The sequence below is a fragment of the Marinobacter sp. genome, assembly GCF_039977835.1.
GTDB lineage: Bacteria > Pseudomonadota > Gammaproteobacteria > Pseudomonadales > Oleiphilaceae > Marinobacter.
Window position 1 is genome coordinate 114561 of record NZ_JBDWCL010000040.1, and the last position, 57671, is coordinate 172231.

Annotated in this window: 43 protein-coding genes, 1 tRNA gene and 1 pseudogene (1 of these 45 only partly in view); 18 read left to right on the forward strand and 27 right to left on the reverse strand. The window is 57.3% G+C overall.

Annotation, left to right across the window (positions count from 1 at the left end):
* From ABJM11_RS11790 to tnpC, 4 genes and pseudogenes are all read left to right on the forward strand, one after another.
* Positions 1–1164, forward strand: the 3' portion of a protein-coding gene (locus tag ABJM11_RS11790; RefSeq protein ID WP_348293477.1) for a site-specific integrase. 66 nt of this gene lie to the left of the window's left edge; the window shows 1164 of its 1230 coding nt (coding positions 67–1230); its start codon lies beyond the left edge, outside the window; the stop codon is at positions 1162–1164.
* On the forward strand, positions 1161–2129 hold the full coding sequence (locus ABJM11_RS11795; RefSeq protein WP_348293478.1) for a tyrosine-type recombinase/integrase: 969 nt from the start codon (positions 1161–1163) through the stop codon (positions 2127–2129). Before ABJM11_RS11790 ends, ABJM11_RS11795 begins: the two co-directional genes overlap by 4 nt.
* The gene (locus ABJM11_RS11800) at positions 2126–3142 is read left to right on the forward strand and encodes a site-specific integrase (RefSeq protein ID WP_348293479.1); all 1017 of its coding nucleotides are present in this window, start codon (positions 2126–2128) and stop codon (positions 3140–3142) included. The genes ABJM11_RS11795 and ABJM11_RS11800 overlap by 4 nt, the downstream gene beginning before the upstream one ends.
* A gap of 123 nt (positions 3143–3265) precedes the next feature.
* A pseudogene (gene tnpC / locus ABJM11_RS11805) lies at positions 3266–3820 on the forward strand (IS66 family transposase); the annotation flags it as partial.
* A gap of 65 nt (positions 3821–3885) precedes the next feature.
* On the opposite strand, the gene ABJM11_RS11810 reads toward tnpC, so the two are convergent.
* Positions 3886–3976: transfer RNA gene (locus tag ABJM11_RS11810), tRNA-Ser, on the reverse strand.
* Between the two features lie 284 nt (positions 3977–4260).
* On the opposite strand from ABJM11_RS11810, the gene ABJM11_RS11815 reads away from it, so the two are divergent.
* The 3 genes from ABJM11_RS11815 to ABJM11_RS11825 all read left to right on the forward strand — a co-directional run bounded on the left by ABJM11_RS11815 (position 4261) and on the right by ABJM11_RS11825 (position 8884).
* The gene (locus ABJM11_RS11815) at positions 4261–7539 is read left to right on the forward strand and encodes a carboxyl transferase domain-containing protein (RefSeq protein ID WP_348293481.1); all 3279 of its coding nucleotides are present in this window, start codon (positions 4261–4263) and stop codon (positions 7537–7539) included.
* A gap of 84 nt (positions 7540–7623) precedes the next feature.
* Complete coding sequence (locus tag ABJM11_RS11820; protein WP_348293483.1) at positions 7624–8157, forward strand: isochorismatase family protein; 534 nt, start codon at positions 7624–7626, stop codon at positions 8155–8157.
* 76 nt (positions 8158–8233) lie between these two features.
* Positions 8234–8884: a cupin domain-containing protein gene (locus ABJM11_RS11825; RefSeq protein ID WP_348293484.1), complete on the forward strand. Its 651-nt coding sequence runs from the start codon at positions 8234–8236 to the stop codon at positions 8882–8884.
* Positions 8885–8895: 11 nt separating this feature from the next.
* Here ABJM11_RS11825 and ABJM11_RS11830 read toward each other — a convergent pair whose 3' ends face one another.
* On the reverse strand, positions 8896–9423 hold the full coding sequence (locus tag ABJM11_RS11830) for a lipocalin family protein (protein ID WP_348293486.1): 528 nt from the start codon (positions 9421–9423) through the stop codon (positions 8896–8898).
* A 571-nt stretch (positions 9424–9994) separates the two neighbouring features.
* Between ABJM11_RS11830 and ABJM11_RS11835 the strand changes: the two genes are divergently transcribed.
* Positions 9995–11056: a Glu/Leu/Phe/Val dehydrogenase gene (locus tag ABJM11_RS11835; RefSeq protein ID WP_348293487.1), complete on the forward strand. Its 1062-nt coding sequence runs from the start codon at positions 9995–9997 to the stop codon at positions 11054–11056.
* Between the two features lie 64 nt (positions 11057–11120).
* Positions 11121–12530 (forward strand): sodium-dependent transporter, encoded by a 1410-nt coding sequence (locus ABJM11_RS11840; RefSeq protein ID WP_348293488.1) that lies wholly within the window; start codon positions 11121–11123, stop codon positions 12528–12530.
* A gap of 75 nt (positions 12531–12605) precedes the next feature.
* On the opposite strand, the gene ABJM11_RS11845 is transcribed toward ABJM11_RS11840, so the two are convergent.
* From ABJM11_RS11845 to ABJM11_RS11855, 3 genes are read right to left on the reverse strand one after another with little or no spacing between them, the layout of a single operon-like run.
* Positions 12606–13793 (reverse strand): MFS transporter, encoded by a 1188-nt coding sequence (locus ABJM11_RS11845; RefSeq protein ID WP_348293490.1) that lies wholly within the window; start codon positions 13791–13793, stop codon positions 12606–12608.
* Between the two features lie 9 nt (positions 13794–13802).
* Positions 13803–14630, reverse strand: coding sequence for a protein-glutamate O-methyltransferase CheR (locus ABJM11_RS11850; RefSeq protein ID WP_348293492.1), 828 nt, complete (start codon positions 14628–14630; stop codon positions 13803–13805).
* A 39-nt stretch (positions 14631–14669) separates the two neighbouring features.
* Positions 14670–15602, reverse strand: a complete 933-nt coding sequence (locus ABJM11_RS11855) for a chemotaxis protein CheV (RefSeq protein ID WP_348293493.1) — start codon at positions 15600–15602, stop codon at positions 14670–14672.
* Positions 15603–15818: 216 nt separating this feature from the next.
* On the opposite strand from ABJM11_RS11855, the gene flgA reads away from it, so the two are divergent.
* The 3 genes from flgA (at position 15819) to ABJM11_RS11870 (ending at position 17510) form a co-directional block, all read left to right on the forward strand.
* Positions 15819–16523: a flagellar basal body P-ring formation chaperone FlgA gene (gene flgA / locus ABJM11_RS11860; RefSeq protein ID WP_348293494.1), complete on the forward strand. Its 705-nt coding sequence runs from the start codon at positions 15819–15821 to the stop codon at positions 16521–16523.
* Between the two features lie 182 nt (positions 16524–16705).
* Positions 16706–17032 (forward strand): flagellar biosynthesis anti-sigma factor FlgM, encoded by a 327-nt coding sequence (flgM, locus tag ABJM11_RS11865; RefSeq protein WP_348293495.1) that lies wholly within the window; start codon positions 16706–16708, stop codon positions 17030–17032.
* Between the two features lie 7 nt (positions 17033–17039).
* Complete coding sequence (locus tag ABJM11_RS11870) at positions 17040–17510, forward strand: flagellar protein FlgN (protein WP_348293496.1); 471 nt, start codon at positions 17040–17042, stop codon at positions 17508–17510.
* Between the two features lie 28 nt (positions 17511–17538).
* Here ABJM11_RS11870 and ABJM11_RS11875 read toward each other — a convergent pair whose 3' ends face one another.
* A complete protein-coding gene (locus tag ABJM11_RS11875) occupies positions 17539–18285 on the reverse strand; it encodes a pilus assembly protein PilB (RefSeq protein WP_348293498.1) in 747 nt (248 codons plus the stop codon).
* A 218-nt stretch (positions 18286–18503) separates the two neighbouring features.
* On the opposite strand from ABJM11_RS11875, the gene ABJM11_RS11880 reads away from it, so the two are divergent.
* From ABJM11_RS11880 to ABJM11_RS11890, 3 genes are read left to right on the forward strand one after another with little or no spacing between them, the layout of a single operon-like run.
* The gene (locus ABJM11_RS11880) at positions 18504–19121 is read left to right on the forward strand and encodes a peptidylprolyl isomerase (RefSeq protein WP_348293500.1); all 618 of its coding nucleotides are present in this window, start codon (positions 18504–18506) and stop codon (positions 19119–19121) included.
* A 29-nt stretch (positions 19122–19150) separates the two neighbouring features.
* Positions 19151–21064: a bifunctional tRNA (5-methylaminomethyl-2-thiouridine)(34)-methyltransferase MnmD/FAD-dependent 5-carboxymethylaminomethyl-2-thiouridine(34) oxidoreductase MnmC gene (gene mnmC, locus ABJM11_RS11885; RefSeq protein ID WP_348293501.1), complete on the forward strand. Its 1914-nt coding sequence runs from the start codon at positions 19151–19153 to the stop codon at positions 21062–21064.
* Positions 21065–21124: 60 nt separating this feature from the next.
* Positions 21125–21757 carry a CBS domain-containing protein gene (locus ABJM11_RS11890; protein WP_348293502.1) on the forward strand — a complete coding sequence of 211 codons (633 nt, stop codon included), beginning with the start codon at positions 21125–21127 and terminating at the stop codon, positions 21755–21757.
* Between the two features lie 13 nt (positions 21758–21770).
* Here the strand turns inward: ABJM11_RS11890 and ABJM11_RS11895 are convergent, their stop codons facing one another.
* The 5 genes from ABJM11_RS11895 to ABJM11_RS11915 form a co-directional block, all read right to left on the reverse strand.
* Entirely contained in the window at positions 21771–24521 is a 2751-nt protein-coding gene (locus ABJM11_RS11895) for a hypothetical protein (protein WP_348293503.1), read from the reverse strand.
* A gap of 145 nt (positions 24522–24666) precedes the next feature.
* Positions 24667–26700 (reverse strand): NAD-dependent DNA ligase LigA, encoded by a 2034-nt coding sequence (ligA, locus tag ABJM11_RS11900; protein ID WP_348293505.1) that lies wholly within the window; start codon positions 26698–26700, stop codon positions 24667–24669.
* Entirely contained in the window at positions 26697–27749 is a 1053-nt protein-coding gene (zipA, locus tag ABJM11_RS11905) for a cell division protein ZipA (protein ID WP_348293507.1), read from the reverse strand. Before zipA ends, ligA begins: the two co-directional genes overlap by 4 nt.
* Before the next feature lie 131 nt (positions 27750–27880).
* Positions 27881–31375, reverse strand: a complete 3495-nt coding sequence (gene smc / locus ABJM11_RS11910) for a chromosome segregation protein SMC (protein ID WP_348293509.1) — start codon at positions 31373–31375, stop codon at positions 27881–27883.
* Between the two features lies 1 nt (position 31376).
* A complete protein-coding gene (locus tag ABJM11_RS11915; protein ID WP_348293510.1) occupies positions 31377–32060 on the reverse strand; it encodes a GntR family transcriptional regulator in 684 nt (227 codons plus the stop codon).
* Positions 32061–32333: 273 nt separating this feature from the next.
* Here ABJM11_RS11915 and ABJM11_RS11920 point away from each other — a divergent pair, with 273 nt between their 5' ends.
* Positions 32334–33263: a GGDEF domain-containing protein gene (locus ABJM11_RS11920; protein WP_348293511.1), complete on the forward strand. Its 930-nt coding sequence runs from the start codon at positions 32334–32336 to the stop codon at positions 33261–33263.
* Here the strand turns inward: ABJM11_RS11920 and rluB are convergent, their stop codons facing one another.
* The 13 genes from rluB to sdhC all read right to left on the reverse strand — a co-directional run bounded on the left by rluB (position 33264) and on the right by sdhC (position 48569).
* Positions 33264–34232, reverse strand: a complete 969-nt coding sequence (gene rluB / locus ABJM11_RS11925; RefSeq protein WP_348293512.1) for a 23S rRNA pseudouridine(2605) synthase RluB — start codon at positions 34230–34232, stop codon at positions 33264–33266.
* Between the two features lie 36 nt (positions 34233–34268).
* Positions 34269–34931 carry an SMC-Scp complex subunit ScpB gene (gene scpB, locus ABJM11_RS11930; protein ID WP_348293514.1) on the reverse strand — a complete coding sequence of 221 codons (663 nt, stop codon included), beginning with the start codon at positions 34929–34931 and terminating at the stop codon, positions 34269–34271.
* 40 nt (positions 34932–34971) lie between these two features.
* A complete protein-coding gene (locus ABJM11_RS11935) occupies positions 34972–35817 on the reverse strand; it encodes a ScpA family protein (RefSeq protein WP_348293515.1) in 846 nt (281 codons plus the stop codon).
* 29 nt (positions 35818–35846) lie between these two features.
* The gene (locus tag ABJM11_RS11940) at positions 35847–37061 is read right to left on the reverse strand and encodes a tryptophan--tRNA ligase (protein ID WP_348293517.1); all 1215 of its coding nucleotides are present in this window, start codon (positions 37059–37061) and stop codon (positions 35847–35849) included.
* Positions 37062–37240: 179 nt separating this feature from the next.
* Positions 37241–38113 carry a succinate--CoA ligase subunit alpha gene (gene sucD / locus ABJM11_RS11945; protein ID WP_137434275.1) on the reverse strand — a complete coding sequence of 291 codons (873 nt, stop codon included), beginning with the start codon at positions 38111–38113 and terminating at the stop codon, positions 37241–37243.
* Positions 38113–39279, reverse strand: a complete 1167-nt coding sequence (gene sucC / locus ABJM11_RS11950; RefSeq protein WP_348293518.1) for an ADP-forming succinate--CoA ligase subunit beta — start codon at positions 39277–39279, stop codon at positions 38113–38115. The genes sucD and sucC overlap by 1 nt, the downstream gene beginning before the upstream one ends.
* 175 nt (positions 39280–39454) lie before the next feature.
* Positions 39455–40894, reverse strand: a complete 1440-nt coding sequence (gene lpdA, locus ABJM11_RS11955; RefSeq protein ID WP_348293520.1) for a dihydrolipoyl dehydrogenase — start codon at positions 40892–40894, stop codon at positions 39455–39457.
* 36 nt (positions 40895–40930) lie between these two features.
* Entirely contained in the window at positions 40931–42181 is a 1251-nt protein-coding gene (gene odhB, locus ABJM11_RS11960) for a 2-oxoglutarate dehydrogenase complex dihydrolipoyllysine-residue succinyltransferase (RefSeq protein ID WP_348293522.1), read from the reverse strand.
* A 25-nt stretch (positions 42182–42206) separates the two neighbouring features.
* The gene (locus tag ABJM11_RS11965; protein ID WP_348293523.1) at positions 42207–45044 is read right to left on the reverse strand and encodes a 2-oxoglutarate dehydrogenase E1 component; all 2838 of its coding nucleotides are present in this window, start codon (positions 45042–45044) and stop codon (positions 42207–42209) included.
* A 309-nt stretch (positions 45045–45353) separates the two neighbouring features.
* A complete protein-coding gene (locus tag ABJM11_RS11970) occupies positions 45354–46058 on the reverse strand; it encodes a succinate dehydrogenase iron-sulfur subunit (RefSeq protein ID WP_348293524.1) in 705 nt (234 codons plus the stop codon).
* A 13-nt stretch (positions 46059–46071) separates the two neighbouring features.
* A complete protein-coding gene (gene sdhA, locus ABJM11_RS11975; RefSeq protein WP_348293525.1) occupies positions 46072–47844 on the reverse strand; it encodes a succinate dehydrogenase flavoprotein subunit in 1773 nt (590 codons plus the stop codon).
* Between the two features lie 3 nt (positions 47845–47847).
* Positions 47848–48201, reverse strand: coding sequence for a succinate dehydrogenase, hydrophobic membrane anchor protein (gene sdhD / locus ABJM11_RS11980; RefSeq protein WP_348293527.1), 354 nt, complete (start codon positions 48199–48201; stop codon positions 47848–47850).
* Positions 48195–48569, reverse strand: coding sequence for a succinate dehydrogenase, cytochrome b556 subunit (gene sdhC, locus ABJM11_RS11985; RefSeq protein ID WP_348293528.1), 375 nt, complete (start codon positions 48567–48569; stop codon positions 48195–48197). The genes sdhD and sdhC overlap by 7 nt, the downstream gene beginning before the upstream one ends.
* A 455-nt stretch (positions 48570–49024) precedes the next feature.
* Between sdhC and gltA the strand changes: the two genes are divergently transcribed.
* Positions 49025–50299, forward strand: a complete 1275-nt coding sequence (gene gltA, locus ABJM11_RS11990) for a citrate synthase (protein ID WP_348293529.1) — start codon at positions 49025–49027, stop codon at positions 50297–50299.
* Between the two features lie 128 nt (positions 50300–50427).
* Complete coding sequence (locus tag ABJM11_RS11995; protein WP_348293531.1) at positions 50428–51303, forward strand: NAD(P)-dependent oxidoreductase; 876 nt, start codon at positions 50428–50430, stop codon at positions 51301–51303.
* Positions 51304–51363: 60 nt separating this feature from the next.
* On the opposite strand, the gene topA is transcribed toward ABJM11_RS11995, so the two are convergent.
* The 3 genes from topA to fadB all read right to left on the reverse strand — a co-directional run bounded on the left by topA (position 51364) and on the right by fadB (position 57605).
* Positions 51364–54000 carry a type I DNA topoisomerase gene (gene topA / locus ABJM11_RS12000; RefSeq protein ID WP_348293533.1) on the reverse strand — a complete coding sequence of 879 codons (2637 nt, stop codon included), beginning with the start codon at positions 53998–54000 and terminating at the stop codon, positions 51364–51366.
* 248 nt (positions 54001–54248) lie between these two features.
* A complete protein-coding gene (gene fadA / locus ABJM11_RS12005) occupies positions 54249–55424 on the reverse strand; it encodes an acetyl-CoA C-acyltransferase FadA (protein WP_348293534.1) in 1176 nt (391 codons plus the stop codon).
* Positions 55425–55457: 33 nt separating this feature from the next.
* Positions 55458–57605 (reverse strand): fatty acid oxidation complex subunit alpha FadB, encoded by a 2148-nt coding sequence (fadB, locus tag ABJM11_RS12010; protein WP_348293535.1) that lies wholly within the window; start codon positions 57603–57605, stop codon positions 55458–55460.
* Positions 57606–57671 lie beyond the last annotated feature (66 nt).

Below are 57671 nucleotides of genomic sequence, written 5' to 3' on the forward strand. Positions count from 1 at the left end.
GATAACCGCTGTCTCAAGCCATCTTCGCTTGGCCAGTATCTCAACTGGATCCGCCGTTTCCATCACTACTGCATGGCTGAAGCCCTTGATGCCGATGAACAACTGACGCGGGCTCGTGTAAATATCTTTGCTCAGTGGTACGCACGACAACGACGGATTGATGCTGAGCATGCTTGCCAGCGGGCGCAGTCTGCACTGCGGGCCTGGGCACTTGGTCTAAGCACCCTGGGCGTCAAGGTCCCTCCGTGGCAAGCCGGGATGGATCATGTTTTTCAACCCGAACCCCGACTACACGATTTCGCCGAACATCTACGGCAGCACCGCGGCAACCCGGAAGGTACCATCAAGAAGAAGCTGACCCATATTCACAGCTTCTTGGGGTTTATCGGTGCCCAGCATCGTTTAATGCGACCCCTGTTGCTAACAGATATCGATGACTTTCTGATGGAGTGCAGCAAACGCTATGCCCGCACAACCACCGCGGACATCAGTTGTAGCCTGCGCAGCTATTTGCGTTTTCTGTTGGCCACCGGAGAGCTGTCCAGCGATCTTGCACCATCCGTTGTGACGCCGGTCATACGCCGCTATGAACAACCACTCCGGGCACTGCCGTGGGATGATGTCCGCCGCATCTTGGCGGCCATTGATCGCAATACGCCCGTCGGGTTGCGTGACTATACGGTGCTCTTGCTGATGAGCAGTTACGGTTTGGGGGCCGGCGAGGTGATCCGCCTTACGCTCGACGATATCGATTGGCAAGCTGCCACCTTGAGTGTCATGCGGCCAAAGACCGGTGTCGCGTTCGTGCTGCCACTGTTGCCGGCGCTTGCCGAGGCGTTGGTCAACTACCTCAAGCATGGGCGTCCCCGTCGGGCACCGACGCGACATGTATTCCTGTCAATGAGAGCGCCGCATCATCCCTTGAGTGCGTCTTCGGCGATACGGCATATGCTCGTCGGTCATGCGAGGACGGCTGGCGTTACGGCCGCGTACCTGGGCAGCCATGTGCTGCGCCATACACATGCATGCCGGCAGATGGAGCAGGAGACCTCGCCCAAGGTACTGAGCGATATTCTCGGCCACCGTTCGCCGGAGTCGCTTTCCGCCTATGTGCGCATTGCCACCGAGCAATTGCGCCAACTGCCTCTTCCGGTGCCCCGGTGACGCTCATCAGCGCGGCGGAACTCGCCGAAGACATAGCCCATTTTGTCGCCTTCAAGCGTGCGATAGGGCACTCGTACCGGCGCAGTGAGCTGACGTTGAAGAGCTTTCAACGTGCTGTCGAACAACGGGCCGGTTTGTATAGCAAGGTGCCGCTTGAAGCCGTGCTGCATGAATGGTTGTTGCGTAATCCACACCGGCAACCTGTCAGCGTAGGGCTGGAGTTTGGCGTCATCCGCCAACTGTGCCTATATCGTCGCCGTCGGGACCCGGCCAGCTTTGTACCCGAGCAGGCCTGGGCGCCTATTAAGGAATCGATCTTTCTACCGTATATCTTTACCTATGACGAAGTCGTCCATCTCATTGCCGCAGCGAGCGTTCATGATGCCCGTAACCTTGCTGCGGGCATGCTGCGCATGCTGTTGCTGATACTCTATTGCACTGGCCTGCGACTCGGGGAGGCGACCCGGTTGCAGCTGGCCGATGTGGATCTGGAACAGCAGTGCTTTCTTGTCCGGCAGAGCAAGGGAAAGACCCGGATTGTACCGTTTCTGGACGATCTGGCCCGCGAGCTAGGTGACTGCCTGCTGCTACGCCAACGCATCCTGGAGACAACGGCAACGGATGACCCGGGCGCACTGCTGCTGCGCAATACCGGTCAAGCACTGCTGGTGAAGGCCGCTTCAGAAGCTATTCGTCGGCTTCTGCGTCGGGAAGGGCTCAAGCCCGCTAATGGCCGAACAGGGCCACGCCCCTACGAGTTCCGGCATGCCTTCGCCGTGCACCGGCTGACTGTCTGGTATCACGAGGGCGTCGACATCCATGCCCGCCTGCCCTGGCTTTCAGCCTATATGGGCCATGTTGACGTGCTCGGTACTCAAGTCTATCTGAGGGCGACACCGGAATTGATGGATCTTGCCAGCCAGCGCTTCGCTCGACACTGGTACCACAGTGGTAAAACGCCATGAGCCGAGAGCCCAAAGATCCGCTGCTGGCATACGTTGAGAGCTTCTTCCACGACTATTTGCAGCGGCTGCAAGGCGCCAGCGCACATACCGTGCGCGCCTATCGCGATACCCTGCGGCTTCTTTTCATTTATCTTGCGAATACCAAGGGGTGCGCCGTTGCCGACTTGCAAATAAGCGACCTGCGGGTCGATGCGATTGCAGCCTTTTTAACCCAGTTGGAATCGGTGCGCGCCAACACAGTCGTCACACGCAACTGCCGACGCGCCGCGATACGCAGTTTCTGCAAGCATCTGATCCGCGTTGACCTTCCGCATGCCGAGCAGTATCAACGGATCCTGGCCTTGCCCGCGAAGAAGTCCCGACAGCCTCTGGCAACCTATCTGGAAGCCGAGGAAGTGCATGCCATCATCGACCAGCCTGACCGCCACACAGCGCTCGGCCAGCGGGATCATGGGCTACTGCTGTTTCTCTACAATACTGGGGCTCGCATCAGTGAAGCCCTTGCCGTTCGTTGTGCAGACCTGCATCTGACACCGCCACGACAGGTGCGTCTCCATGGCAAGGGCAGAAAGGATCGGCTTTGCCCCTTGTGGCCCGAGACCACTCAGGCACTGCAATGCTTGCCTGCCGTACGCAACAACACACCAGGTAACTTTATCTTTGTGAATCGGCAGGGCGAACCGCTGACGCGTGACGGTGTGGCCTATTTGCTTCGCAAGTATGTGACTGCCGCGATTCCGGCGGCCCCGACCTTACAGCGCCGAAAAATCACCCCGCATGTACTTCGACACAGTTGCGCGGTCGCGCTGCTACAGTCGGGCGTAGACATTACCGTCATCCGTGACTATCTCGGTCATGCCAGTGTCGCGACCACCAGTCGCTATCTCACAACCAATTTACAGATGAAGCGAGCAGCACTTGAAGCCTTTTGGGAACGCGCAGGTATCACACCGGTGAATGCAACACCGTGGCAGCCCAGCCCCGACCTGCTCACCTTTCTGGCCTCGCTATAACGGACAGTAATTTTATCCCGTGAAGATACAACCTCAATGCCACGTGAGCACTGGACTCCTCAGAGTCCACTCCGGATAAAAACTGACTCGGGATAATGGGCCTTATGCGGAGCTCCACATAAGGCCCACGCCCGGCGCAAGTTCTATGACCTGCACGAAGCCAACCAGAGTGAACTGGCGGCCAAGGCGCTGGAGTACATCGGCGGACTCTACGAGATCGAGCGGGACACCAAAGACCTGCCACCGGATAAGCGGCAGGAAATCCGGGAGGCGAAAGCCAGACCCATTGCTGATGTGCTGCATCAGTGGATGCTGGCCCACCGACAGAAAGTGCCGGATGGCTCCGGCACGGCCAAAGCATTGGATTACAGCCTCAAACGCTGGGAAGCACTGACGCGCTACCTGGACGATGGTGCTGTGCCCATCGATAACAACTGGGTGGAAAACCAGATCCGACCGTGGGCACTGGGTCGCTCCAACTGGCTGTTTGCAGGGTCACTGCGCAGTGGTCAGCGTGCTGCGGCAGTGATGACACTGATCCAGTCGGCGAAGCTGAACGGGCATGATCCCTATGCTTACCTGAAGGATGTGCTGACCCGCCTGCCGACGCAGAAAAACAACGCCATCGACGAGCTATTGCCTCACAATTGGAAGCCGGCTATTACTGACAAGGTGTGATGGCCGGACGCTTACATTGCATGAAGCCAATAAAAAACCCCAGCATTTCTGCTGGGGTTTTGTATTGGCGGAGAGGGAGGGATTCGAACCCTCGAAACGCTATTAACGTTTACACACTTTCCAGGCGTGCGCCTTCAGCCACTCGGCCACCTCTCCAATACTCTTTAAATAAATCGTTCCAAATCAGCAACGTCGTCGCTCATTTGAGGGCGCAAACTCTAATGGTTTTATGCCGGTTTGGCAACTCCAATTTTAAAATCGTTTTGCCAGCCGTACGGTCAATGCGGGTGCTGGCTGGTGATTAAACAGGTGCAGCATGAGGTTCAACCATCAATACGATTGATATTCAACGATAAGTAAAGATCACTTCAACCCCTGACACGACGGGTCTAGGCTATTGTGTTGCTTCGAACAATAATTTCCAGAGGATACCCTTTTCCATGCCATTCAAACGCCTGCTGATTGCCAATCGTGGTGAGATCGCCATCCGTGTTGCACAAGCTGCAGCTGAACTGGATATACCCACGGTGGCCGTGTATGCCACGGATGATGCCCAGTCGCTGCACATACGAAAGGCAGATGTTTCGGTTGCCCTGGACCAGGCCGGACCGGCGGCCTACCTGAACGGGGAGCAGTTGCTCAGCGTAGTCAGAGAGTATCACTGTGATGCCATCCACCCCGGCTACGGGTTTCTCAGTGAGAGTGCGGAGTTTGCGAGACTGTGCGAACAGGCCGGCATCTTCTTTATCGGGCCTTCTCCGGCGGTGCTTGATGTCTTTGGCGACAAGGCAAGTGCCCGACAGCTGGCAAAGAAACACGGGGTACCACTGATCCATGGCACCAATGAGCCCACCAGCCTTGAGGCGGCCAGGTCCTTCCTGGAATCCCTTGGCGAAGGCGGGGCCGTTATGCTCAAGGCTATCGCCGGAGGCGGTGGCCGTGGCATGAGGCCGGTCTATTCCAACGAAGAACTGGAGCCTGCGTTCCATCGCTGCAGGTCAGAGGCGTCTGCGGCGTTTGGGAACGGCGATCTGTACGTCGAGCAACTGATCCCCGAGGCTCGACACATTGAAGTTCAGATTATCGGTGATGGCACGGATGTCACGCATTTGTGGGAGCGGGACTGCACCCTGCAACGGCGTCATCAGAAAGTCATGGAAATGGCGCCGGCTCCGGGCCTTGCAGCGGGCGTGCGAGAACAGCTGTTGGCCGACGCGGAAATGCTTGGCCGCGCAGTAGGCTACCGCGGGCTGTGCACCGTCGAGTTCCTGGTGGATACACGAACCGGCCAGTATGTATTCCTGGAAGCCAACCCCCGGGTGCAGGTGGAGCACACGGTTACCGAAGCCATCACCGGCCTGGATCTGGTGCAACTCCAGATCCGCATTGCCGCCGGCCTGACGCTGGCTGATGCCGGAATAACCAGCGCCCCTGAGCCCAGGGGCCAGGCGGTACAATTGCGGATCAATCTGGAAACCATGGCGGCGGATGGCAGCGCCAGGCCGACAGGCGGGCAGATTACTGCCTATGAGCCACCGAGCGGCCCGGGTATCCGGGTCGACGGGTACGGCTACAGCGGTTATGTCACCAGCCCGGCCTACGACTCCCTGCTGGTGAAACTGATTGTGCATTCCGAAGGTGATTATCCCGCCCTGCTCCGTCGCGCCTATCGTGCCCTGTGTGAATTCCGGCTCGACGGTGTGCCTACCAATATTCCGTTCCTGCAGAACCTGCTTCAACACAGTCAGGTTCGTGACAATATCATCTCTACCCGGTTTATCGACGCTCACGGCAAGGAACTCGCACCAGCCGATGAGAACCCGCACCCCAGTCACTACTTCAGTGGAACCGGTCCTGCCGAGTCCAACGATTCAACTGTCGCTACCGGGCCGGAAGGGTCAGACCCGGTCACGTCGCCAGTACAGGGCATCGTCGTCAGTATCGACGTGGAACCTGGCCAGGTGGTTGTTGAAGGACAACAGGTGGCCATACTTGAAGCCATGAAAATGGAATTTGTGATCAACGCCGGGCAAAGCGGTCGTGTCGTCGCATTGACTATCAGCGCCGGAGACGCTGTCTACGAAGACCATCCGCTGATGTTTATCGAGCCCGAAGAGATCACCGGGGTAGAAGTTGCCACGGAAGAATCCCTGGACCTGGAGCACATCCGCACAGATCTGCAACAGGTCATCTCGCTTCATCAGCAAATCGGTGACGAAAAACGGCCGGACGCAGTCGCAAAACGCCGTAAGGCCGGCCAAAGAACGGCCCGGGAGAATCTGGCGGACCTGCTCGATAGCGGGAGTTTCATGGAATACGGCGCGCTGGCACTTGCCGCTCAACGAACCCGCCGAAGCCCTGAGGAACTACAGACCCTCAGCCCCGCAGACGGCCTCGTCGCCGGGATCGGTACCGTTAACGGCCACCAGTTTGGCCCGGAAACGTCACGGTGCATGGCCATGAGCTACGACTACACCGTATTTGCCGGAACCCAGGGCGTCATGAACCACAAGAAAACCGACCGCATGTTGGCGCTGGCTGAAAAACAACGGCTGCCACTGGTGTTTTTCACCGAAGGGGGCGGAGGCCGGCCCGGCGATGTGGACTGGGTTGGCGTCGCCGGGCTGGATTGCACTACCTTTATGCGCATGGCCAGGCTCAATGGCAGTGTACCGCTAATCGGCATTGCCTCCGGCCGGTGTTTTGCCGGTAATGCTGCCCTGCTGGGCTGTTGCGATGTCATCATTGCCACCGAAAACGCCACCATCGGCATGGCGGGCCCGGCAATGATCGAAGGTGGCGGCCTTGGGCGGTTCATGCCTGAAGAAGTCGGACCAGTCTCTGTCCAGAGTGCCAATGGCGTCATTGATATCGTCGCCCGGGACGAGGCAGACGCCACCCGTATTGCCAAACAGTACCTCGCCTTCTTTCAGGGCGACCTGCCCGCGGGCGCCCGTGCCGACCAACGGGAGTTGCGGCACCTGATACCGGAAAATCGCCTGCGGGTCTACGATATCCGGAAGGTGATAAACGCCCTCGCAGACCACGATTCAGTGCTGGAATTGCGCAAGAATTTTGCGCCGGGACTGATAACCGCCCTGGTTCGCATCCAGGGCAAGGCCTTCGGGGTTATCGCCAACAACCCCGCGCATCTGGGAGGAGCCATCGATGCCGCCGGCGCGGACAAAGCCGCCCGTTTCATGCAGCTGTGCGACGCCCACGGCCTGCCTCTGCTCTCGCTGTGCGATACGCCCGGTTTTATGGTTGGGCCAGAGGCTGAACAGCAGGCTACCGTGCGCCACGTGTCCCGACTGTTCGTCACTGCCGCCAGCATGACCGTCCCGTTCTTCACGGTAGTGCTGCGCAAGGGCTATGGTCTGGGTGCCCAGGCTATGGCCGCGGGCAGCTTTCACGCGCCGATGTTCACCATCGGCTGGCCCAGCAGTGAGTTCGGCGCCATGGGGCTGGAGGGCGCTGTCCGCCTGGGCTTTGCCAAAGAACTGGCAGCCGTGGAAAACCAGAACGAACGCAATGCGCTGTTCGACGAACTGGTGGGGAAACTTTACGAGCGTGGCAAAGGCGTCAGCATGGCAAGTTTCCTGGAAATTGATGCGGTGATCGACCCTGCGGAAACCCGGGACTGGCTGATTCGGGGGCTGAACTCTGCAGATCCGGCGTCCCTGGACGGTGGTCACCGGGCGATGGTTGATACCTGGTAGCCAAACGGCAGCGGAATCCGGCGCCGGGTTTATGCAATACTGGGCACAGGGACCTGACACCATGAGTGCCTTAAGGAGATTGTTATGCTGATGAGTGCCGACCAATCAACACTGGTATTGGTAGACTTGCAGAAGAAGCTGATGCCCGCAATCAATCACGGCAACCTGGTACTGGCTGAAAGCCTCAGGCTGTCGCGAATTGCGAAACTTCTGGAGGTGCCGGTGATCGCCACGGAACAGATTCCGGAAAAACTGGGACATAACGATGACGACATTGCCGGATTTGCCGACCAGACCATCACCAAGATCCACTTTGACGCCTGCGGCGGCGGCGGCCTGGTCGGTGCCATTCCCCATGATCGTAATCAGGTTATTATTGGCGGCTGCGAGACTCACGTCTGCATGCTGCAGACGGCCCTGTCATTGCTGGCCGCCGGTTTCGGTGTCTGGGTAGTGGAGAACGCGACTGGCTCCCGCTATGACAACGATCGGGACGCCGCCCTTGAGCGTCTGCAACAGGCCGGCGCGACCATCGTTACGGTGGAGATGGTAGCCTTTGAGTGGATGCAACACTGCGAGCACCCACGCTTTCGGGACGTTCAGAAGTTGATCAAATAACCCGGGCCACAAACAGACACATCCGGCACCGTACAGCCGTCGTAGTTACTGCCAGATTGCTTAACCGGAGACTGTCATGCTCAACATGGATTTCAGCCAGAAAGTCGTGGTCCATACCCGGGATCAGGAATGGGCTCCCAGCCCGGCAGGCGGTGTGCTCCGAAAACCGCTTGCGCGAGAGGAAGCAGAGCGTGGGCATGCCACCAGCATTGTCCACTACGAGCCCGGTGCCAGTTTCAAGCGCCACGAACACCCTCTGGGTGAAGAGATCCTGGTTCTTGAAGGCGTGTTCTCTGATGAAACCGGCGATTACGGAAAAGGCACCTATCTGCGAAACCCACCCGGTAGTGGCCATGCTCCTTTCAGCAACGAAGGCTGCACTCTGTTCGTAAAGCTCCACCAGTTCGATGAACGCGATACCGCGACGGTCCGCATCGACACCAATACAGCGGAATGGTTACCCGGCATTGGTGGCCTGGAAGTCATGCCACTGCATGAATTTGAACACGAGCATGTGGCACTGGTTAAGTGGCCCGCAAAGGAAACGTTCCAGCCCCATCGACACTTCGGCGGCGAGGAAATCCTGGTGTTGTCGGGCGAGTTCTGTGACGAAAACGGGCGCTACCCTGCCGGGACCTGGCTGCGAAACCCCCATATGAGTCAACATCACCCCTTTGTGGACGAGGAAACGGTCATCTGGGTAAAAACCGGGCACCTTCCGGTCTGAACCTCACAGGACTACTGGTTGCGGTTCTGATCGACGAGGATTAACTCTTCCAGATCAAAGCCTTTTTCCCTCGCCACCTGTCTGAACTGTGTCAGGGCTTCATCACCGACAGTGGGTGTTTTCGACAGGAACCAGAGGTAATCCCGGTCGTATCCGGTGATATAGGCAAACCGGTAGTCCTCATCCAGCCTGAACACCACGTACGACGCATAAAAGGGACCGAAGAAAGACACTTTCAGGTGCCCGCTGGCCTCATCGCCAACGAACACCGCACGGCCTTCCGCCTCCTCCCACTTGCCGCTCTCTTCCGAATAGCCCCGGTTGATGACGCGGATGCTGCCATCCTCCTGAAGCGAATAGTCCGCCGTGACATTGGACAGGCCTTCCTCAAAGGAATGGTCCAGACGGGCGATTTCATACCAGGTGCCCTCATAACGCTCAACGTCCAGATTGCTGACAGGATCAATTCCCTCAGGGACGCCTGTGCACCCCCCGATCAGGGCGAGGACAGAGACGATCAGGGTCTTTGTAGTGGGCATGCGATGGACTCCTGCAGAAGATATAAGCCAGACCTGGCGACCAATTCCCGCCAAAGTTAAAATTTACGTTTACGTAAAGTAGAGCTATCTGATTGTTACCTCTACAGTTTTCAATTTCGCGAGAAAATGTGTGATTCCGAGCCATTGACGATGATGTAAAAGCTATCTAGTCTTTTTTCCGTCGGGCCCCAAAAGGGCCCTGCAATGAAATCATTGCCAACCGGCCAACCCGCCGGGGCACAACAACAAAACGACCACGAAAGCCGTGATCCGGCCTGGTGGAAGAGGATTTCAGTATGTCACCGGTAAATCAGTCCCTGATAATGGGCCTTTGCGCCCGTATTCTGCAACTCCCGTCAACACCCTTTCTTACGCGTTCCGCTTTCCTGACACGATCGCCTCGATCGAGCCTGGCCCAAGAGGCCATCCTCGCGCGACTGTCGCTGCCTGAATCCGGCATTTAACCGGTCCGTCACTCAATACCGATACAGGGTCGGCTGCACCGCAATCAGCGCACGCATCCGCAACCCGGGCGGATACCTGTCCGAACGCGTTTAAAGGAACCAGAACAATGACTGTATTTACACACCCGGAGTTCGACAACCACGAACACCTCACTTTCTGCTGCGACCCTGAAACAGGGCTACGCGCCATCATTGCCGTCCACAACACTGCCCGGGGCCCGGCTCTGGGCGGTTGCCGAATGTTTCCCTATGCCAGCGACGAGGAAGCACTCCGTGATGTGCTGCGTCTGTCCCGGGGTATGACCTACAAATCCGCTCTCGCCAACCTGAATCTCGGTGGCGGGAAATCCGTCATTATCGGCGACCCCCGTGAGCATAAAACCGAAGCCTTGCTGGAATCCATGGGCCGTTTCCTGGAGCAGCTGGGCGGGCTCTACATCGCAGCCGAAGACTCGGGCACCAGTGTTGCCGACCTGAGAATCATGGGCCGTCACACCGCTAATGTGGCAGGCATAAGGGAAAGGCCCGGGTTCGACGGCAAACCAAGCAATGGTGACCCGTCACCTGCCACGGCCTGGGGCACATTTGTGGGCCTGCAGGCGGCAGTGAAGCACAAACTCGGCCGCAGCGATCTGGAAGGGCTGAAAGTGGCTATCCAGGGCATTGGCAACGTTGGTTACCGCCTGGCTCAACATCTCACGGAAGCCGGTGCAAAACTGTGGGTCTACGACATCCATCAGGACCAGATGGACCGGGCAGTAGCGGAACTTGGCGCAACACCGGCAACGGCTGAGGAAGTGCTCTACCTGCCGGTGGACGTGGTGGCCCCCTGTGCCATGGGCGCAGTGCTGAATGATCAATCCATTGCCAGGCTCCAGGCCCCCATTGTTGCCGGTGCAGCGAACAACCAGCTTGCCAGCCAGGCACACGACCAGGTGCTGTGGGAACATGGCGTGCTCTACGCGCCGGATTTCGTGATCAACGCCGGTGGCATCATCGACGTCTATTACGAGCGCACCGGCCCGGACCCCGATGCGGTACGCAAACACGTAGACACCATTGCACATACCCTGCAGGAGATTTTTGAGCGGTCAGACCGCGATGGCCAGCCGACCGGGCAGATCGCCGACCAACTGGCTGAAGAACGGTTCCGGCCTATATCCCGTTGATGGTGGCGGCCTCGCTACCATCATTGATGTCCCCGAAAACAACAACAGTAAACAGGAGAACACAATGAGTAATGCTTCTTCATCCGCCGCTGCAGGTGGTGCCATGGACAGGGCGGCGGCCGAACGTGGGCTATGGTCCTCCCGTCTCGCGTTTATACTGGCTGCGACTGGTTCTGCGGTAGGCCTTGGCAATATCTGGAAGTTTCCTTACATCACCGGTGAGAACGGCGGCGGCGCCTTTGTTCTGGTGTACCTGCTGTGCATCGCGGCCGTAGGCGTGCCGATCATGATGGCCGAGGTTCTGATCGGCCGCCGTGGTGGCCACAGCCCTATCAACAGCATGCGGGCGATCACCAGTCACGAGGGCCTGAAACCGGCATGGCGCTGGGTGGCCGCGATCGGTGTGCTGGCCGGCTTCCTGATTCTGTCGTTCTATTCAGTGATCGGTGGCTGGGCCATTTCCTATGTGGGCACCGCAGCCACCGGCCAACTCGCGGGTCAGAGTGCCGAATCCATTGGCGCTATCTTCACCGGGCTCTTGGGCGATCCCTGGAAGTTGCTGATGTGGCATACCCTGTTCATGGCACTGGTCATGGTGGTGGTTGCCCGTGGTGTCCGCTCCGGCCTTGAGCGTGCTGTGAGCATACTGATGCCGGCGCTTTTCGTGCTTCTGCTGATTGTTGTGGGTTATGCCATGACGACCGGCCACTTTGGGCAGGCAGTGAGCTTCCTGTTCCAGCCGGACTTCTCCAAACTCACTACTTCGGGCGTTCTGGTGGCGCTCGGCCATGCCTTTTTCACGCTCAGCCTGGGCATGGGCGTCATGATGGCTTACGGCTCGTATCTGCCGAAAAACATTTCCATCGCAAAAACGTCTGTCGCTGTTTCTGTAATGGATACTCTGGTCGCACTGCTGGCAGGGCTGGCCATTTTCCCGATTGTCTTTGCAAACGGCCTTGAGCCGGGTGCGGGGCCCGGGCTCATTTTTCAGACTCTGCCGCTGGCGTTTGGCCAGATGCCCATGGGTAGCCTGTTTGGCACGCTGTTCTTTGTGTTGCTGATTTTCGCCGCCTGGACGTCCGGCATTTCGCTGCTGGAACCCCTGGTGGAATGGCTGGAAGAGCAAAAAGGTATGAACCGCACCCTGAGCACCCTGGGTGCCGGCATTGCATGCTGGTTGCTGGGTATCGCTTCCATTCTGTCGCTGAACCTGTGGTCCGATGTGGCGCCACTGGGCATGTTCGCAATGTTCGAAGGTAAAACCATCTTTGACTTGTTGGACTTCCTTACCGCCAACATCCTGCTTCCGCTTGGCGGGCTCCTGGTCGCGGTATTTGTCGGCTGGTTCCTGTCCCGTAAGGTACTGGAGGAGGAGCTGTCCATGTCACCGGCGGTATTTACCGCCTGGTATCGCGTGCTGCGGTATTTCACACCGATCGCCGTGGCCATCGTGTTCGTCTATAACCTGGTTTAGTGCAAACGGCCACAGGCGCTCCCCTGAGCGCCGGTGGCCGCCTCTCCTGCTATCCTTTCCCGCTACTCTGTTCTGCTACTCCGCCAGTTCCTTCGGTGCCGGCCGGCCCAATAACCAGGCCGCCATCAATACGCCATGGAGGACCAGGAACGGCACCGCAATCAGCAACAGTCCGGTCCACTGGACCATTGCCAGTACCGCACCGGCACTCATTGCGGCGGTTGCCTGGGACCCGAACACTATCAGGTCATTCAGGCCCTGAACCCGGAAGCGCTCTTCATCCTGATATCCCTGCGGCAGTAACGTGGTGCCACCCACAAACAGGAAATTCCAGCCGATACCGAGCAGGATCAGAGCAGACAGGTAATGATGGAAAGTAATACCACTGAAGGCCAGCAACACACATCCGAGATAGGCCAGTAATCCCAGCCCCATCATCCGTGGAATACCCACCACCCGAATCAGCCAGCCGCTAACCAGTGACGGGAGATACATGGCCATGATATGAATCTGGATAACCCGCTTGGCATCGTCAAGCGAGTGATCGGCAACTTCGGTCATGCTCAAGGGGGTCGCAGTCATGATAAAACTCATGATCGCATAACCGATGGCAGCAGCACTGATTGCAGCCCAGATCACCGGCTGCCTCAGTATGGCGACCATTGCGCGGCCGCCGCCCGCTGCAACTTCCCTCACATGTTCGCCACTGGCGCGATACCCGGCCACCAGCACTATCATGGCGAGCACCTGCACCGCACCCAGGGCAAGCCATCCGCCCATGAAGGGGTACTGCGCCTGGGCACCACCGCCAGCCAAAGCAATTTCCGGCCCCAGCCAGGCCGCCACCAGCCCGCCCAGTAATACTCTGGCGGCCGCTGTCCCCGCCATGTCGGGAGAAACCGACTCCATGGCCGCAAAACGATACTGGTGCACCACCGCCAGCCCGGTGCCACCAACCATGGCTGCCGCACACAATAATGGAAAACTGGCCGTCCAGGCAGCCAATGCCCCCAGGCTACCGGCAACGGTTCCGGCCAGAGCCCCCAGCAACATCACCGGCTTGCGCCCAATGCGCTCCATAAGCCAGGTAGCAGGTTTGATCGCCAGCACCGTGCCCACAACCACAAGCCCGACCGGCAGAGTGGCCAGTTCGGGTGACGGGGCCAGTAAACGGCCATGAATACTTCCGATGAAAACAATGAAAGGCGCTGTGCACATGGCAAGTGCCTGGGCGGCAACCAGTATCCATACATTGAGGGGCATAGGGCGGACCTATTTCTTCCTGTAAATGATCCCGGGGTGGCACTGCACCATTTCGTAAAGATGAGGCAACCCGTTCAGCGATTCCGACGCTCCCAGTATCAGGTAGCCGCCAGGATTGAGGGTGGCATGGATACGGGTCAGAATGTCCTTTTTCAACTCCGCCGAAAAGTAGATCAGTACGTTCCGGCACATCACGAGATCGAACTTGCCCAGCATGTAGCGCTCAAGCAGGTTCAGTTCACGGAACTCCACCATGGTCTTGATTTGGGGCCTTATCTGCCAGCTGCCGTTCATGGCGGGGGTAAAAAACTGCTTCTGTCGCTCGGGCGAGAGCCCACGGCCAATGGCAATCATCTCGTACTCGCCACGGCGCGCCACTTCCAGAACACTTTTGGAAATGTCTGTGGCGGTGATTTTTACGTCCCGGAGCTTACCCGGCCGCTGCCGCCGGAATTCTTCAATGATCATGGCCACGGAATAAGGTTCCTGACCGGTTGAGCAGGCCGCAGACCAGATACGCAGGGACTGGGTATCCTTCCGGTCGCCGAATTCAGGCAACAATTTGTCCTGCAGGATACGAAACGGGTGGTTGTCACGGAACCACAGGGTTTCGTTGGTGGTCATTGCATCGATAACCACTTCTTTCAGGTTACTGCGACCAGAACGCTTCACCCGCTCCAGAAGGTCGCCCAGGGTATTGAGCCTGTTCTCCTCCATGATTCTGCGGAGGCGACTTTTGACCAGGTACTGCTTGTTTTCCCCGAGCAAAATGCCACACGCATCCTGCAGGAACGTTTTGAAGGCCTCGTATTCCTGTGGCGTTATTTCAGCTTTCATCAGATCTCAGTATTGGGTGAGTCGGAAGCAACAGCAAGTTCACTGCTCTCGGTCGATTATCTCCATGACTCTTTCAGCCAGCTCATCCGGGCTGAACTTCGCCATGAAATCGTCCGCACCTACTTTCTGCACCATGGCCTTGTTGAATACGCCACTGAGAGAAGTGTGCAGCATGATATACACATCCCGGATGGCAGGCTCATTCTTGCATCTGGTGACCAGAGTGTACCCATCCATTTCCGGCATTTCGACATCGGAGATAATCAATGAGAGGTGGTCAGCCGCGCGGAAACCGTCCGCTGTCAGCTCCTTCAGGTAATCATACGCCTGCTTGCCGTCATTCCTGGTAATCACTTCCATGCCAATGGCCGTCAGGCAACGCTCAATCTGGCGCCTGGCAACGGAAGAGTCATCCACCACCAGTACCGGCAGATGGCCCGGTGCCCGCTCTGCACTCCGGGTGCGAATCTCCTCGCCCACGTCCTGCTCGAGCGGTGAAACCTCGGAAAGAATTTTTTCGACATCAATGATCTCGACAATCCTGTCATCAATACGGGTTACCGCCGTAAGGTAGCCGTCCTTCCCCGCCCCCTTGGGCGGCGGGAGTATGTCCTCCCAATTCATGTTCACGATGCGATCGACACCGCCAACCAGAAACCCCTGGGTTTTGCGGTTGTACTCGGTAATGATCACAAAGCAGTGCGCCAATTCTTCCCGGGGAATCGCCGGCAGTCGTATAGACATGGCAAGGTCAATGATCGGTATGGTTTCGCCCCGGATGTGCGCGACGCCACACACCATGGGCCGGCTGTTCGGCAGGGAGGACAGCTTCGGGCACTGAAGCACTTCCTTGACCTTGAACACGTTGATGCCGTACATCTGCTGGCCGCGAAGCCGGAAAAGCAGCAGTTCCAGGCGGTTTTGTCCCACCAGCTGCGTGCGCTGATTAACGCTGTCCAATACCCCTGCCATGTTTCTTCTCCTGCTCGGACCAACCTGCCACCGCGCATACGTTTACGGCAAGGCACGCATATTGCTTCAATACTGTCAGACACCAGCCGATACTGACAATGTGCCGGTTTATTGACTCTTTGACTGGGCTTAACGGCCGGATTCGGAAATCATTAGGAATTTCCCGAATTACGGGGCCTTGCCCGACTATTGACAGCATAGGACAAACTGCAGCGTATGCGCATCACCATTTTCGTTACCGCATTGCTAATGTCTACCCTGACAGGCATCGGCATGGCGGCTGACACGACCGCCGGGCAGATAACAACAGCTGCCGACGAATTCCTGGCCGCATTTGCCAAAGCACAGTCCGGTGAAGGTTTTGCCGTTGAATACGACAGCGGAAGCCTGGACCCACGCCTCTCCCTGGCCACCTGTGATAGCCCGCTTGAGGTGTCCTTCAGTGGTGACCCCTGGAAAACCACACAACCTTCATTACAGATTTCCTGTGAAGGTTCGCGGCCCTGGCGTATGTTCCTCCCGGTCTCCGTCAATATTACCGGTGATGCCATGGTTGCGGCCCGCCCCCTTGGCAGGGGAGAGCGACTGACACCGGGCGCGTTGCGCACGGACACGGTCGTGGTGAACGCCATCAGAAGAGGGGCGATCACCAGCGAAGATCAGCTTGTCGGAATGGAAATGCGGCGCGGGATCAATGCGGGCACCGTATTTACTCCGGATCTGCTGCTGGCACCGGCGGCAATCGAACGGGGAGATCATGTTATCATTAGCGCGCGCAGCGGAAACTTTTCAGTAAACTCCCGCGGCAAAGCGCTGGCCAGTGGCGGAATCGGCGAACAGGTTCTGGTGGAGAACCTCTCGTCCTCCCGCACGGTCCGCGCCCGTGTCACGGCACCGGGCCGCGTGGAAATCCCCATGTAGGTGTCCGCACCACGGCATTTTCTGGCCACTGGCGGCAGATTATTGCCGCCAGTGCATCGGATGAAAGACTTGTAATCTCCATCGTGTAAAAATTTGCTAAAGAAATGTAAAGGCATGCCGATAATCAGGTATGAAACTCGTGGAGCCGCCCAACGCGGCCGATCAGCCAAGCAGGTAACGTTATGTCAGTTGACTTTAATGGAATAGGCCCAGGCCAGGTCAACACCCAGAGAACCACGGCCGACAAGTCTTCCGGTACCCAGACAGCGCAGCCCTCTGCAGGAGAGCAGGCGAAAGCTCAGGCGCAGGGTGCCCGGGGAGAGAATGTTAATCTGAGCAGCCAGGCAAAAGAGCTGAAGCAGCTTGAGCAGAAACTCGGCAATTACCCGGAAATGGACGATGATCGTATCGAACAGATCCGCTCTGCCCTGGAAAATGGCTCTTACAAGATTGATGCCGAGAAACTGGCCCAGAAAATGCTTGAGATGGATGAAAGCATTTTCGGGTGAGTAAATCATGGCCGCAATTGATGAACTGAAAGAACTTCTTGCCGAGGATATCCGTCAGCTGGACGCGCTGGCGGCCATTCTCAACCAGGAAAAAACCTGCCTGTCCGGCTCTGACATCCGCCAGCTTGAATCACTGACCGGTGAAAAGAACCGACTGCTCGAACAGATTCGTGAGAGCGCGAAACGAAAAATCCGCCTTTTGGTGGCCATGGGGTTTCGTCCGGAAAGTGGCGAACCGTCGCGGTTCATTCGCAGCGCGGGGCTTCCTGACCTGCTCACACTCTGGGAAGACGCTGACAGGCGCCTGCGAAGCTGTCAGCAAATGAACCACACCAATGGCCGGGTTATCAGCCACCTCCAGAAACGCCTTTCCCGTCTGACGGACATTTTCCGTGGTGTTGCAGGACATCAGAAGCTGTACGGTGCCCAGGGAGAGCAGAAGGCGGTTTCCCACAGCACCATTCTTGCCAGCGCCTGATTCCGAGCACTGAGGTACACCCGCCGTATCAGCGGGTATAAACCGTCATCTGCGAATCCGGGTGGAAACGGATGTTATCGATGGCAATGTTTCCCATGGACGGCCCCTGCCTTCCGCTAACCCGGATATTGTCCATGCGAATCTGTTCGATCCGCTCTGGAAATGCCATCCGCAGGCCGCCGTTCGCCAGCACTGTATAACGCGGTTCGTTGTCGCGATAGTGCACACCGGTAATGGTCAGATCTGACTCGAGAAAATTCAGCACCGGCACAAAAATATTGGCCGTCAGTTTCAGTCCTTCGATCACATCGGGCTCAACCTCCCCGGCACCGCTCTGATTATCACTCCCACCTGCCATCGCTGACACTCTGGCAACCCGATCCAGTAGTGCCTGATCCCCCTGCCCCGCAACACCGGCCAGGTCCTTATCATTCATGGGCACAAACCCGGACCGTTCGTACAGTTGGCCGGCGTCGGCAAGATCGCGGGAGTCATTTGCCGTATTACCTGCGGCAAAGCTAACCAACGGCTGGAATGGCAGCACGGCCATGGTCACCAGCGCAGCGGCGTTGCGGTATCGGGACTGGTGCTTCAGTACCCTGTGGAGCTCCCGCTCGGTAATCCAGCCGGACTGGACAAACACCTCACCCAGGCGCTGACCGGTTTCGTGCTGCAGACGCAGACCCTGTTCCAACTGGCTTTCGGAAAGGTAGCCCCGGTTGATCAACAACCGGCCAAGGCGGGATTTTTCTTCAAAACCCTGACGGATTCTCACGGTATGCCTCCCTGAACTCACTCTGAGTGCCGTACAACCCGGCCCGGCCTGGACACATCAGCGCCGCTGACGTGATAAAAGGTTACTTGATACTCATAAACTCCCTATGGATTCTGGCCGACCTGGTCCCGGATATCTGTTAATATCCGCCCTCAGGCAGCGGTCATCAGAGTATGGCAGCAAACTACTCCGGAGCTAACAACGAGAGCCATTATAGAATGCCAAATCCCGTTAAACCGTTTCGTTATGTGATGCAGATCGTTCTCTGTGTAACCCTGTCACTGGGCATCGCCTCCTCCCTGTCTGCCGAGGAGCGCCAGAACGAATTACCACAGGTGATTATTGAAACCAGCGAAGGGGTGATTGAAGTAACACTACGCCCGGACATCGCGCCGAAAACTGTCGACAACTTCCTCACCTATGTCCAGAATGGGTTCTACGAGGGCACGATCTTCCACCGTGTCATACCCGGCTTCATGGTTCAGGCGGGCGGATTTGACGAAGACCTCAGCCGGAAGCAGACTCGGGATCCCGTGCCCAACGAAGCCAAACCCACGGCTAAAAATCTGAGGGGCACGATTGCCATGGCCCGCACCAGCTCCCCCGATTCCGCCACATCCCAGTTCTTTATCAACCTGACCGATAACAACTTTCTTGATGCTGGAGTTCGCGGGCCAGGCTACACGGTCTTCGGCAAGGTCAGTGGTGGCATGGGTGTGGTAGACGCTATTGCCGGTGTGCCAACCGGTCGATCTCGCGGTATGACCGATGTACCGAAAGAGCCCGTCGTTATCCACAGTGTGTCCCAGAGAAAGGCTGACAGCGCCACAGAGTAACAGCCGAATGACCAGACGGTGACCATACAGTGACAACGGAAACCACCCCTCCATCCATTGAAACCGCGACCATCGAGTGGCGAGACGGCGTCCCCTGCTCCACCCGTTTTGATGACGTCTATTTCAGTCGCGACAACGGGCTGGAAGAAGCCCGCCATGTGTTTATTCGCCACAACCGGCTGGCCGACAGGTTTTCCGAGGCTCCGGAGGGCAGCGCTTTTGTCATTGCAGAAACCGGTTTCGGCACCGGTCTGAATTTTCTCGCTGCCTGGCAAGCGTGGGAGACGTCCAATCCCGCTGACAATGCCTGCCTGCATTTTGTATCCGCCGAGCGTTACCCGCTTGACCGCTCGGATCTCAGTCAGGCCCTGTCATTGTGGCCCGAGCTGGAAGAATATTCAGCCCAGCTGATCGAACACTACCCGCCCCCGGTTCAGGGCACACACCGTCTGGTTCTGGCGGGGGGACGTGTCCGGCTTACCCTGTACTTCGGCGACGTACTGGATGCATGGCGCGAACTGGAGTTCCAGGCGGATGCCTGGTTCCTGGATGGTTTTGCCCCGGCTAAAAACCCAGGTATGTGGAGCGATGCAGCGATCACGGCGTTGCGAAGCCACAGCCGGCCCGGCACGACCATGGCGACCTTTACCGCTGTTGGCGAAGTCCGCAGATTGCTGGCAAACGCCGGATTCACCATGAGCAAGACACCAGGATTCGGACGTAAGCTCGAGATGCTGAGCGGAGAGCTTCCCCTCACGTCGGAAGGGGGCGGCGATTACGACAACGCAGCGCCCCGCTCCATTGCCATTCTTGGCGCAGGTGTGGCCGGCAGCCTGTTAGCCCGCAACCTGGCGGACCGCGGCCTGGACGTAACGTTGATCGACAGGGCGGTGGATGCTGGCACGGCCGCATCCGGCAACCATCAGGGCGCCCTGTATGTGAAACTTGGCGTGGAGTTCAATGACCAGGCGAAACTTGGCCTGAGCTCCCTGCTTTTCAGTCAGCGCTATTACGCTCAATCCGGCGGCGACTATTGGCATCCAACCGGCCTCATCCAACTGGCCTATAGTGATGTGGAAGCGGATCGACAGGCAAGGTTCACCGCCCGGAACGATTATCCGCCCTCCGTTCTCCGCGCCGTGGACGCCCCCGAAGCCTCGCGGTTGGCTGGCATCCCCCTTCAAAGCGGTGGCTTCTGGTTTCCCCGCAGTGGCTGGCTGGAGCCCGGCTTGCTCTGCCGCTCGCTGGTTAGCCACCCGCGGATACACCGCTGCTTCGGCTTCGATGTTCACCGGCTAACGCCCTGCAATGGCAAGTGGCACGTTGCCGGCAACGGTGAGCAGGATGTGATTGCAGACCGTGTGGTCATCTGTGGAGGCCATCTCAGTCCGAGCCTTATACCGCTGCGCAACAAATTCCGCTTCCGGACCATTCGCGGACAAGTGTCCCATATACCGGAATCATCCCTGAACAATCCGTCCGTTGTTCTCTGCGGCCCCGGTTATATCAATCCGGCTCACAAGGGCGTCGCGCTGACGGGTGCAAGCTTCGATCTGCACGATCACTCACCAGCCCTTTCTGCTGAAAGTCACCGTGAGAATCTCTCGATGTTGACATCCATGGTGCCGGCCGCGCTCAGAGGCCCGGCAGAAACGATAGACCCTGCCCTGCTGGACGGAAAAGTGGGGTTTCGATGTACAACTCACGATTACCAGCCAGTGGCGGGCGCTTTGACGGATGCGGCAGGCCGCATTCTTGAGGGTATCGACCTGTTTACCGGGCTGGGCAGCAAGGGGCTGACCTATGCTCCATTACTGGCCGAATACCTGGCCGACCGCATCACCAACCAGCCACACTGCCTGCCAGCCTCCCTTGCCAGGCGGGTGGCAACTCAGCGCTGCCATCAGCCGGAAGTATTGCAGTCGGAAACTATTGACGCCTGAAGGAATCCAATATCCGGCCGATAACCTGACAAGGCCCTGTTATTACCGGAGCAAACCATTATGTCCATTCATGTCAGTGAACCCGGCCGCCCGGTCGGTACCCGCCTTCCGGAAGTATTCCGGGGCCGCCGTGTGGGTGACGTCACAGAACTGACGGAGTCCCATAATATCGACGTCAGCCACAGCGATGCCACTGACGCCGAGTTTCAACTGGCCGCCAGGTCCGGTCGCCATCGGGCGCTCGAGGAATATGGCGCGGTGGCCGCCGGGGAACCCAAGGAGCGGCGAGCCTATCTGCCGGTTTCCCAGATTTGCACCCCGGCACTGTTTGCGTTGTCAGCGGAGGCCTCCGTAGCCGAGGCGCTGGATACGATGGAAGCAAACGGTATACACCACATCGTGATTACAGCCGATGACAATGTCGCTGGGCTTGTAGACCTGAGGTGGTTACTGTCCTGGTTACACCGATCCGGCGCAACTCCTGCGGATTCCGGTTTCGTGAATATCGAGTTGCCGGCATTTTTGACAGCTTCACCGGAAACCGACGCTCATCAGCTGGCAAGGCTGATGCTGGCCCACCAGCTCAATGCCGCATTGGTTATCGACGAAAACGGTCATCCCACCGGGATTGTAACCAGCACCGATTATCTCCGGCTTTATGCCAGTGCAAGCAGGCATGAAGGCAACGTTTAGCCCGAAGCCCCCGTCAGTGCAGCGAACGCCCTTCGCCGGTATACAGTCGTACTTCCCAATGCTCTGACGTGGCACCGGATACCTTTACCAGCGCCACAATTTCATCGTCCCGGTAGTTTGCAAGACGGATTATTTCAGCGTCTTCTGCCCCGACCGCGAACTGCTTTCGCCACTCACGGCTGGCCTCCGCGTCATCCCCATTCTCTTCTTCATTACTGGTTTCTTCACTGAGGGAAACCCGGGCGAGGATCGGCTGAACGAGGCTGTTGCCTTCACTAGCGGCGAAGTTACCATTGGTGCTCCCCGCCACCACGATGTCCCCATCGTAGGTTGTGACGGCGTTCAGCACTTCGGTAGCGCTGTTATCCAGATCGTTGAAAGTAAAACTGCGGGTAACCTCCCCGAGAACCGTGTAGGACAGGAGAAATCCAGCCTGGTTGTTTAGCTGATTGCGCTCAAGTGAGCGGTCACCGTCGTCCGATTCCACCCGGTATTCACCATCACTGTTGCCCAACAGCCACACGTTATTGGTGCCGTAGATACCGTCGGAAAGAATTTCGTTGCCTTCAGTACCACGCTGATTCACAGTGATATCACTATCCTTGCTGCTGGCAATGTAAAAGAAAGCGTCCTCACCACCTTTCTGGGGCTGGCCCATGACCGCGCCGGTCGAGCTTCCTATCAGCAGCGGACTGCTTGTTTCGGCGCTGCCGCCAACAACGGATTCATCATATGCAGCCGAACCCACCTGCCTGGTCCAGGCTACTTTTGGTGTTAATGAATCGCCATCCTTTTCCGTATCAACGCGTTGAAGAAAACTGTCGAAGTGACCGGCTAATGCCTCGTTCGGCCACTGGCCGCTGGTTTCGCCGGCATTGACCACGAAACCGGTATCCGGGTCGATACCTGTCCAGCGAGGGAGATCATCACCGGCGGTGCCGGTAACCGTTTCCCAAACCTGCACATAACTGTCCGGGTCCTGCGCCGTATCAAAAAAGTACAGCAGGGTATGAACGTCGACACCATTACCGCTCGGGTCACCCGTGGCGGTCTGCTCACTGCCGAACGACACCACGAATTCGTAACGGGTGACATCATCGCCCCCTTCCTCCACCTCACGTTCCGCGAAGCCAATAACCGGAGGAGCGTTCATCGACACCGAGGCAACGGATAGCTGTTGTTCCGTCATATCACCTTTCTGGCTGAAAATCCGAACCCCGGGCCGGTTACTGTCATCAGCACGGTAACCCACCACGAAAAGCCGTCCGCTGTGGCCGACGGCAATGTCTGTGGGCACGAAACCATTCTCCATACCGACGGCAAGCGGCGAGGTGAGCTCATTTATATTGACACGCAGTTTGTCAGCGTCAGCAGCCGCCGCAAATCTTTCCCGCCCTGTCTGGTAGCGCTCGTCAAGGCCAAGCAGTATAAAACGGTCATTCTCGAGCTGGCCATTGCTGTAGGTATCCGGCACCCTGATACGGAAGCCGACTTCTTCAGTGCCCTCTCTGAACGCCAGAACGTCATTGTCCTCCCACTCGCCGTCGGTGTTGCGAACCTCGATAAAGAAGTCTTCGCCATGGACCGCTTCCGAGTCATCGTCCTCGCCCAGTTTTACACTGTAGGTCCCTACGCGTTCGCCACTGAGCAGCGCCCGGTATTCACGGGTCTGACCGACGTTAATCGCATCGCGGGTACCCCCGGCCACGGTTTCAAGGCGCACAGAGGGCTCATTGTCCTTGATGCGCAGCAGTTCCCTGACGCCGGTATTTGAGCTGCCCAGCCCGGCCAGCCCTGAACGCACTTCAGTCAATCTCATGTTCAGGGTTTCAAGAGGCTCGGCCTCCCTGTCTTCGATCACCTCAAGCCGTATGTAGCATTCGGTGATTCCCGGCTCCAGGGTGAGGACCCCCCTGGACAGAAAGCCTTCCTCCCCGGGTTGGTACTCAAGATACGAAGGCACAGGCAGCGACCCTTCACTACCGCTGCCCAGGCCGACAATATCTTTACCGATAATAGCTTCATTATCGTTCGCGGCCCCATTCTCGCAGCGTTGGTGAGGCGCCTCGAAGCCATCGTCACAGCGCTGGGGGTTGAAGCTGCTGTCCAGCTCAAAAGCCACCGCCACGCGAGTAACCGAGGGCTGGTCCAACAGCACACGCACCAGTACCGGATAGGTATCCCTGGTTCGCGTTTCCGTTCCGGATACAGATCCATCATCGGCATAGGTATTGGCTTCGTAGGTATGACGGCCGATCTCACCCAGTTCCGGCGCATCGCAGCGGTTATCTTTTTCCTCCGGAACGTCCGCTGGCTCACCTTCGGTAAAGTCCTCCAACGACAGACTGAGTACATTTTCCTGTACCTCGATTTCAAACGACTGTGACCCCGAGGCGCTGCCGTCGTTGGCAACGAGATTGATGTTCTCTGTGGTTCCAAGGTCGTCACGCCCGCGACTTCCACCCGTCAGCCCCGGAACCCCACGCATGATCACTCCTTGCCGGGCCTTGTTGCTGGTATCTTCCAGGGCCAGCCAGGAGGGTGCATTGGTCAGGGAATAATCGAGGATATCGTCGCTATCGAAAGCACCAAAATTGTAGGCATACTCCACACCCAGGTAGGCATCAACCGGCGGTACGCCAAGAATGACCGGGTCGTCCGCATCGCGCTCAGTCTTACAGCCGGCGGTGACGACAACAAGCAGTGACAGCAGGGTCAGGCAGACAGCCCGGAGTGGAAAACGGGATAACGAATCGGCGCGCATGGAAAAGTCCGTTTCAGAGCATTGTTTTTATGGGTGCTTTACACACCGTTACAGAACAATCTCATGGTAATCAATTTCCCGGGGGCGGGATCTGCGCGAGTTCTCAGATTCTGATCACGGACTGGTCATGGTGGGCGCCACGGCTTCAGCTCTCGACGCCGTGGCTGGAAAGGAAGTCGGCAAACGCCTGTTCATCCATGACTGGCACTTCCAGGCTTTCAGCCTTGGTGAGTTTTGAGCCCGCCGCCTCGCCAGCGACAACGCAGGCTGTTTTCTTTGAAACACTCCCGGCCACTTTGGCACCGAGGGATTCGAGCCTGGCCCTGGCTTCATCACGGGTCATGCCAGAGAGGCTGCCTGTAAGCACCCAGGTTTCTCCTTTCAGCGGCTTTTCAACAGCGGTGATCTCCTCGCTCTGCCACTCAACTCCGGCGTCCCTGAGCGCCTGGATGGTTTCCTGGTTGTGGGGTTGATCGAAGAAACTGCGGATATGGCCGGCGACAATCGGCCCCACGTCAGGAACAGACTGCAAGGCGTCATCATCCGCTTCACTGATGGCTTCGAGCGTTCCAAAGTGGCTGGCCAGGGCCTTTGCGGTAGCTTCGCCGACCTCCCGGATACCGAGCGCATACACAAACTTCCACAATACCGGCCGCCTGGATCGGTCAATGGCACTGATCAGGTTGCCCGCCGACTTCTCCCCCATCCGCTCGAGTCCCGTCAGGTCGGCTTTCTTCAGCCGATAGAGGTCGGCCACGGTATTCACCAGTTCCCGGCCCACCAGGATGTCGATCCATTTGTCACCCAGGCCTTCGATATCCAGGGCCTTACGGGAAGCATAATGTCGAATGGCCTCCTTGCGCTGGGCCGGGCAAAACAGACCCCCGGAACAGCGAGCCACAGCCTCACCCTCGATCTGTACGATATCGGACTGGCACACCGGACAGCTTTCCGGCAATTCAACAACCCGGGCGTTTTTCGGCCGACGCTCGGTAACCACCTTGACCACCTGCGGAATGACATCACCGGCCCGGCGAACGAAAACAGTATCGCCAATACGGGCATCCAGACGACGAATTTCATCCATGTTGTGGAGGGTGGCGTTGCTGACGGTGACGCCGCCCACAAACACCGGCTTGAGGCGGGCAACCGGTGTGATGGCACCGGTGCGCCCCACCTGGAACTCCACGTCCTCAATAACCGTGAGTTCTTCCTGTGCCGGGAACTTCTGGGCTATGGCCCAGCGCGGCGCCCGGGATACGAAACCCAGCTGATGCTGCAGCGCCAGACTGTTAACCTTGAAGACAATACCGTCGATTTCGTAAGGCAGGCTTGCCCGTTTGTCCATAAGATCGTTATAGGCCTGCAGGCAGGCATCCACTCCCGTGGCCTTACGCATCTCCGGGTTTATCCGGAATCCCCAGCCTTTTACCTGCTGCAGCCCCTCCCAGTGCGTTGCCGGCAGGCGGCCCTCATCCTCCAGCGCCACACTGTAGGCACACATCTCCAGCGGGCGCCGCGCGGTAACCGAGGGTTTCTTCTGGCGCAGGCTTCCTGCTGCGGCATTACGAGGATTCACAAAGGTTTTTTCGCCCCGGTCCGCCAGGCGTTTATTGAGGGTTTCGAAACCTTCAAGGGGCATATAGACCTCACCCCGCACCTCCACAAGCTCGGGAATTGAATCGCCCCGGAGTCTCAGTGGTACCGAGGGGATGGTCCGGATATTCGCGGTGATATCTTCACCGGTGTAACCGTCGCCCCGCGTGGCGGCGCGAGTAAGAATCCCGTCTTCGTAGTGCAGACTGACTGCCAGACCGTCAAGCTTGGGCTCACAGACGTATTCAATGTCCCCGGTCGTTTTCAGGCGGTCTCTTACCCGACGGTCAAAATCCTGCAGTTCCTCTTCGCTGAACGCATTATCCAGGGACAGCATCGGAATCCGGTGTACCACCTCCTCAAAGGTGGTTTCTCCCTGAGCGCCGATGCGGCGCGTGGGTGAATCCGGAGTCACGATATCGGGGTAGCTGGCTTCCAGGTCCTGCAGCTCGCGAAACAGGCGATCGTATTCGGCGTCCGGCACCCGGGGATCATCCTGCACGTAATACTGATAATTATGCTCGGTAATGATGTTCCGGAGTTCTTCTGCCCGGCTGGTCACGTCGGGGGTGGCTTTGGTCATTGTCGGGGGGATCGTTGCTTGCGTTCGAATTCACGGATGCGCTGGCGGCAGTGTTCGATGGTTTGCGGAGTCATCACACTGCGCCGTTCGTCTTTCAGTTCGCCACCCAGATTACGCACCACACACTGCGCCGTTTCCAGCATGAACTCGAACGCCTGCATGCAATTGGTTGGCCCTGGCATGCTCATGAAGAAACTGATACCCGGCGTGGAAAGCTCCGGTATATCCTCCGGTCTGAAAGTGCCTGGCTCCACGGCACTGGCAACGCTGAACTGGACGGGGCTGGTGGTGTCGGCCTGTTCGTGACGGTGATAGATGTCCATGTCACCATGCTCCAGGCCGCAGGCTTCAAAGAGTGCTTTCAGTCGGGGGCCGGTGAAGTTCTGATCCGTCTTTGCCAACACATTGATAACCACTACCTCACGGGCTTCCGGCCGGTTAGCACCGGCCAGTGGCTGACCGGCAGCGCGGGTGGCATTATCACGCCGGGCGGTATCCTCTTCAACCTCGGAGGTCACCGTGGGAGCTGCAGTTCCACCTTGCTCTTCGCGTTCACGCTCGGGTTCCTCCGCTTTCGGCTTCTCGACAACCCGGGCTTCTCCCACGATGCCGTCATCTGGCTCAGGCATTTCCGGTTCGTCGTCAACCGCACCCCACCCCGTATCGGGCTGAACCGAGCTGTTATCCATTTCGCTGGCTGCGAAATCTTCCGCAACGTCGTCCGGCGAAGGTTGAGCAGGCTCTTCTTCCCTGGGGCTTGTAATAACCGGACGAGTGGGCTTTTGTTGCGGCTTGGCAAAACGGCTTTTTTCCGGTTTCACGTAACCCCGCTCTTCCAGCGTATCCCGGGAAATGGTGCGGGCACCGCCGTTCGGAAGTTCAGGGTTATAGTCTTTCTCGAGTGGGGAATCGTCGAGGTCATCCGCCCCCATACCGGAGGAAATGGCAATCGATTCCTTGCGAGCACGCCTCATCCGGCGCAAACCATCAATAACAATACCCAGAATAACCAGGATACCGATGGCAATTAACCATTCCCTAAGAGACATAATGATGCTGTCCTGTTTGCAGATCAGATATCGTTGCTACTCTAAGAAAAGCCTGTAATGAATACAACGCAAACACAGGCCAGATGGCAGTTTTGTCATCTTTGCGTGCACATTGAGCGGCGGGCACGATGTCAGGCCTCCGCCAGTGCCGTTGCTTCGTCCACGTCAACCGATACCAGCCGTGAACATCCCTGCTCGTGCATGGTAACACCCATTAACTGGTCGGCCATTTCCATGGCGATCTTGTTATGGGTAATGTAGATGAACTGGACCTGTTTCGACATTTCCTTGACCAGATTCGCATAACGGCCCACGTTGGCATCGTCCAGAGGCGCATCCACCTCATCAAGCATACAGAACGGGGCCGGATTGAGCTGGAAGATCGAGAACACCAGTGCAATCGCCGTCAGGGCTTTTTCACCGCCTGACAGTAGATGGATGGTGCTGTTTTTCTTGCCCGGAGGCCGCGCCATGATGGCCACGCCGGTTTCCAGAAGATCTTCACCGGTCAGCTCCAGATAGGCATTGCCGCCGCCGAAAACTTTCGGAAACAGCGCCTGCAGGCCGCCGTTCACCTGATCGAAGGTTTCCTTGAAGCGCTGACGTGTTTCCCGGTCAATCTTGCGGATGGCGGTATCGAGGGTCTCCAGCGCCTCCATCAGGTCTTCATGCTGGCTGTCCAGATAGGTCTTGCGCTCGCTCTGTACCTGGTATTCCTCGATGGCCGCGAGGTTGATAGCACCCAGACGCTGAATTCGCGAGGCAAGCTTTTCCAGCTCGTCGGCCGATACCTTTTCGCTGGCATCCTCCGGCAGTGTCGACAGGACCTCCTGCAGGCGGACGTCCAGCTCTTCGAGCTGCTCCAGATGGTTGCCAGCGCGGATTTCCAGGGCCTGGGACTCCATTTTCAGCTTCTCCAGACTGGCCCTGACGTCCTGAATGGTATGCTCTATACGGCTGCGACCCTGCTCCTTCTCGCGCACTTCCTGGTCGATTTCTTCCAGGGCGTCCCGGGCCGCGCCCAGCTTTTCTTCCTCGGCAAGCCGACGGTCCAGTAACCCTTCAAGCTGCATCTCCAGGTCTTCGATGGGCTCCTCTGCGCTTTCGCGGCTTTCACGAAGAATGTCCAGACGCTCATCAATCCGCTCTTTCTGCAGCTGCATACGATCGATGGTCTGGCGCAGGCCCTCCCGCTGACTGTTCAGGGACTGCAGCTGTAGCTGAAGCTGGTGGGCATGGTCGCGGTCATGCCGGGCTTCCTGTCGCAGGCGGTCGAGGTTTTCCCTCAGCAGGTCACGGCGCTCGAGCAGCCGCTCCTTCTCCTCGTCGCTGTCTTCCGTGGAGGCCAGCGCCTGCTGCCATTCTTCCCGGGTCTCCTGCAGTTGTTCCTGCTGCTCTTCGAGATTCATGGCTACGTCGGCCTGGTCGTCCCGAATGCGCTGAAGCCGGGCATCAATCTGTTCCGCCCGCGCCTTCAGGCCACTGATTTTTGAGGACAGCGTCGCCAGTTCCCGGTCAGCATCCGCCAGCCGGCTCTGGGCTTCGTCTCTGGCAGATTCCGCACGCTCGGATCGTTCCAGCAGACGGTCCAGTGTATCCATGGCGGTTTCCAGGGCGGCCTCCGCCTGTTCCAGTTCGTCTGCCAGCGCCGTGACCTTTTTCTGGCGCTCAATCACGCCAACCTGAGCGGCATCGGAATCCGGCATCAGTATCCAGTCGGCAGAAAGCCAGGCCCCGTCACGTGTAATAATACTCTTGCCCTGCGCCAGTGTACTTTGGCGGCCAAGGGCCTCCTCCATGGATTCTGCCGTATCCACCAGCGCCAGTACGGACGCCATACCGCCAGCACCCGTTACCTTGCCGGCCAGCCCACCTGAACCGACGGCCCCACCTTGCTCACTGCTCACCAGTGCTAACCCACGGGGGGCAGCAGCCATTGCAGACTGCACCGACCCCAGGCCCGGAACGCTGAGCCCCTGGGTGAACCGGCCGATCACCTGCTCCACCGCAAATTCCCACCCATCCTCAATCTGCAGCTGCGTTGCCAGTCGCGGGCTGTTGCTCAGGCCGCGATCATTCAACCACGCCTGCAGCGTATCGTCCTGGCCACCCATCTGTTCATCAAGCAGAGCCTGCTGGGATTCAAGTGAGGCTCTGAGGCTCTGAACCCGCTGGCGGGCATCGGTCGCGGTCTGTTCGGCATCCCGTTGTTGATGGCGCGCTTCCTGCAGATCATCCTGGACAACATTGATTCGCTCAGACGCTTCCTCCCTCTGCAGTTCCAGGGTTTCCTGCTGTTCGAGCATGTCATCCAGTTCAGCGCGATCGAGTTGCCCCTCAAGCAGTTCCTGCTCGTCCTTCAACCGTTGCTGGCGGGTACGGAGTTGCTCAATGGCGTTCTCGAGGGAACGAATACGGGACTGTGCCAGTTCCGCCTGCCGACGAGCATCGGCAGAACGTGCGCTGAAATCCTCCCAGGTATGCTGCCATTCGCTCATGGCATCTTCCGCACCCTGGAGTTTTTCCCCGGATTCTTCAGATTTCAGCGTCAGTGCCTCCTGTTCTGGCTCCAGCATGTCCAGCTCTTCCTGAATACCGGACAGCTTGGCCTGATCCTGCTCCAGCTCCCGGGCCAGTTCACGCTGGTTTGCCATGGCCTGGTCCAGCTCTGCGGCGGTCTGGCGACTGCGTTCACGCTGGTGCTCGAGGCTCTGTTCGATACGGGCGATGTCGGCGCCAGCTTCATAATAGCGAGCCTGCGCCCGGTTGAAATGCTCGTTCCGCTCCTGATGGTTTCCTCGCAGAGACTCCAGGGAGGTCTCAAGGCTGACACGCTCGGACAGCTGCTTCTCCAGTTCCAGTTCGGTATCCCGGATACGGGAGCGCCAGGTTTGCAGGTCCGTGTCCAGGGTCTGCCAGCGTAGCACCGTCAGTTCGGCTTTTTTCTGCCGTTCTTCCTGCTTGTAAGCCTTGTACTTTTCGGCCGCCTGGGCCTGGCGCTCAAGATGTTGAAGCTGGCGGCCCAGTTCTTCACGCAGGTCTGTCAGGCGCTCCAGGTTCTCCTGGGTACGGCGTATACGGCTTTCAGTTTCCTTGCGGCGTTCCTTGTACTTGGAAATACCGGCTGCTTCTTCGATATACACCCGCAGTTCTTCCGGCTTGGCTTCAATCAGCCGGGAAATCATGCCCTGCTCGATAATGGCGTAACTACGGGGGCCCAGACCGGTCCCCAGAAACAGGTCGGTGATGTCGCGGCGACGGCACTTGGAGCCGTTGAGGAAGTATTCCGACTGACCCTCGCGGGAAACACGACGCCGGACGGAGATTTCATTGAAGCGCACGAACTCGCCGGGGGCTGAGCCATCGCTGTTGTCGAATACCAGTTCAATGGACGCCTGACCCACAGGCTTGCGGGCGCTGGAGCCGTTGAAAATAACGTCCGACATAGACTCACCACGGAGGTACTTGGCGGAGCTTTCACCCATGACCCAGCGCACGGCATCAATAATGTTGGACTTGCCACAGCCATTGGGGCCCACAACCGCTGTCATGTTGGAAGGGAATGGCACCGTGGTCGGGTCGACAAATGACTTGAAGCCGGACAGTTTGATGGATTTCAGGCGCATATCAGGCGCTCACCTCTTCCCTGAGAATACTCAGTACCTGTTGGCGTTGATGTTCCCCAAACTCGCAGATGGCCTGTTCAAGGCCGGGGGAGTCACCCCGCACGGCAGCGTCCGCAAGCTGGCGGAAAAAGCGACCGGTCTGTTCCAGTTCGTCCCTGAAGTTCTCCAGGGCGACGAAATAGGTGCGGCTGATCGCAGGCCGGAAATTTTCCAGCGTCTCCTCCAGAAACGGGTTTTCCACCAGGCCGTAGGCGTACCGCATAACCCCGAACCCCGCATCAATCACCTGTTCAGCGGCGTCGCCGCCTGAGGAGTTGAGTGCCTCAATAACCGCCTGCAGCTCGCGGACCTGCCCCATAACACCGGATAACTGCTCACCGGACCAGCGCTCGAGTACCTTGCGGCCCAACATGCATAGCAGATCGATATAGATATCGTAGAGACTGTTCACAAGTTCCGGCGTCAACCGGGAGACAACGGCGCCCCGGCGCGGAAAAATCTCGACCAGATGGCGGCGCTGGAGGATCAGCAGGGACTCCCGCACGGAGCCACGGCTGACATTGAGCTCTCCGGCCACCTTGAGTTCCTGGATGCGTTCGCCCGGCCTGAGATCACCGGTAACAATTCGCTGCCCGATATGCTGGGCTATCTGCTCGGAAAGACTTTCGGGGGCCTGAAACCTCATAAAGTTCGTCGCTCACTCACTACTGGCAGCAAAGAATAAGCGCAGAAGTTTACCACAGCCATAAGCAAGCCCAATGCCCTTGTCGGACATTTTAACGATCCGGTTGCCACGGCCAGTGGTTGCCGGTTTATAGACGCAGAGTTCAGGCAAATCATTCGATCAATTATAAACCACTTTATAATTGATTCTCAGGAGTATGTTTTTATTGTATTTTATTATTGTGGCCTATTATTTGCCTCAAATTGCAAAAATAGCTTTTACAGGCCGCACAGAGTGAAACATATCCCAACGATCAACAAGTCCGGACCTCAACCCCAGAAGTTGGCGGCGCTCAGGCAGGCTCACCGGGAATGGAGTGAATCCCCGGACGCCCTCACCCGACTGACCCGCAGGCTTTCAACAACACTGAACCTGGAAACCCAGTTGGCCATCCTGGCGGAGGAGATCAGTTCTGTGGTGCCCGTCGACTGCATGAACTATCGCCATCAGATAGCGGCACGGGAATTCGTGTACGCGACTGGCATGGGCGGGCCTCATCGTTGTGATTATCGGCTTAACCTCGAGGGCAGTTTTTACGGCACCCTGTCGTTCAGTCGGCGCCAGAGGTTTGCCGAGCAGGAAATGGAAGGCATTGAACTGATGCTGGCAGCGGCTATCTGCCCGATCCGGAATGCCTGCCAGTTCATTGCCATCGAACAGGCAGCACTGACTGACTCACTCACCGGAGTCCCCAACAAGCGGGCGATGGACGAGGTTATGGCGCGTGCGTGCTCCCTTGGCGATCGCCATGGCGATGATTACTCGCTGATCCTGTGCGATCTGGATCACTTCAAAGACGTTAACGATCAACATGGCCATGTGGTGGGAGATCACATACTGAAGCTCGCAGCTGTGGAACTGGAAAAAGCCGTGCGTAACTCAGACAGCGTTTATCGCTTCGGTGGCGAAGAGTTTGCCATTATCCTGCCCCACACGGACGAAGTTCATGCGCGGGCCGTGGCGGACCGGATTCGCGAGTATATAAGGACGATTTCGGTTAACTGTGGCGACACCGATGTATCGGTCACGACCAGTTGTGGGGTTGCCCAGCGCCTTCCTGATGAAAGCGCTGATCATTGGCTGGCACGTGCCGATGAGGCCCTGTACCGGGCGAAAGACCATGGTCGTAACTGCACCAGGGTTTTCGCCGCTATCGGAAACTGACTATCGTTTCGGTGACTTGCGCGCCGGTTTGCGTGATGGCTTCTGCTCGGCGCCGGAGCCATCCACCTGCCAGCGGGGGTTGCCGGATTTTCGGGGCGCGGAACTCGGCTGTTTCCGGCGCTGGCGATCATGAACCTTCTGCTCGGATGGCGTTTTCGCAGGAATCTCGACAGGCTTCAGGTCCACTACCTTGCTGAGTGAGTCTACCGCTTTCTGGTCCAGTTCCTCCCACTTGCCGACCGTCAGTCGGCTCGGCAGGAAAATTGGCCCGTAACGCACCCGCTTGAGCCGGCTGACCCGAACGCCCTGTGACTCCCATAGCCGCCGAACTTCCCGGTTACGACCTTCCAGCAGGGTGACATGGAACCACTGGTTTATACCTTTACCGCCGGCTTGGGAGATGTCAGAGAATTTTGCCATGCCATCGTCCAGCAATACGCCTTCCGACAGGCGCGTGATCATGGCTTCGTCCACCTCGCCAAACACCCTCACCGCGTATTCACGGTCAATTTGCCGGGACGGGTGCATCAATCGGTTGGCCAGTTCCCCGTCGGTGGTGAAAAGCACCAGACCGGTGGTATTGATATCAAGCCGACCAATGGCAATCCAGCGATGGTCGCGAAGCCGGGGAAGGCTGTCGAAAACGGTCGGGCGACCTTCCGGGTCACGGCGAGTGGTTACCTCTCCTTCCGGCTTGTTGTAAATCAGCACACGCCGGAGCACTTCCGCGCCGGCTGCGATATCAAGGCGCTTGCCGTCCAGTTCAATGCGGTCACTGACGGAGGCTTTCTGCCCCGGCTCCACTGGATTGCCATTAATGACCAGGCGCCCGGCCTCTATCCAGCCCTCGACTTCCCGACGTGATCCCACGCCGGCCCTCGCCAATAACTTCTGAATACGCTCCGGGCCGGAAACGGTGCTTTCTTCCGGCTTTCTGTTATCCGGCTTACGGGGGCGATCTGCCGCCATGAATCTGTCCTTACCAAGTGGCCGATGCCGATGGCATCAGTGAAGTGTCTTCCTAGGCGACGATTCCGGGGAGGTTTCCCCGCCATCATCACCAGCATCTATGGCAGGAGATTTAAATTCGATCTCCGCCTGCATGTTTTTCTCGATTTCCCGCCCGATTTCCTCCAGATCCCGGATTTCCGAAAGCGGAGGTAACTGGTCAAGCCCCTCCAGGTTAAAATAATCCAGGAACTGCTTTGTGGTGGCATACATGGCTGGCCGGCCAGGCACGTCCCGGTGCCCCACAACGCGCACCCATTCACGCTCAAGCAACGTTCGAACGATGTTACTACTGACCGTTACACCTCGGATATCCTCGATTTCGCCCCGGGTAATGGGCTGGCGATAGGCAACCAGCGCCAGGGTTTCGAGTAATGCCCGTGAGTAACGCTGGGGCTTTTCCTCGAACAACCGTCCAACCCAGGGTGCATACTCTTCCCGGACTTGCAGCCGATACCCACTGGCTACCTTTCTCAGTTCAAACCCACGGCCCTGACAGGATTGCTCTAGCAACACCAGCACATGCTCCATGATCTGGCGGGCCGGACGCTCGTCTTCCCCGAACAGCTCCCGCAACTGATCTACCGACATTGGCTTGCCGGCGGCAAGCAGGGCAGCTTCGGCGATTGCCTGAAGTTTTCTGAGGTTTTCTTCGTTCATGGTTCCACTACCAGGTATCGGATTGCGCGAGGCCGGATCGTCAGCTGGATGCTCTGGCCCGGACATGAATCGGGCCGAGGACCTCGGCCTGCACCACTTCTATAAGCTGCTCCTTGACCAGCTCAAGCGTCGCCAGGAAGCTGACGACGACACCCAGTCGACCTTCCTCCGGCGTGAACAGGCTCTCAAAGGTCACGAACCGGTCGTCCTGCAACACCGACAGAATCGCCGACATGCGCTCGCGGGTAGAGAGCCTTTCCTTTTCGACATGGTGGCTGGTAAACAGGTCGGCCCGTTTCAGCACCCCCTGGAGCGCAAGGAGGATTTCCCGCAGGTCCACATCGGGGTGCGGCTGGCTGGAAGGCATCTTCGGCAATGCCGCCGACCCCGTAAAGTTGTCCCGCTCCAGGCGGGGCAGCTGGTCAATGTCTTCAGCGGCCTGCTTGAAGCGCTCATACTGCTGCAAGCGGCGGATCAGCTCAGCCCTGGGGTCAATTTCGTCCTCATCCTCGGTTTCCTGACGCGGGAGCAACATCCGGGACTTGATCTCCGCCAGTGTGGCAGCCATCACCAGGTATTCTGCCGCCAGTTCAAACCGCATGGCCTCCACGGCGCCAATGTAATCCATGTACTGCTTGGTAATTTCGCTGACATCGATGTCCAGAATGTCCATGTTCTGGCGGCGGATAAGGTACAACAACAGATCCAGTGGACCTTCAAACGCTTCCAGAAACACCGCAAGGGCATCAGGTGGTATATAAAGGTCACGGGGAAGGTCAACCACCGGTTTGCCGGAAACCCGTGCCAGCGGTGCCTGGTCAGCAGCCGGAACCGATATCTCTGCCGCTTCCTCCGTCGCTGCCCTGCCCGCGGTATCGTCTGTCATGGAGCCTCCACAATCGTCATCACCGATGTTCAGCGGTAGCTCAGCCCCATCGCTGCCCGGACTTCCTCAAGGGTATCCCGCGCCGCGTCACGGGCATGTTCACAGCCTTCTTCAATGATGGCGTGAACCAGATCCGGGTTGCTCTCATACTCCCGGGCACGCTCATGCAACGGGCGCTGTTCCTCGACAATCGAGTCAATCAAAGGCTTCTTGCACTCCAGGCAGCCGATGCCCGCGCTGCGACACCCCACCTGTACCCACTCCTGGGTATCGGCGTCGGAATACACCTTATGCAACCCCCACACCGGGCACTTTTCCGGCTCGCCCGGGTCCGTCCGGCGCACGCGCTGGGGGTCAGTCTGCATGGTGCGGATTTTCTGGGCGACGCTGTCAGGATCTTCCCGCAGGCCGATGTAATTGTTATAGGACTTGGACATTTTCTGTCCATCAAGCCCCGGCATTTTCGATTCCGGCGTTAACAATGGCTGGGGCTCGGGCAGAATCACCTTGCCCCCACCCTCGATATAACCATAGAGCCGTTCGCGATCGCCCAGGGAGATGTTCTGCTGCTCCTTGAGCAGGGCACGGGCAGTTTCCAGGGCGTCCATATCGCCCTCTTCCTGATAGCGCTTTTTCAGGGTACGGTAGAGTTTTGCGTTCTTCTTTCCCATCTTGACGATGGCGCCCTCCGCCTGTTCTTCAAATCCCGGTTCACGACCATAGATATGATTGAAACGGCGGGCAACTTCCCGGGTGATCTCTACGTGGGACACCTGGTCCGCACCCACAGGCACGCGCCCGGCCCGATACATGAGGATGTCCGCGCTTTGGAGCAACGGATACCCCAGGAAGCCATAGGTGGCCAGGTCTTTCTCACGCAGTTTTTCCTGCTGGTCCTTATACGTGGGTACGCGCTCCAGCCAGCCCAGAGGGGTTATCATCGACAACAAAAGGTGCAGCTCGGCGTGTTCCGGCACCTTGGACTGGATAAACATCGTGGAGGAACCAGGGTTAACGCCGGCCGCCAGCCAATCGATCACCATATCCCAGACACTGTCCTGGATACCGCTGGGATCATCGTAGTTGGTGGTAAGCGCATGCCAGTCGGCTACGAAGAAGAAACACTCGAATTCATGCTGGAGTTTTACCCAGTTCTTCAGAACACCGTGAAAATGGCCAAGGTGCAACTTGCCGGTGGGACGCATGCCGGACAAAATCCGTTGCTGGGAATCGACAGAACTCAAAGCATGAACTCCTTCTGTTATAGGGAACAGCCATCATATTGCAGGCTGACCGGGCATTATAGTCTTATGTGATCCCGGCGTTAAGGTACCATTTAAAACCTGTCAACGGCGCCTGGAAACAAAAAGCCCCCGGAAGTCCGCAAGGCAGACCCGGGGGCTTTCTTTGAACCGGCGGTATTTTACCAGCCAGTCACTTCTTTCAGAGCCTTGCCAATTTCGGCCAAGCTACGCACAGTCTTGACACCGGCGTCGTTCAGGGCAGCAAACTTCTCGTCTGCCGTACCCTTACCACCGGAAATGATCGCACCGGCATGCCCCATACGCTTGCCAGGAGGCGCTGTCACACCAGCGATGTAGGCAACCACTGGCTTGGTGACATTTTCCTTGATGAAGGCAGCGGCTTCTTCCTCGGCGGTACCGCCGATCTCGCCGATCATCACGATGGCCTCAGTCTGAGGATCGTCCTGCAGCAGTTGCAGGATATCGATGAAGTTGGAGCCCGGAATCGGATCACCACCGATACCGACACAGCTGGACTGGCCGTAGCCGAAGTCCGTCGTCTGCTTGACCGCCTCGTAAGTCAAGGTGCCTGAACGGGACACAATGCCCACTTTGCCCGGCTTGTGAATATGACCCGGCATGATACCGATCTTGCTCTCACCCGGCGTGATCACACCCGGGCAGTTGGGCCCGATCATACGAACGCCTTTGCGATCCACATACTCTTTTGCATAGAGCATGTCGATGGTCGGGATACCCTCGGTGATGCACACAATCAGCTCGATGCCAGCGTCCGCGGCTTCGATGATGGCGTCTTTGCAGAACGGAGCCGGTACGTAGATAACGGTCGCTTCCGCACCGGTCTTCTCTACCGCCTCACGCACGGTGTTGAACACCGGCAGACCCAGATGCTCAGTGCCGCCCTTTCCGGGGCTGACACCGCCGACCATTTTGGTACCGTACTCAATGGCCTGCTCAGAATGGAAAGTACCCTGTGCGCCGGTAAAGCCCTGGCAGATAACTTTGGTGTCTTTGTTGATCAGAATGCTCATTATTTACCCCCCGCGGCTTTAACGACTTGCTCTGCCGCATCGGACAGACTGGTGGCAGCGATGATGTTCAGGCCACTGTCGGCGAGTACTTTTGTGCCCTTATCGGCATTGTTACCTTCCAGACGCACAACCACAGGAACCTTGACGCCAACATCTTTCACGGCACCGATAATGCCCTCGGCAATCATGTCGCAGCGAACAATGCCACCGAAGATGTTGACCAGAACGGCCTTGACGTTGGAATCCGACAGAATGATCTTGAACGCTTCGGAAACGCGCTCTTTGGTCGCCCCGCCGCCTACGTCCAGGAAGTTCGCGGGCTGGCCGCCGGACAGCTTGATGATGTCCATGGTACCCATGGCCAGGCCTGCGCCGTTAACCATGCAACCTATGTTGCCATCCAGCGCCACGTAGTTGAGCTCCCACTTGGCCGCTTCCGCTTCCCGGGAATCTTCCTGGGAGGGATCGTGCATCTCGTGGATTTTCTTCTGACGGTAAAGCGCGTTGCCGTCAACGCCGATCTTGGCGTCCAGGCAGTGCAGATCACCGGCTGGTGTAATGACCAGTGGGTTGATTTCAAGCAGCGCCAGATCACGCTCTTCAAACAGCTTTGCCAGGCCCAGGAAAATCTTGGTGAACTGGCCAATCTGCTTGCCTTCCAGGCCCAGCTTAAACGCCAGTTCGCGGCCCTGGTACGGCTGCGCACCTACCAGTGGATCAACTTCGGCTCTCAGGATCTTCTCCGGGGTTTCTTCAGCCACCTTCTCGATCTCGACACCACCTTCGGTGGACGCCATGAATACGATACGACGGCTACCGCGATCAACTACTGCGCCCAGGTACAGTTCCTGGTCGATATCTGTAAGGGACTCAACAAGAATCTTGCTGACCGGCTGGCCGTTCTCGTCAGTCTGGTAGGTCACCAGGTTCTTGCCGAGCCAGTTTTCTGCGAAGGCACGGATCTCGTCCTTGCTCTTGACCAGCTTTACGCCGCCGGCTTTGCCGCGGCCACCAGCGTGTACCTGGGCCTTTACAACCCAGGCGTCGCCGCCGATTTCATCTGCAGCAGCCACTGCTTCCTTGGGGGTATCGCAGGCAATGCCCTTGGATACTGGCAGGCCATATTCAGCGAACAGCTGCTTGCCCTGATATTCATGCAAATTCATAGTTAATGTCCCGCTTTCTGATGGAGGATAACCACATACGGAAATTGAACCCGCTCTGAGCGAATTCGGTTCGGCGTGCCGGGGATCACCTCAGCACACCACAAACGCAATCGGAAACCAGCCGTTTTTATAGCAGCGGGGCGCCATCATTGGCGCCCCTGTTTCCTGATCTGCGTTACTTCTTTTTGCGACGGTTGGCGATGTGAATTGCACCACCGTCTACAGCCAATGCTGCTTCGTGCACGGACTCTGACAGAGTCGGGTGCGCGAAACAGGTCAGGGCCAGATCTTCTGCGCTGGATCCGAACTCCATTGCAATCACGCCCTGGGCAACGATTTCGGAAGCCTGCGGCCCCACCACATGGAACCCGAGAATGCGATCGGTCTTCTCGTCAGCGATGATCTTCACCATGCCGGTGGCGGAGTTTGCCGCCATGGCACGACCGTTGGCCGCAAACGGGAAGGTACCCACTTTATAGGCTTCGCCTTCGGACTTGAGCTGTTCCTCTGACTTACCAACCCAGGCGATTTCCGGGAAGGTATAAACCACGTTGGGGATACAGTCATAGTTGACCTGGGGCTTGTGGCCGGCAATCCGCTCGGCAACCATCACGCCTTCCTCAGACGCTTTGTGTGCCAGCATCGGTCCACGAACCACATCACCCACAGCCCAGACACCCGGAGCTTCGGTCTTGCAGTTGTCATCGACGAAAATGAAACCGCGCTCATCCATCTGGACACCAGAGTCTTCAGACAACAGGTTGTCGGTATATGGCCGACGGCCAACAGCGACAATCAGCTTGTCGAACTTGGCTTCCTGCTTACCTTTGGAATCCTCGTAGGTCACGTTAACCAGTTTACGCTTGACTTCGGCGCCGGTCATACGCGCGCCCAGCACAATGTTAAGACCCTGCTTCTGGAACTGTTTCAGCGCATCCTTGGCGACCTGTTGATCAACTACCGGCAGGAACGTGTCCACCGCCTCAAGTACCGTTACCTCGGCACCCAGGCGGGCCCAGACACTGCCGAGTTCCAGACCGATAACGCCGGCGCCGATAACACCCAGACGCTTGGGTACTTCAGTAAACTCCAGGGCACCCTCGGAATCAACGATGTGCTCGCCGTCAAAAGGCGCGGGCGGAATCTGGATCGGTTTGGACCCGGTGGCGATAATGACATTCTCCGCCTCATAGGTCTTCTTCTTGCCGTCCTTGTCGGTCACCTCAACCTTACGGTTGGCCAGCAGCTTGCCGTGGCCCTGGATCGAGGTCACCCCATTGGACTTGAACAACCCGCCAATACCGCCGGTAAGCTGGTTAACAATACCTTCCTTGCGCTCCATCATTTTGGCAAGGTCGAAACTGACGTCTTTGGCGACAATCCCCTGATCGGCAAACCCGTGACGGGCCTCCTCGTACTTGTGGGAGATCTCCAGCAGCGCCTTCGAAGGAATACAACCCACGTTCAGGCAGGTACCACCGAGCCGGTGCTTGCCTTCCTTGTCAGTCCAGGATTCGATACACGCAGTTTTCAGACCCAGTTGCGCTGCCTTGATTGCGGCAACATAGCCGCCAGGGCCGGCGCCAATGACGATTACGTCGTACTTGTCAGACATGTTTTATCCCGTTTATCCAATTCGTTAAGTGTCGGCTCAGACGTCCAGCAGAATGCGCGCCGGATCCTCAAGCATTTCCTTGATGGCCACCAGGAACTGCACCGCTTCCTTGCCATCGATCATACGGTGATCGTAGGAAAGCGCCAGATACATCATCGGCTGGATTTCCACCTTGCCGTTCACCGCCATCGGCCGCTCCTGGATCTTGTGCATGCCCAGGATTGCCGTTTGTGGCGGGTTGAGGATCGGCGTGGAAATCAGTGATCCGAAAATACCACCGTTGGTAATGGTGAAGGTGCCGCCGGTCATGTCTTCAATGCCAAGCTTGCCTTCTTTGGCCTTGGTTCCATACTCGACGATCTTCTTCTCGATATCAGCCAGGCCAAGGGCGTCGGTATCACGTACAACAGGAACAACCAGACCACGATCACTTGAAACCGCAATGCCGATATCCTGGTAACCATGGTAAACCATGTCGTTACCGTCAATAGAGGCGTTAACAGCGGGGAAACGTTTCAGTGCTTCCGTAGCGGCCTTGGTGAAAAATGACATGAAGCCCAGTTTGACACCATGACGCTTCTCGAAACTTTCCTTGTGCTGCTTGCGCAACTCCATGACTGGCCCCATGTTCACTTCATTGAACGTGGTGAGCATGGCGGCTGTCTGCTGGGCATTGACCAGGCGCTTGGCAATGCTGGCACGCAGGCGGGTCATCGGCACGCGCTTTTCAGGGCGCTCGCCAGAGCCGACATCCACCTGCGGCATATCACCGGCGGGCTTGGCCGACGGAGCTGATGATGAACCTGAAGACTTTCCGGCATCTATATGATTTTGAACGTCTTCTTTGGTAACACGTCCATCTTTCCCGGTGCCTTCAATAGCCTCGGGCTTGATGTCGTTCTCTTCTGCAAGCTTGCGGGCGGCCGGGCTGAGAATGGCCTCACCGGAGGAGCTGGAAGTGGCTTCGGACGATTCTTCAGCCGCAGCTTCCTTTTTACCTTCCTCTTTCTTGCCTTCATCTTTGGCAGCAGGCTTGGATTCGCCAGCGGCGCCTTCCTTGAACTTGCCGACCACTTCACCGCTTTCTACGGTGTCGCCTTCGCCCTTGAGTATTTCCTCAATAACACCATCAGCCGGAGCGACTACTTCGAGCACAACCTTGTCGGTTTCAATATCGACAATCAGTTCGTCACGGGAACACGCTTCGCCGGGCTGTTTGTGCCAGGTCGCGACTGTGCCTTCTGCGACCGACTCTGGGAATACGGGGGCTTTTATTTCAGTTGACATCTCGGGTCCTTAGTTCGGTAGCTCGTCAGATTTCAAACGCGTCGTTAACCAGTTTTTTCTGCTCTTCTATGTGGACGGACATATGCCCACAGGCCGGAGCAGCAGAAGCGTCACGACCGGCATACTGAAGATACAACTTCGGGTTTTTGCGATGCAGCGCATTACGCATATGGTGTTGGCTACAGTACCAGGCACCCTGGTTCATGGGCTCTTCCTGGCACCAGACCACATGCTTGAGCTTGGGATACAAGGCCAGTAGCTCATCCAGATCATCTCCCGGGAACGGATACAGCTGCTCTATACGAACAATGGCAACATCATTCCGCTCGTCAGCCTTCTTACGCTCAAGCAGGTCGAAGTATACCTTGCCGCTGCAAAGAATCAGGCGATCAACCTTCTTGGGATCAGAAGGCTCTTTCTCGGGCAGCACCGTTTTGAAGGTACCGGAGGTCAGATCCTCGAGGTCCGAGGTTGCCTCTTTATGCCGCAGAAGACTCTTCGGCGTAATGGCTACCAGCGGCTTGCGAAGCGGGCGCTTGACCTGACGACGGAGCATGTGAAAAACCTGCGACGGAGTTGTCGGTACACATACCTGGATATTGTGTTCTGCCGACAGTTGCAGGAAACGCTCGAGGCGGGCTGAACTGTGCTCGGGTCCCTGCCCCTCATAACCATGGGGCAGCAGCAGGGTCAGGCCGCACAGGCGTCCCCACTTGTGCTCGCCACTGGTCAGGAACTGGTCAATCACCACCTGGGCGCCGTTGGCGAAGTCGCCGAACTGGGCTTCCCAGACCACCAGGCCGCTCGGAGCGGTGGTGGAATAGCCGTACTCGAACGCCATCACCGCTTCCTCGGACAACAGCGAATCGTAGATCTCGAAATCCGGCTGGTCGTCCGCAAGATGCTCAAGCGCAATATGCGTTGAGCCATCCTTCTGGTTGTGCAGCACCGCATGGCGGTGAGAGAAGGTACCGCGACCGACATCCTGACCGGTAATACGAATCGGGTGGCCTTCATTAAGAAGCGTGGCATAGGCCATGATCTCGCCGTAGCCCCAGTTGATGGGCAATGCACCGGCCGTCATTTTTTCGCGATCAGTAATGATCTTGGACACCTGGCGCTGAATGCTGAAGCCTTCAGGCACGTGGGTCAGCTTCTTGCCCAGTTTCTGGATCGTCTTCAATGCAACACTGGACTTACACTTCGCTGTCCACTCATGCCCCAGATAAGGGGTCCAGTCTACATAGAGCTCCTTGTTGGGCTCCTTGACCAGGGCCTTGACCACGTGGTCGCCCTTGTCCAGCTCATCACGGTAGTCCAGCTCAATCTGCTTGGACTCTTCGTCGGTAATAATTCCGTCGGCGACGAGCTTCTCGGCGTAAAGATTACGAGTTGTGGTCAGCTTGCGAATCTTGTCGTACATCACCGGCTGGGTAGCAGCTGGTTCATCCGCTTCGTTGTGGCCGCGGCGGCGATAGCACACCAGGTCAATCACCACGTCATTCTTGAATTCGTGGCGATAATCCATGGCCATCTGGGTAACGAACATGACCGCTTCGGGGTCATCCGCATTCACATGCAGAATGGGGGCCTGGATCATCTTGGCCACATCCGTGCAGTATTCCGTGGAGCGGGCATCTTCCTGTTTGCTGGTGGTAAAACCGACCTGGTTGTTAATGACGATATGGATCGTACCACCAACACCGTAGCCCCGGGTCTGGGACATCTGGAAGGTTTCCATGACCACGCCCTGCCCTGCGAAAGCAGCGTCGCCGTGCATGATAATCGGGACACACTGGGTTCCGTTAGGATCTTCGCGACGCGTCTGGCGGGCACGGACAGAGCCCACAACCACTGGCGAGACAATCTCGAGGTGGGATGGGTTAAAGGCAAGCGCCAGGTGTATTTCACCACCTTCTGTCATCACGTTGGATGAGAAGCCCTGATGGTACTTGACGTCACCAGAGCCAGAATCCGCAAGCTTCTTGCCTTCGAATTCGTCGAACAGTTCTTTCGGGTTTTTGCCGAGGGTGTTCACCAGAACGTTCAGGCGACCCCGGTGCGCCATACCCAGAACGATTTCCTTGGCGCCATAACTGCCGGCCCGCTGGATAAGCTCATCCAGGCATGGGATCAGGCTTTCGCCACCCTCAAGGCCAAATCGCTTCACACCGGGATAACGGGAACCCAGATATTTCTCGAGACCTTCTGCTGCAGTAAGGCGTTCCAGCAGATGTTTGCGGGTGCCCGCCTCGTAATTGGGGCGCGAGCGGACCGGTTCCATCCGTTGCTGAAACCAGCGCTTGATCCGCGTGTCCACCACGTGCATGTACTCGGCGCCAATGCTTCCGCAATAGGTTTCGCGCAGCCCGTTAACAATATCCCGGAGCTTCATGGTCTCGGAACCGAAGTTCAGAGAACCGGTCTGAAACTCAAGGTCGTAATCTGCTTCCGAAAGCTCATGGAACGAAGGATCGAGATCTTCCACCTGAGGACGATTCCAGACGCCAAGTGGGTCAAGCTTCGCTTCCTGATGGCCACGAAAACGAAAGGCATTGATCAGCTGGAGTACACGAATCTGCTTCTTGTCCGCATCTGCGGTGGCACTGGCGGGCACACCATTGGCGGCAAGGAAACGCTGATTGCGGGAAATGTGCTCAAACTGTTGGCGAATAGATGAGTGATCTATATCGCGGCCTTTGTAGCCATCCACACTGGGAAGTTTATCGAAGTAGCTGCGCCATTCTTCGGGCACGGCGTTGGGGTCTTTCAGGTAGGTTTCGAAAAGCTGTTCAACATAGGCAAGATTTCCCCCTTGGAGGTGGGAAGTCTGCCATAACTGCTCCATTATGCTTTCGTGCATTTTGAATAGCTCACCTTGGGCTGGTGCGGGGAGCTGGCTATGGTCGGCCAGGGGTATATCTGAGTCAATACGGGTTTTTACGGGATCGACTGTGGCCACCACACCCAACAAGGATGTTTTCCGTTCCCCGGTGGTTATTATACTCAGCAAAGCCGTGGGGGCACTTTGTAGGTTCCCGTCACGGCCTGCGTAGTGTGCACCCTGTTAAGACTTTTGACTATAAGCCTTTGGTTGAAGGGCCCGCTTCATTGCGAGCCCTCCCGGGTGCCGAGCTTGTCAGCACAGTATAGCGCCTGTGTCAGATTCTGCTTACGTTGCCCGCTGAAGCAGAAGATTGCGGATGTGGCCGATTGCCCTTGTGGGGTTCAGGCCTTTGGGGCAGACGCTGACACAGTTCATGATGCCCCGGCAGCGGAAAACGCTGAACGGGTCGTCGAGATTGGCAAGCCGCTCGGCCTGAGCCGTATCACGGCTGTCTGCCAGGAAGCGGTAGGCCTGAAGCAGACCCGCCGGGCCGATGAACTTCTCCGGGTTCCACCAGAACGACGGGCACGCCGTTGAACAGCAGGCACAGAGAATACACTCGTACAGGCCATCCAGTTTTTCCCGGTCCTCTGGAGACTGATAGCGCTCAATGGCCGGCGCCGGGTTGTCATTAACCAGGTAAGGCATAACCTTCTCATACTGTTTGTAGAAAAGGCTCATATCCACCACCAGGTCACGAATAACCGGCAAGCCGGGCAGTGGACGCAACACCAGCTTGTTATTCTTCAGAACCTCGGACAGCGGAGTAATGCAGGCAAGACCGTTCTTGCCATTCATATTCATGCCGTCTGACCCACAAACACCTTCCCGACAGGAACGGCGATAAGCCATTGAGGGGTCCTGCTCCTTGACCAGATTCAGAACATCAAGAACCATCAGGTCCTTGCCTTCCGGGATATCCAGCTCCACGTCCTGCATGTAGGGCGCGTTGTCGGTTTCCGGGTTATAGCGGTACAGGCTTACTAACATTGCTCAATCCCCCTTAGTAAGTCCGGATCTTCGGCTGGAAAGTATCAACCGTTTTCGGAGCGAAGTTCACGTCTCGCTTGCCTACACGCTTATCCAGCGGGAAGTAAAGCGAATGCTTCAGCCAGTTTTCGTCATCACGCTCGGTGAAATCATTACGGGCGTGGGCGCCACGGCTCTCTTTACGTTCGAAGGCTGAAACAGCTGTTGCCAGGGCAACTTCGTAAAGGTTGTCCAGTTCAAGAGCTTCGATACGCGCGGTGTTGAAGGCGCTGCTGGTGTCCGCAAGCTTGGTATTGCGAACACGCTCACCAATTGCTTCCAGCTTCTTGAGGCCTTCTTCCATGCTGTTGCCGTCACGGAATACGCCGAAATAGAGCTGCATGCAGTTCTGCAGGTCCTTGCGAACCTCGGCAACGCTCTCGCCTTCGGAAGCGCTGTTCAGGCGATCCAGGCGGGCCATGGCATTCTTGATGTCTTCCTCGCTGGCGCCATCGACTTCAAAGCCGCCGCGGAGCTGCTCTTCAATGTGCAGGCCAGCCGCACGGCCGAACACCACCAGGTCCAGCAACGAGTTGCCACCAAGACGGTTTGCACCGTGCACGGATACACAGGCAGCTTCACCACAGGCGAACAACCCAGGAATCGGCTTGTCGTTGCCGTTTTCGTCCTGGGTCAGGGCCTGACCACCGACGTTGGTGGGAATGCCGCCCATCATGTAGTGACAGGTGGGCACTACCGGCACCGGTTCTTTTACCGGGTCGACATGCGCGAAGGTGCGGGACAGTTCGCAGATACCTGGCAGGCGCAGGTTCAGCGTCTCTTCGCCCAGATGGTCCAGCTTCAGCAGAACGTGATCCTTGTCCGGGCCACATCCGCGGCCTTCCAGAATCTCGATAACCATGGAGCGGGCCACAACGTCCCGCCCCGCCAGGTCTTTCGCGTTCGGAGCGTAACGCTCCATGAAGCGCTCACCCTCAGAATTGATCAGGTAGCCGCCCTCACCCCGACAGCCTTCGGTCACCAGTGTGCCCGCACCGTGAATACCGGTGGGATGGAACTGCCACATTTCCATATCCTGCATCGGGAAGCCGGCGCGAAGCGCCATACCAATACCATCACCGGTGTTGATCAGGGCATTGGTTGTGGATGCATAGATGCGTCCGGCACCACCGGTGGCAAGAACCGTTGCTTTGGACTTGATGTAGGCCACTTCACCGGATTCAATCTCGATGGCAACGACACCAACCACTTCGTTCTTGCTGTTCTTGACCAGATCCACCGCGTACCACTCGTTCAGGAATGTGGTACCGCCCTTGAGGTTCGCCTGATAAAGGGTGTGCAACAACGCATGACCAGTACGGTCAGCAGCCGCGCAGGTGCGGGCCGCCTGAGCAGGGTTGTCCGGCCCCTTGGACTGGCCGCCGAAAGGACGCTGGTAGATGCGGCCCTGTTCGGTACGGGAGAACGGCAGCCCCATATGCTCGAGCTCAAACACAGCCTGAGGACCCACAGAACACATGTACTCGATAGCGTCCTGGTCACCGATGTAGTCGGAACCCTTGACGGTATCGTACATGTGCCAGCGCCAGTCATCATTGGGATCGGCGCTGGCAATCGCGCAAGTAATACCGCCCTGGGCAGACACTGTATGGGAACGAGTCGGAAATACCTTGGTGATACACGCTGTGTTGACGCCGGACTCGGTCAGTTGCAGGGCGGCACGCATACCGGCACCGCCGCCACCGATAACAATCGCGTCGTAAGACATGGTCTTGATATTAGCCATTAATTAAAGCCCCCAAAGAATCTGAATGCCCCAGACCACATACACGAACATGGTCAAACCGCACAGCGCCTGAACCAGGAACCGGGGCAGAGTCGCCTTGATGTAATCCGTTGTAACTGTCCAGAGCCCCACCCAGGCGTGCGCCCCGATTGACAGAAGGGCCAGCAGGGTAAAGATGCGGAACCAGGTCTGATCGAAAAGAGCGGACCAGGAGTCATAATTGACTTCGCTGGTCAGCATGAAACCGAACAGGAAAATTGTATACAGAGCAAGTACGTAGGCGGTAACGCGCTGGATCATCCAGTCGAAGACGCCGCTGCGGCCAAGATTCGTCACACTGTTTACGCTGTTCACCATACCCAGACTCCTGCAAGAACGATGAGAATAACGGAAACCACGATTGTGGCTTTCGCCGCGAGCCGGCCACTTTCCAGCTCTTCGCCGATGCCCATATCCATCAGCAGGTGCTTGATACCCGCAACCAGGTGGTACAACAAGGCAGACAGAATGCCCCAGGTAATCAGCTTCGCCAGGAAGCTGTCCAGCAAGCCACTTACCCTACTGAAGCCTTCTTCCCCTGACAGGGAAAGCTGAAGTCCGTAAAGCATGAAAGCGACACCCACAAAAATGATGATGCCACTGACGCGATGCAGTATGGACGTGATGGCTGGCAGCGGAAAATGGAACTTGCCGAGATCGAGATTTACTGGTCGTTTGCTATTCACAGCGCTCTCACACTCTCTCTTGGACCCGCGGACCGGAAAACCGGAGCGGATGGTTGGTATGTAAGGATCATGGTGCTGAACGAATCCGGCACACGATTGGCTTAAGGAGGGAGAAAAACCGGCAAGCGCTCTTCTGGTATCCGACGCTGCGGCCTGGTGTATCCCCGATTCCGGGATACGGATTATAAGGAGTAGCCCTGTCAATTACAAACACGCAACCCTGCCAGACCCCGTTAAATCAGGGCCTGCCACTCGCTATATAGATGATTGACAAATTCAATTCACTACCATTGAAGTGCGTATTCGGGGTTTCCCTGATTTACAGGGAATGTCAAATAATGGGTTTTATTGCCTCCTCCATTGACAAAAAAAGCCAACGCCCTATATTTTGCCGCCAGTTTTGCGATAATACGCGCCTTCTAGCGCATTCAAATGCTGATAAATAGGAGAGCACCATGACCGACAGGAAAGCCACGCTTTCGGTGGGTGACAAGTCCATTGAGCTACCAGTTTACTCAGGCACCGTCGGCCCTGACGTCATTGACGTGAGAAGCCTGGTCCAGGAAGGCGTTTTCACTTACGACCCCGGATTTGTGTCCACTGCGGCCTGTGAATCGCAGATTACCTACATTGATGGTGCAAACGGTGTTCTCCTGCACCGGGGCTACCCGATTGAGGAACTGGCGGAAAATTCGGACTACCTTGAAGTCTGCTACCTGCTGCTCAACGGTGAACTGCCCACCCCGGAAGAGAACAGAAAGTTCCACGAAACCATCAAAAGCCACACCATGTTGCACGACCAGATGCGCAACTTCTTCCAGGGCTTCCGCCGGGACGCGCATCCGATGGCCATCATGTGTGGCGTTGTAGGCGCGCTGTCCGCGTTCTATCACGACCAGATGGACGTTACCAACGCCCATCAGCGTGAAATTACCGCGCACCGACTGGTTGCCAAGATGCCGACCATTGCGGCCTGGTGTTACAAGTACAGCATTGGCCAGCCGTTCATGTATCCCCGCAATGATCTTTCCTACTCCGAGAACTTCCTGCAGATGATGTTTGGCGTTCCCTGTGAGGAGTACAAGCCGAACCCGATCCTGGCAAAAGCCATGGACAAGATTTTCATCCTGCACGCGGATCACGAGCAGAACGCCTCCACGTCTACGGTACGTCTTGCCGGCTCTACCGGGGCCAACCCGTACGCGTGCATTGCTTCTGGCATCGCTGCCCTCTGGGGCCCGGCACACGGTGGCGCCAACGAAGCGGTACTGGACATGCTGGCGGAAATCGGCGACGAGGCCAACATCGAGAAGTTCATCGCCAAGGCCAAGGACAAGGACGATCCGTTCCGCCTTATGGGCTTTGGCCACCGGGTTTACAAGAACTTCGACCCTCGCGCCAAAGTCATGGCAGAGACAGCTCACGAGGTGCTGACCGAGCTGGGCCTGGAGAACGACCCGCTGCTGAGAATTGCCCAGCGACTGGAAAAGATTGCCCTGGAAGACGAATACTTCGTCCAGCGCAAGCTCTATCCGAACGTGGATTTCTATTCCGGCCTGATTCTCAAGGCGATCGGTATTCCGACTTCCATGTTTACAGTGATCTTTGCCCTCTCCCGCACCATAGGCTGGTTTTCCCATTGGAACGAAATGGTCAGCGGAGACTATCGCATTGGTCGCCCACGCCAGCTGTACACCGGCGAAGAAGCCCGGAAGTATCCGAAGAAGTAAGCAAAAACGGGTTGTCAGACCGTTTATCAAAAAAGGCCGCTGCACAGCGGCCTTTTTTGTATCTGCTCATTCTGTAATGATTGGACCTGCTTTCCCCCAACAATAACCAAGTTCCGGAGACAGACCTTATGAGCGTAACCGCAGCATTTATCGGCCTCGGCATTATGGGGTACCCCATGGCCGGCCACCTGGCAAACGCAGGAGTCGACGTACGGGTATGGAACCGTAGCCCCGAAAAATCAAAGGCCTGGACTGAAAAATATCCGGGAAAAGCCGGTGATTCCATCGCCAGCACCGTTACGGAAGCCGACTTTGTATTCACCTGCGTTGGCGCCGACCACGACCTCGTTGAAGTCTACGAAGGGCCCGACGGCATCATTGCCAACGCCCTTCCCGGGGCCATTCTCGTGGACCACACAACCGCATCGGCAGGCATAGCCGAGCAACTGGCACAGCTGGCCAGAGCGCGCAACCTTGAGTTCATTGACGCACCGGTCTCCGGCGGGCAACAAGGTGCTGAAAATGGTCAACTGACCATTATGTGTGGTGCCGAACCGGATCCATTTTCGCAAGCGAAGCCCTTAATGGAACACTACTCCAAGGCCCTCAACCTGATGGGGCCGGTGGGCAGTGGCCAGAAAACCAAAATGGTGAACCAGATTGCCATTGCCGGCCTGGTACAGGGCTTGTCCGAGGCGCTCCATTTCGCCGAGCAGGCGGAGCTGGACGTACGCAAGGTGGTGGACGTTATCTCGAAGGGTGCGGCGCAGTCCTGGCAGATGGAAAATCGCTCCGGCACCATGATAGACGGGGAGTTCGAGCATGGCTTTGCGGTGGACTGGATGCGTAAGGACCTGTCGATCTGCCTTGAAGAAGCCCGGAAGAACGGCGCCAGGATTCCAGTTGCTGCGCTGGTGGACCAGTTCTATGGGGATGTGCAGCAGATGGGTGGAAACCGCTGGGATACCTCGTCGCTGATTCAACGACTGCGCAAAAAATCCTGAAGTTCGTTTTACAACAAAAGGGCAGGATGGTGAGATACCATCCTGCCCTGTTTCACGAAATCACTTTTCCTTTGGCTGCCACTTGCCGTTCACATACCACGCAGACCAGCCCGTCGCCTTGCCATCCTTCTCCGACATGACGTACTGCTCCTTGCTCTTGCGGCTGTAACGGATGACCGTCGGGTTGCCTTCCGGGTCGCGCTCGGGCGCATCCATCAGGAAATTGTACTTCGGATCAATCTCCTGTTTGTGGGGCTTGATCTCCATCACCAGCGGCGGGCGCGTTTCCCGGTTCTTGGGAAACTTGCTGGCCGCAAGAAACAGCCCCGAGGCCCCGTCACGCAGCACATAGGTGTCGTCCACCTTCTGACATTGCAACTCCGGCATTGGAACCGGATCCATCTTCGGTGGCGCTGGCTCGCCGCTCTTCAACAGCTTACGGGTGTTTTTGCACTCTGTATTGGTGCAACCAAAGTACTTGCCGAAACGACCGGTCTTGAGCTGCATTTCGGAACCACACTTGTCACACTCCAGAGTGGGACCCTCATAACCCTTGATACGGAAGGTCCCCTTCTCCACTTCATAACCGGAGCAATCGGGGTTGTTACCGCACACATGCAGCTTGCGGGTTTCATCCACCAGGTAGCTGTCCATGGCGGTTCCGCACTTCGGGCAACGACGTTTTTTACGCAGCAGGCGGGTTTCGCCCTCGCCTTCCACGTCTTCATCGGCACTGACCACTTCATCGCCCGATACCAGGTTGATCGTGGTCTTGCAGCGCTCCTTGGGCGGCAGGGAGTACCCGGAGCAACCCAGAAACACACCGGTACTGGCCACACGAATCTGCATTGGACGACTGCAAGTGGGGCACGGAATATCGGTCTCTGTGGGCATGTTGGCCCGCATCCCACCATCTTCACCACTTTCAGCGGTTTCCAACTGCTGACGGAAGCGGCCATAAAAATCATTCAGGACCTTTTTCCAGTCAACCTCTCCACCGGCAATATCGTCGAGCTCATCTTCCATTTTCGCGGTGAAGTCAAAATCCATCAGGTTCGGGAAGGACTCGGACAGGCGCTCGGTGACGATCTCGCCCATTTTTTCCGCATAGAAACGACGATTCTGAAGGCGAACGTATCCGCGGTCCTGGATCGTCGAGATAATCGAAGCATAGGTTGACGGCCGGCCAATGCCCTGCTTCTCCAGCTCCTTGACGAGGCTGGCTTCGGTATACCGCGGTGCCGGCTTGGTGAAATGCTGGCTGGGATCAAGCTTCTTCAGATCCAGTGTTTCGTTAACCTGAAAGTCGGGCAGCGCAATGTCCTCATCCTTCTTGGCGGACTGCGGTGCCACCTTGAGAAACCCTTCAAACTTGATGATACGGCCACGGATGCGAAGCTCGTAATCTCCGTTGGCGACCACAATCGACGTACTCAGGAACTCTGCGTCCGACATCTGACAGGCAATGAACTGGCGCCAGATCAGGTCATACAGCTTCTCAGCGTCCTTCTCCAGGCCGCTGATATCCGCTGGCCTACGGCCCACGTCAGTCGGGCGAATGGCCTCGTGGGCCTCCTGAGCGCCCTCCTTGCTCCCGTATACCCGGGGAGAGTCAGGCAGAAACTTGTCACCGAACTGCTTTTTGACAAATTCACGACAACTTGCCACGGCGTCCTGGCTCAGGTTGGTGGAGTCGGTACGCATGTAGGTAATAAAGCCCGCCTCGTAAAGGCGTTGGGCCAGCATCATGGTTTTCTTGACGCTGAATCCCATCCGGTTACTGGCGGCCTGTTGCAGTGTCGACGTAATAAACGGAGCCGAAGGCCGCGATCGGGTCGGTTTGTCTTCGCGCTTGGCAACCTTGAACGCTCCCGCTTCGAGGCGCTCAACATGTTCAGCACTCTGTTTCTCGCTAACCGGCCGATAGGCCTTCCCATCGTAGCGGGTAACCTCGAAACGAACCGGCTGGTCAGCCTTCTCCGAAAGCAGGTCAGCATGCAGCTGCCAGAATTCTTCGGGAACGAACTTGCGGATTTCCCGTTCCCGCTCGACGATCAGCCTGACGGCCACCGACTGTACCCGGCCGGCCGAAAGGCCCCGTGCAATCTTCGCCCACAACAGCGGCGACACCATATACCCCACAACCCGATCCAGAAATCGCCGGGCCTGCTGGGCATTAACGCGATCGGTGTCGAGGTTACCGGGATCCTTGAAGGCCTCCTGAATGGCGCGCTTGGTAATCTCGTTGAAGACCACGCGGCGATACTTTTCAGGCTCACCACCGATGGTTTGCTGAAGGTGCCAGGCAATGGCCTCCCCTTCGCGGTCCAGATCCGTTGCGAGGTAAATATGGTCGGCAGACTTTGCCAAACGCTTGAGTTCACTGACGACCTTTTCCTTGCCGGGCAGAATCTCGTAGCGGGCGCTCCAGTCATGGTCCGGGTCTACACCCATGCGTGCAACCAGTTGCTCCCGGGATTTGCGCTTCTTGTGAGCCGCTTTCTCGTCCGGACTCATCTTGCGGGTCAATGCAGCCTGCCTGGCGCGCTCTTTCGGATCCGACGTTGAGCCGCTGCCACTGACGGGCAGGTCACGAATATGCCCGACGCTCGACTTCACAATGAAGCCAGAACCCAGGTATTTGTTGATGGTCTTCGCTTTCGCTGGCGACTCGACAATAACGAGACTTTTACCCATATCGGAGATCTGTGTCCTTGGCGATAATCGGTTAAAAAATCAGCAAACCGTAAACTCGCTGTAAAATCAGTCGGCTAGAAAACACTCAATAGCCGCCACCTTGGTATAGGTGCATTGTTTTACAGGGTCAAGAAAAGCAAGACAACCCATTCTTCTGTTTATAGCCGGCTTTTTTGCACGGTCAAAGACAGGAAAGCCCGGCATTTGCCGGGCCTCCTGAGAGCTTGCTACCAATTCAGTTTACCGAATCAGAGTCGCTCCCATACTGTGGCAATGCCCTGACCAAGGCCGATACACATGGTGGAAACACCAAGCTTACCGCCTTTGGCCTGCATTACGTTCAGCAGGGTTGTGGAGATGCGTGCACCAGAGCAGCCCAGCGGATGGCCAAGGGCAATCGCGCCGCCGTTCAGGTTCACTTTTTCTTCCATTACGCCCAGCAGTTTAAGATCTTTCAGTACCGGAAGGGACTGACCTGCGAAGGCTTCGTTCAGTTCCCAGAAGTCGATATCTTCGACTTTCAGGCCTGCCCGCTTGAGGGCTTTCTTGGTGGCCGGAACCGGGCCGTAGCCCATGATCGCGGGATCACAGCCGGCAACCGCCATGCTACGAATCTTCGCCATCGGCTTCAGACCAAGCGCTTCCGCGCGCTCTGCGGACATCAACACCATTGCAGCGGCACCGTCGGTCAGCTGCGAAGAGGTGCCGGCCGTGACCGTACCGTTCTTCGGATCAAAGGCTGGCTTGAGCTGGCCCAGAGACTCAACAGTAGTCTCAGGACGGATGGTCTCGTCCTCTTCGATCAGTTTCACAAAGCCGTTTTCGTCGTGACCCTGAATGGGCACGATTTCGTTCTTGAAACGGCCTTCCTGGGTGGCTTCGTGGGCCAGGCGGTGAGACCGGGCACCGAACTCATCCTGCTGCTCACGGGTGATACCGTGCATCTTGGCCAGCATTTCCGCAGTCAGGCCCATCATGTTGGAAGCCTTGGCAGAATACTTTGATGCCGCCGGGTTGTGGTCGAAGCCTTCGGTCATGGGCACGTGGCCCATGTGCTCGACACCACCAATCACAAACACATCACCGTTGCCGGTCTGGATAGCCTGGGCCGCCGTGTGAATCGCGCTCATGGCGGAACCGCACAAGCGGTTGACGGTCTGCGCCGCAGACTCGTGCGGAATACGTGTCAGCAGGGAAATCTGACGTGCTACGTTGAAGCCCTGCTCCTTGGTCTGGTTTACACAGCCCCAGATCACGTCTTCAACTTCTTTCGGGTCGAGCTTCGGGTTGCGCTCAAACAGTGCTTCAATCAGCGCAGCCGACAGGTTTTCCGCACGTACATTGCGGAAGCAGCCATTCTTGGCACGACCCATTGGACTCCGCACGCAATCGACGACGACAACGTCTCTCGGATTAAGGCTCATAGATCTTTCTCCGTTCGGAAATCTCGTTCAGGGTTAGCCAAAGAACTTTTCGCCAGTCTTGGCCATTTCACGCAGCTTCTCGGTCGGGTGGTACAGAGGACCAAGATCTGCAAACTTGTCTGCCAGCTCGACGAACTTGTCGACACCCATGTCGTCGATATAACGCAGGGCACCACCACGGAACGGCGGGAAGCCGATACCGTAAACCAGGCCCATATCGGCGTCTGCCGGGTCTTCTACAATGCCGTCTTCCAGGCAGCGAACGGTTTCCAGGCACAGGGGAAGCATCATACGGGCGATGATGTCCTCGTCGCTGAAATCGTTCTTACCCTGAACAACCGGTTCAAGCAGCTTGTAGGTTTCTTCGTCCACAACCTTCTTCTGCTTGCCCTTGCGGTCCAGTTCGTACTTGTAAAAGCCCTTGTCGTTCTTCTGTCCGTAACGGTTGTTATCGAACATTACGTCAATGGCTGTGGTGCCTTCGTGCTTCATCCGGTCCGGGAAGCCTTCGGCCATTACTTCGCCGGCGTGCTTGCCGGTATCCATGCCAACAACGTCCAGCAGATAGGCAGGACCCATCGGCCAGCCAAACTTTTCCATGACCTTGTCGACGTGCTGGAAGTCAGCGCCATCACGTACCAGGTTCACGAAACCGCCGAAGTACGGGAACAGTACGCGGTTTACCAGGAACCCGGGGCAGTCGTTGACCACGATCGGAGTCTTGCCCATGGCCTTGGCGTATGCAACGGTGGTAGCAATCGCACGGTCAGAGGTCTTCTCGCCACGGATAACTTCCACCAGCGGCATCATGTGCACCGGGTTGAAGAAGTGCATGCCGCAGAAGTTTTCAGGACGCTTCAGGTTAGCCGCCAGCTTGTTGATGGAAATGGTCGAAGTGTTGGAAGTCAGGATGGCGTCTTCACGAACCGAATCCTCGGTTTCGCGCAATACCGCGTCCTTGACCTTCGCGTTCTCAACAACCGCTTCCACCACCAGGTCGACATTCTTGAAGTCGCCATAGTTCAGGGTCGGTGTGATGTTGTTCAGAACATCCGCCATCTGCTCGGGCTTCATCTTGCCCTTGTCGATGCGCTTGGTCAGCAGCTTCTTGGCTTCTTTCAGACCCAGGGCGATACCATCCTGGTTGATATCCTTCATCAGGATAGGCGTGCCCTTAAGGGCTGACTGGAATGCAACGCCGCCACCCATGATACCAGCGCCCAGTACGGCGGCCAGGTTCACGTCATTGGCTTCTTTTTCCCAGGCCTTGGCCTTCTTCTTCAGTTCCTGGTCGTTCAGGAACAGGCCCACCAGACAGGCTGCCACGTTGGTCTTGGCCATCTTGGCAAAGCCCTTGGCTTCCACTTCAATCGCCTTGTCACGGGTCAGACCGGCGTGCTTCTGCATCACCTTGATGGCTTCTACGGGAGCCGGGTAGTTCTTGCCAGCCTGGCCGGCAACGAAAGCCTTGGAGATCTCGAACGCCATCATGCTTTCCATGGCGTTAAGCTTGATCTTGCCCTTCTTTTCTTCGCGACGGCCCTGATAATCCAGCTTGCCGTCGTTGCACTGGTTAATAATGCCAATAGCGGCTTCAACCAGTTTTTCACCTTCAAGTACGGCATCTACGGCGCCGATTTTCAGCGCTTTGTCGGCCCGGTTCTCGGTGCCACCGCAGATCCATTCAACCGCGTAGTCAACACCAACCAGACGGGAAAGCCGGACCGTGCCGCCGAAGCCCGGGAATATGCCCAGCTTCACTTCCGGAAGACCAACTTTGGCCTTCTTGTCCATTACCCGGTAATCGGTGGCCAGACACATTTCGAAACCGCCGCCCAGAGCCATACCGTTGATAGCGGTAACCGTGGGGAAAGGCAGGTCTTCAATGGCACTGAATGCTTCGTTGGCCTTGAGATTGTTGGCAACCAGGTCTTCTTCCGACCCTGCGAACAGGTCGGTAAACTCTGTAATATCGGCACCAACAATAAAGCTGTCCTTGGAGCTGGTCACTACCAGGCCCTTGAGGCCCTTCTTGCCTTCCAGCTTGTCGGTCGCGGCGCGGAGCTCTTCAATCGTCAGACGGTTGAACTTGTTCACTGACTCGCCCTGCAAGTCAAAGTTCAACTGAGCGATCCCGCCTTCGATCTCTTTAACCGTGATGGCTTTACCTTCGTAAATCATCAACTGATCTCCAGTCTGTGTTTGGAACTGCTGAAACAGCCGCACAAGCGCTCGCAATGCGGCCGC

Excerpts from the sequence above, each read along its gene's own strand:
- smc (WP_348293509.1), bottom strand. The coding sequence starts at position 31,375 with ATGCGCCTGAAATCCATCAAACTGTCCGGCTTCAAGTCATTTGTCGAC.
- ABJM11_RS11880 (WP_348293500.1), top strand. The coding sequence starts at position 18,504 with ATGCCAAATCCCGTTAAACCGTTTCGTTATGTGATGCAGATCGTTCTC.
- ABJM11_RS11815 (WP_348293481.1), top strand. The coding sequence starts at position 4,261 with ATGCCATTCAAACGCCTGCTGATTGCCAATCGTGGTGAGATCGCCATC.
- lpdA (WP_348293520.1), bottom strand. The coding sequence starts at position 40,894 with ATGTCTGACAAGTACGACGTAATCGTCATTGGCGCCGGCCCTGGCGGC.
- ligA (WP_348293505.1), bottom strand. The coding sequence starts at position 26,700 with ATGACCAAAGCCACCCCCGACGTGACCAGCCGGGCAGAAGAACTCCGG.
- flgA (WP_348293494.1), top strand. The coding sequence starts at position 15,819 with ATGCGCATCACCATTTTCGTTACCGCATTGCTAATGTCTACCCTGACA.
- ABJM11_RS11915 (WP_348293510.1), bottom strand. The coding sequence starts at position 32,060 with ATGAGGTTTCAGGCCCCCGAAAGTCTTTCCGAGCAGATAGCCCAGCAT.
- sucD (WP_137434275.1), bottom strand. The coding sequence starts at position 38,113 with ATGAGCATTCTGATCAACAAAGACACCAAAGTTATCTGCCAGGGCTTT.
- sdhA (WP_348293525.1), bottom strand. The coding sequence starts at position 47,844 with ATGGCTAATATCAAGACCATGTCTTACGACGCGATTGTTATCGGTGGC.
- scpB (WP_348293514.1), bottom strand. The coding sequence starts at position 34,931 with ATGAACGAAGAAAACCTCAGAAAACTTCAGGCAATCGCCGAAGCTGCC.
- ABJM11_RS11970 (WP_348293524.1), bottom strand. The coding sequence starts at position 46,058 with ATGTTAGTAAGCCTGTACCGCTATAACCCGGAAACCGACAACGCGCCC.
- ABJM11_RS11855 (WP_348293493.1), bottom strand. The coding sequence starts at position 15,602 with ATGGCAGGGGTATTGGACAGCGTTAATCAGCGCACGCAGCTGGTGGGA.
- odhB (WP_348293522.1), bottom strand. The coding sequence starts at position 42,181 with ATGTCAACTGAAATAAAAGCCCCCGTATTCCCAGAGTCGGTCGCAGAA.
- zipA (WP_348293507.1), bottom strand. The coding sequence starts at position 27,749 with ATGTCTCTTAGGGAATGGTTAATTGCCATCGGTATCCTGGTTATTCTG.
- ABJM11_RS11800 (WP_348293479.1), top strand. The coding sequence starts at position 2,126 with ATGAGCCGAGAGCCCAAAGATCCGCTGCTGGCATACGTTGAGAGCTTC.
- sdhD (WP_348293527.1), bottom strand. The coding sequence starts at position 48,201 with ATGGTGAACAGCGTAAACAGTGTGACGAATCTTGGCCGCAGCGGCGTC.
- flgM (WP_348293495.1), top strand. The coding sequence starts at position 16,706 with ATGTCAGTTGACTTTAATGGAATAGGCCCAGGCCAGGTCAACACCCAG.
- ABJM11_RS11830 (WP_348293486.1), bottom strand. The coding sequence starts at position 9,423 with ATGCCCACTACAAAGACCCTGATCGTCTCTGTCCTCGCCCTGATCGGG.
- fadA (WP_348293534.1), bottom strand. The coding sequence starts at position 55,424 with ATGAGCCTTAATCCGAGAGACGTTGTCGTCGTCGATTGCGTGCGGAGT.
- ABJM11_RS11845 (WP_348293490.1), bottom strand. The coding sequence starts at position 13,793 with ATGCCCCTCAATGTATGGATACTGGTTGCCGCCCAGGCACTTGCCATG.
- ABJM11_RS11840 (WP_348293488.1), top strand. The coding sequence starts at position 11,121 with ATGAGTAATGCTTCTTCATCCGCCGCTGCAGGTGGTGCCATGGACAGG.
- gltA (WP_348293529.1), top strand. The coding sequence starts at position 49,025 with ATGACCGACAGGAAAGCCACGCTTTCGGTGGGTGACAAGTCCATTGAG.
- topA (WP_348293533.1), bottom strand. The coding sequence starts at position 54,000 with ATGGGTAAAAGTCTCGTTATTGTCGAGTCGCCAGCGAAAGCGAAGACC.
- ABJM11_RS11820 (WP_348293483.1), top strand. The coding sequence starts at position 7,624 with ATGCTGATGAGTGCCGACCAATCAACACTGGTATTGGTAGACTTGCAG.
- ABJM11_RS11895 (WP_348293503.1), bottom strand. The coding sequence starts at position 24,521 with ATGCGCGCCGATTCGTTATCCCGTTTTCCACTCCGGGCTGTCTGCCTG.
- ABJM11_RS11935 (WP_348293515.1), bottom strand. The coding sequence starts at position 35,817 with ATGACAGACGATACCGCGGGCAGGGCAGCGACGGAGGAAGCGGCAGAG.
- ABJM11_RS11995 (WP_348293531.1), top strand. The coding sequence starts at position 50,428 with ATGAGCGTAACCGCAGCATTTATCGGCCTCGGCATTATGGGGTACCCC.
- ABJM11_RS11870 (WP_348293496.1), top strand. The coding sequence starts at position 17,040 with ATGGCCGCAATTGATGAACTGAAAGAACTTCTTGCCGAGGATATCCGT.
- sucC (WP_348293518.1), bottom strand. The coding sequence starts at position 39,279 with ATGAATTTGCATGAATATCAGGGCAAGCAGCTGTTCGCTGAATATGGC.
- ABJM11_RS11825 (WP_348293484.1), top strand. The coding sequence starts at position 8,234 with ATGCTCAACATGGATTTCAGCCAGAAAGTCGTGGTCCATACCCGGGAT.
- ABJM11_RS11835 (WP_348293487.1), top strand. The coding sequence starts at position 9,995 with ATGACTGTATTTACACACCCGGAGTTCGACAACCACGAACACCTCACT.
- rluB (WP_348293512.1), bottom strand. The coding sequence starts at position 34,232 with ATGGCGGCAGATCGCCCCCGTAAGCCGGATAACAGAAAGCCGGAAGAA.
- fadB (WP_348293535.1), bottom strand. The coding sequence starts at position 57,605 with ATGATTTACGAAGGTAAAGCCATCACGGTTAAAGAGATCGAAGGCGGG.
- ABJM11_RS11850 (WP_348293492.1), bottom strand. The coding sequence starts at position 14,630 with ATGAAAGCTGAAATAACGCCACAGGAATACGAGGCCTTCAAAACGTTC.
- ABJM11_RS11890 (WP_348293502.1), top strand. The coding sequence starts at position 21,125 with ATGTCCATTCATGTCAGTGAACCCGGCCGCCCGGTCGGTACCCGCCTT.
- ABJM11_RS11965 (WP_348293523.1), bottom strand. The coding sequence starts at position 45,044 with ATGCACGAAAGCATAATGGAGCAGTTATGGCAGACTTCCCACCTCCAA.